The organism is Methanococcus voltae (assembly GCF_017875395.1).
GTDB lineage: Archaea > AGJL01 > Methanococci > Methanococcales > Methanococcaceae > Methanococcus > Methanococcus voltae_C.
In genome coordinates this window covers 1-57,671 of record NZ_JAGGMO010000001.1, presented here as the reverse complement: position 1 = coordinate 57,671, position 57,671 = coordinate 1, and the positions used below count along the sequence as shown (strand labels likewise).

Annotated in this window: 46 protein-coding genes (1 of these 46 running past the window's edge); 27 read left to right on the top strand and 19 right to left on the bottom strand. The window is 29.2% G+C overall.

The window, feature by feature from the left end; all coding sequences use genetic code 11:
• The 7 genes from J2127_RS00230 to J2127_RS00200 form a co-directional block, all read right to left on the bottom strand.
• Positions 1-846, bottom strand: the 5' portion of a protein-coding gene (locus J2127_RS00230) for a protein-glutamate methylesterase/protein-glutamine glutaminase (RefSeq protein ID WP_209731467.1). 321 nt of this gene lie to the left of the window's left edge; 846 of the gene's 1,167 nt are visible here — the first part of the coding sequence; it begins with the start codon at positions 844-846; its stop codon lies beyond the left edge, outside the window.
• Between the two features lie 255 nt (positions 847-1,101).
• On the bottom strand, positions 1,102-1,542 hold the full coding sequence (locus tag J2127_RS00225; RefSeq protein WP_209731466.1) for a chemotaxis protein CheW: 441 nt from the start codon (positions 1,540-1,542) through the stop codon (positions 1,102-1,104).
• 241 nt (positions 1,543-1,783) lie between these two features.
• Complete coding sequence (gene trmY / locus J2127_RS00220; protein WP_209731465.1) at positions 1,784-2,395, bottom strand: tRNA (pseudouridine(54)-N(1))-methyltransferase TrmY; 612 nt, start codon at positions 2,393-2,395, stop codon at positions 1,784-1,786.
• Between the two features lie 233 nt (positions 2,396-2,628).
• Positions 2,629-3,444, bottom strand: coding sequence for a 4-hydroxy-tetrahydrodipicolinate reductase (gene dapB, locus J2127_RS00215; RefSeq protein ID WP_209731464.1), 816 nt, complete (start codon positions 3,442-3,444; stop codon positions 2,629-2,631).
• A gap of 377 nt (positions 3,445-3,821) precedes the next feature.
• The gene (locus tag J2127_RS00210; protein WP_209731463.1) at positions 3,822-4,409 is read right to left on the bottom strand and encodes a phage infection protein; all 588 of its coding nucleotides are present in this window, start codon (positions 4,407-4,409) and stop codon (positions 3,822-3,824) included.
• Positions 4,410-4,671: 262 nt separating this feature from the next.
• On the bottom strand, positions 4,672-5,454 hold the full coding sequence (locus J2127_RS00205) for a dihydroorotate dehydrogenase electron transfer subunit (protein ID WP_209731823.1): 783 nt from the start codon (positions 5,452-5,454) through the stop codon (positions 4,672-4,674).
• A 324-nt stretch (positions 5,455-5,778) separates the two neighbouring features.
• Entirely contained in the window at positions 5,779-7,026 is a 1,248-nt protein-coding gene (locus tag J2127_RS00200; protein WP_209731462.1) for an adenosylhomocysteinase, read from the bottom strand.
• A gap of 281 nt (positions 7,027-7,307) precedes the next feature.
• On the opposite strand from J2127_RS00200, the gene J2127_RS00195 reads away from it, so the two are divergent.
• Together J2127_RS00195 and asnB are read left to right on the top strand one after the other, a co-directional pair.
• Complete coding sequence (locus tag J2127_RS00195; RefSeq protein ID WP_209731461.1) at positions 7,308-7,712, top strand: ribonuclease P protein component 4; 405 nt, start codon at positions 7,308-7,310, stop codon at positions 7,710-7,712.
• Between the two features lie 402 nt (positions 7,713-8,114).
• A complete protein-coding gene (gene asnB, locus J2127_RS00190; protein ID WP_209731460.1) occupies positions 8,115-9,857 on the top strand; it encodes an asparagine synthase (glutamine-hydrolyzing) in 1,743 nt (580 codons plus the stop codon).
• Between the two features lie 102 nt (positions 9,858-9,959).
• On the opposite strand, the gene dapF is transcribed toward asnB, so the two are convergent.
• Positions 9,960-10,892, bottom strand: a complete 933-nt coding sequence (dapF, locus tag J2127_RS00185) for a diaminopimelate epimerase (protein ID WP_209731822.1) — start codon at positions 10,890-10,892, stop codon at positions 9,960-9,962.
• A gap of 234 nt (positions 10,893-11,126) precedes the next feature.
• Between dapF and J2127_RS00180 the strand changes: the two genes are divergently transcribed.
• A complete protein-coding gene (locus tag J2127_RS00180; protein WP_209731459.1) occupies positions 11,127-11,570 on the top strand; it encodes a DUF371 domain-containing protein in 444 nt (147 codons plus the stop codon).
• A 35-nt stretch (positions 11,571-11,605) separates the two neighbouring features.
• Here the strand turns inward: J2127_RS00180 and aroD are convergent, their stop codons facing one another.
• Together aroD and J2127_RS00170 are read right to left on the bottom strand one after the other, a co-directional pair.
• Complete coding sequence (gene aroD, locus J2127_RS00175) at positions 11,606-12,361, bottom strand: type I 3-dehydroquinate dehydratase (protein ID WP_209731458.1); 756 nt, start codon at positions 12,359-12,361, stop codon at positions 11,606-11,608.
• A gap of 76 nt (positions 12,362-12,437) precedes the next feature.
• The gene (locus tag J2127_RS00170) at positions 12,438-14,825 is read right to left on the bottom strand and encodes a DEAD/DEAH box helicase (protein ID WP_245326417.1); all 2,388 of its coding nucleotides are present in this window, start codon (positions 14,823-14,825) and stop codon (positions 12,438-12,440) included.
• Positions 14,826-15,066: 241 nt separating this feature from the next.
• Between J2127_RS00170 and aroC the strand changes: the two genes are divergently transcribed.
• Together aroC and J2127_RS00160 are read left to right on the top strand one after the other, a co-directional pair.
• Positions 15,067-16,215 (top strand): chorismate synthase, encoded by a 1,149-nt coding sequence (gene aroC, locus J2127_RS00165; RefSeq protein WP_209731456.1) that lies wholly within the window; start codon positions 15,067-15,069, stop codon positions 16,213-16,215.
• 146 nt (positions 16,216-16,361) lie between these two features.
• A complete protein-coding gene (locus J2127_RS00160) occupies positions 16,362-16,793 on the top strand; it encodes a hypothetical protein (protein WP_209731455.1) in 432 nt (143 codons plus the stop codon).
• A 108-nt stretch (positions 16,794-16,901) separates the two neighbouring features.
• Here J2127_RS00160 and J2127_RS00155 read toward each other — a convergent pair whose 3' ends face one another.
• Positions 16,902-17,291, bottom strand: coding sequence for a DUF126 domain-containing protein (locus J2127_RS00155; RefSeq protein ID WP_209731454.1), 390 nt, complete (start codon positions 17,289-17,291; stop codon positions 16,902-16,904).
• A gap of 91 nt (positions 17,292-17,382) precedes the next feature.
• Positions 17,383-17,865: a coenzyme F420-reducing hydrogenase, FrhD protein gene (frhD, locus tag J2127_RS00150; protein WP_209731453.1), complete on the bottom strand. Its 483-nt coding sequence runs from the start codon at positions 17,863-17,865 to the stop codon at positions 17,383-17,385.
• Positions 17,866-18,099: 234 nt separating this feature from the next.
• Between frhD and J2127_RS00145 the strand changes: the two genes are divergently transcribed.
• The 5 genes from J2127_RS00145 (at position 18,100) to J2127_RS00125 (ending at position 26,754) form a co-directional block, all read left to right on the top strand.
• Positions 18,100-19,548 (top strand): single-stranded-DNA-specific exonuclease RecJ, encoded by a 1,449-nt coding sequence (locus J2127_RS00145; protein WP_209731452.1) that lies wholly within the window; start codon positions 18,100-18,102, stop codon positions 19,546-19,548.
• 199 nt (positions 19,549-19,747) lie between these two features.
• Positions 19,748-20,839, top strand: a complete 1,092-nt coding sequence (gene sucC / locus J2127_RS00140) for an ADP-forming succinate--CoA ligase subunit beta (RefSeq protein WP_209731451.1) — start codon at positions 19,748-19,750, stop codon at positions 20,837-20,839.
• Between the two features lie 241 nt (positions 20,840-21,080).
• Positions 21,081-22,205 carry a DegT/DnrJ/EryC1/StrS family aminotransferase gene (locus J2127_RS00135; protein WP_209731450.1) on the top strand — a complete coding sequence of 375 codons (1,125 nt, stop codon included), beginning with the start codon at positions 21,081-21,083 and terminating at the stop codon, positions 22,203-22,205.
• Positions 22,206-22,480: 275 nt separating this feature from the next.
• Positions 22,481-25,150 (top strand): valine--tRNA ligase, encoded by a 2,670-nt coding sequence (locus J2127_RS00130; protein ID WP_209731449.1) that lies wholly within the window; start codon positions 22,481-22,483, stop codon positions 25,148-25,150.
• Positions 25,151-25,515: 365 nt separating this feature from the next.
• Positions 25,516-26,754, top strand: a complete 1,239-nt coding sequence (locus tag J2127_RS00125) for a CBS domain-containing protein (protein ID WP_209731448.1) — start codon at positions 25,516-25,518, stop codon at positions 26,752-26,754.
• Between the two features lie 490 nt (positions 26,755-27,244).
• Here J2127_RS00125 and J2127_RS00120 read toward each other — a convergent pair whose 3' ends face one another.
• A complete protein-coding gene (locus J2127_RS00120; protein WP_209731447.1) occupies positions 27,245-27,454 on the bottom strand; it encodes a hypothetical protein in 210 nt (69 codons plus the stop codon).
• A gap of 358 nt (positions 27,455-27,812) precedes the next feature.
• On the opposite strand from J2127_RS00120, the gene J2127_RS00115 reads away from it, so the two are divergent.
• The 5 genes from J2127_RS00115 to atwA all read left to right on the top strand — a co-directional run bounded on the left by J2127_RS00115 (position 27,813) and on the right by atwA (position 33,030).
• Positions 27,813-28,067 carry a PRC-barrel domain-containing protein gene (locus J2127_RS00115; RefSeq protein ID WP_209590522.1) on the top strand — a complete coding sequence of 85 codons (255 nt, stop codon included), beginning with the start codon at positions 27,813-27,815 and terminating at the stop codon, positions 28,065-28,067.
• 310 nt (positions 28,068-28,377) lie between these two features.
• Positions 28,378-29,199, top strand: coding sequence for an aspartate dehydrogenase (locus tag J2127_RS00110; RefSeq protein ID WP_209731446.1), 822 nt, complete (start codon positions 28,378-28,380; stop codon positions 29,197-29,199).
• Positions 29,200-29,783: 584 nt separating this feature from the next.
• Entirely contained in the window at positions 29,784-30,119 is a 336-nt protein-coding gene (locus J2127_RS00105; RefSeq protein WP_209731445.1) for an MJ1244 family protein, read from the top strand.
• A gap of 483 nt (positions 30,120-30,602) precedes the next feature.
• Positions 30,603-31,076, top strand: coding sequence for a DUF134 domain-containing protein (locus J2127_RS00100; protein WP_209731444.1), 474 nt, complete (start codon positions 30,603-30,605; stop codon positions 31,074-31,076).
• Between the two features lie 346 nt (positions 31,077-31,422).
• Positions 31,423-33,030 carry a methyl coenzyme M reductase system, component A2 gene (gene atwA / locus J2127_RS00095; protein WP_209731443.1) on the top strand — a complete coding sequence of 536 codons (1,608 nt, stop codon included), beginning with the start codon at positions 31,423-31,425 and terminating at the stop codon, positions 33,028-33,030.
• A 172-nt stretch (positions 33,031-33,202) separates the two neighbouring features.
• Here the strand turns inward: atwA and J2127_RS00090 are convergent, their stop codons facing one another.
• Positions 33,203-33,472, bottom strand: coding sequence for a winged helix-turn-helix domain-containing protein (locus J2127_RS00090; RefSeq protein ID WP_209731442.1), 270 nt, complete (start codon positions 33,470-33,472; stop codon positions 33,203-33,205).
• 1,215 nt (positions 33,473-34,687) lie between these two features.
• On the opposite strand from J2127_RS00090, the gene J2127_RS00085 reads away from it, so the two are divergent.
• Positions 34,688-35,038: a winged helix-turn-helix domain-containing protein gene (locus tag J2127_RS00085; RefSeq protein WP_209731821.1), complete on the top strand. Its 351-nt coding sequence runs from the start codon at positions 34,688-34,690 to the stop codon at positions 35,036-35,038.
• A 288-nt stretch (positions 35,039-35,326) separates the two neighbouring features.
• Here the strand turns inward: J2127_RS00085 and J2127_RS00080 are convergent, their stop codons facing one another.
• The 4 genes from J2127_RS00080 to J2127_RS00065 all read right to left on the bottom strand — a co-directional run bounded on the left by J2127_RS00080 (position 35,327) and on the right by J2127_RS00065 (position 39,613).
• Positions 35,327-35,620, bottom strand: a complete 294-nt coding sequence (locus J2127_RS00080; RefSeq protein WP_209731441.1) for a signal recognition particle subunit SRP19/SEC65 family protein — start codon at positions 35,618-35,620, stop codon at positions 35,327-35,329.
• 138 nt (positions 35,621-35,758) lie between these two features.
• Positions 35,759-36,712, bottom strand: a complete 954-nt coding sequence (gene corA, locus J2127_RS00075; RefSeq protein WP_209731440.1) for a magnesium/cobalt transporter CorA — start codon at positions 36,710-36,712, stop codon at positions 35,759-35,761.
• Between the two features lie 282 nt (positions 36,713-36,994).
• Positions 36,995-38,251 carry a peptide chain release factor aRF-1 gene (gene prf1 / locus J2127_RS00070; protein WP_209731439.1) on the bottom strand — a complete coding sequence of 419 codons (1,257 nt, stop codon included), beginning with the start codon at positions 38,249-38,251 and terminating at the stop codon, positions 36,995-36,997.
• 756 nt (positions 38,252-39,007) lie between these two features.
• A complete protein-coding gene (locus tag J2127_RS00065) occupies positions 39,008-39,613 on the bottom strand; it encodes a DUF7121 family protein (RefSeq protein WP_209731438.1) in 606 nt (201 codons plus the stop codon).
• 748 nt (positions 39,614-40,361) lie between these two features.
• Between J2127_RS00065 and rpsB the strand changes: the two genes are divergently transcribed.
• The 3 genes from rpsB (at position 40,362) to J2127_RS00050 (ending at position 42,689) form a co-directional block, all read left to right on the top strand.
• Positions 40,362-41,018, top strand: coding sequence for a 30S ribosomal protein S2 (gene rpsB, locus J2127_RS00060; RefSeq protein ID WP_209731820.1), 657 nt, complete (start codon positions 40,362-40,364; stop codon positions 41,016-41,018).
• Between the two features lie 96 nt (positions 41,019-41,114).
• The gene (locus J2127_RS00055) at positions 41,115-41,783 is read left to right on the top strand and encodes an HVO_0476 family zinc finger protein (protein ID WP_209731437.1); all 669 of its coding nucleotides are present in this window, start codon (positions 41,115-41,117) and stop codon (positions 41,781-41,783) included.
• Between the two features lie 237 nt (positions 41,784-42,020).
• Positions 42,021-42,689, top strand: coding sequence for a 30S ribosomal protein S3ae (locus J2127_RS00050; RefSeq protein ID WP_209731436.1), 669 nt, complete (start codon positions 42,021-42,023; stop codon positions 42,687-42,689).
• Between the two features lie 169 nt (positions 42,690-42,858).
• Here the strand turns inward: J2127_RS00050 and J2127_RS00045 are convergent, their stop codons facing one another.
• On the bottom strand, positions 42,859-43,710 hold the full coding sequence (locus J2127_RS00045) for an MBL fold metallo-hydrolase (RefSeq protein ID WP_209731435.1): 852 nt from the start codon (positions 43,708-43,710) through the stop codon (positions 42,859-42,861).
• Positions 43,711-44,033: 323 nt separating this feature from the next.
• Here J2127_RS00045 and J2127_RS00040 point away from each other — a divergent pair, with 323 nt between their 5' ends.
• The 8 genes from J2127_RS00040 to J2127_RS00005 form a co-directional block, all read left to right on the top strand.
• Positions 44,034-44,372 carry a hypothetical protein gene (locus J2127_RS00040; RefSeq protein WP_209731434.1) on the top strand — a complete coding sequence of 113 codons (339 nt, stop codon included), beginning with the start codon at positions 44,034-44,036 and terminating at the stop codon, positions 44,370-44,372.
• Between the two features lie 255 nt (positions 44,373-44,627).
• Positions 44,628-46,094, top strand: coding sequence for a tetratricopeptide repeat protein (locus J2127_RS00035; protein WP_209731433.1), 1,467 nt, complete (start codon positions 44,628-44,630; stop codon positions 46,092-46,094).
• Positions 46,057-47,562, top strand: coding sequence for a flippase (locus tag J2127_RS00030; protein ID WP_432442920.1), 1,506 nt, complete (start codon positions 46,057-46,059; stop codon positions 47,560-47,562). The genes J2127_RS00035 and J2127_RS00030 overlap by 38 nt, the downstream gene beginning before the upstream one ends.
• A 232-nt stretch (positions 47,563-47,794) precedes the next feature.
• Entirely contained in the window at positions 47,795-49,234 is a 1,440-nt protein-coding gene (gene carB, locus J2127_RS00025) for a carbamoyl-phosphate synthase large subunit (protein WP_209731432.1), read from the top strand.
• A gap of 107 nt (positions 49,235-49,341) precedes the next feature.
• Positions 49,342-51,153: a carbamoyl-phosphate synthase large subunit gene (gene carB, locus J2127_RS00020; RefSeq protein WP_348635404.1), complete on the top strand. Its 1,812-nt coding sequence runs from the start codon at positions 49,342-49,344 to the stop codon at positions 51,151-51,153.
• A 194-nt stretch (positions 51,154-51,347) separates the two neighbouring features.
• The gene (gene comC / locus J2127_RS00015; RefSeq protein ID WP_209731430.1) at positions 51,348-52,385 is read left to right on the top strand and encodes an L-sulfolactate dehydrogenase; all 1,038 of its coding nucleotides are present in this window, start codon (positions 51,348-51,350) and stop codon (positions 52,383-52,385) included.
• 318 nt (positions 52,386-52,703) lie between these two features.
• Positions 52,704-54,071: an ABC transporter substrate-binding protein gene (locus J2127_RS00010; RefSeq protein WP_209731429.1), complete on the top strand. Its 1,368-nt coding sequence runs from the start codon at positions 52,704-52,706 to the stop codon at positions 54,069-54,071.
• 229 nt (positions 54,072-54,300) lie between these two features.
• Positions 54,301-57,671, top strand: a 3,371-nt coding sequence (locus tag J2127_RS00005; RefSeq protein WP_209731428.1) for a CARDB domain-containing protein, incomplete at its 3' end; no start/stop codon positions are given.

The following is a 57,671-nucleotide window of genomic DNA, read 5'->3' as shown; positions in this document are numbered from 1 at the left end:
TTCAATATATTTATTATTTCCCCGTCTTTTTAATAGCATTTGGGTATCGCCCGGGGCAATATAGACGTGATTAGGCTTTATTAACATACCATTTGAAGCTTCAACAACTTTTAATTTTGCTATTCTATCAATTCTTTCTGCAAAAACTCTTGTAAATCCTGCAGGCATGTGTTGAACAACAAATATTGGGGGCATTCCCATTGGTAATCTTGATATTATTTCAGAAACTACTGGAGGACCACCTGTAGATGAACCCATCATAATTCCAATTTTAGAAAGGGTATTTTCTAAATTTGGATTATTTAATCCTGCATTTTCACGTTCTAAGTTGTTATTATTGGCACCGGTATCGGAGTTCGCATTTGTATTGGTATTCTTTGAAACAATGTCATCTGCTTTTGGAGTTATGGAAGACTGCATTTTTGTAAATTTTAACGGTCTGACTGTTGATTTTGAAACGTCCTTAACCTTTTTAATAATTTTTTCGGATATTTCACGAATATCTAATGATACTGAGCCAGAAGGTTTCTGTATAAAATCTACTGCACCATTTTCAAGAGCTTTCAATGTAGTTTCTGAACCATCACGAGTTACTGCAGAAAGCATAAGGATCGGTGTAGCACAAGTCTGCATTATGTTTTTAGTTGCTTCAATACCATCCATAATAGGCATTTCAACATCCATTGTTACAATGTCAGGTTTTAATTTGTTTACTAATTCAACCGCTTCTTTTCCATCTTTCGCAGTACCTACAACTTCAATTCCGGGGTCTGTGTTTAAGATATCTTCTACAACTTTTCGCATGAATGCGGAATCATCTACGACAATAGCCTTTATTTTCTTCATAATTTCCTCTCCGGATTACCATATGCGAATTAAATTATGTTATTAGATAATTAGTCAACACCGTCTTATATTAGCCCATATATTTGAATTCTACTTATTTTATTATTTATCCAAAACTTAATTTTAAAATTATTTATTGAGTATTAATACGTCATATTATTATTCAAATAAAGTATTAATTAATCTCAATTTGATTATTATCTTAAAATCTTAAAATTTAGACTGTATTATCAATATTGCTGTTAATATTACTATTTAAAACTCTTGGGGGTCAATTAAGTTTTTAATATTTAATATAATGATTAATCTATTGCCAATTTTAGCAATTCCTTCAATGTATTCTCCATTTGAATTTTTCTTAATTCCTTCAATTTCTTCAATGTTTTCAGAGGAAATTTGCATAACATCACTTACGAAATCAACCAAAATTCCAATAGGTATGCCATCTATTTCAACAACCATGACGAGCATATCGCCTTCTGGTGTATCAACGCTATCAAATAGATTTAATTTTTTTCTTAAATCTATTATTGGCATAATTTCGCCCCTAATGTTTGTTACACCAGAAATATAACTTGGGGTGTTCGGAATTGCCGTAATATCTTGAAGTTTTAAAACTTCCCTTACTTCGTTAACCCTTAAACCATATTCGTTTGTAGAAAGCTTAAATACTACAACTTTTGGAATATCTTCCATATTATCACCATGGGAATGTATCGTCTTATAGATTTGAGATTGTAAAATTATAAACATGATTAATAATTAATAATCAATAATTATTAACAAATTGATATACTTATTATCTAACAATTATCCAACTATTGTCTATTATATATGACTGATATATTGATGAATAATCAGTATAGATAATAAATATTAGCTAATAGTAATTAATAACTAATTAATAAATAATTAATAAATATGTAAAGAATAAACATTATTTTTTTAATTTATCTAATGCGTTATGCACTAAAATTATGCAATGGTCTGCGTGCAATTCTACTGGTGATAATGAAATTCTTTCAGCCCCTAATTCGTCTAAAAACTTCTCATCTTCTTCGCCTATACCAATATGGTCACCAAGTACGAACAATACGTCTTCATCGTTCTCTTCATCTAATTTTAAATTACATTCTTCAAGAGGTTTACCGTTCAAATGTAAATAAAATATCCTGTAGTTTTCGTTCTTTTTTTCTACAATTATATCTCTAAATTCTTTTTTAGCAGTATAAATTCCAGAGGTACTTTCTTTCCATAGTTTGGAACTATCTTTTTCAAGAGCTTTCTTTATAAAAAGAGCAATACTTCTTTCATCAGGGCTTAATCGTTTTAATTCGTCACCTACAAATTTCAAAGCAAGCGGTGCATTAGGTTCACCGTAATGAACGCTATAAAATACCGTATCTCTTCTTAAATCATGGGAGAGAAAGAACGAACTATTTACACATCTACAAACTAAATCCAATCTACCTGCACTTCCCGGCAAGTCTTTAATATTTATATCGCCAGAAGTAGCTGATTTATTGGCTTTAAGTATGAATTCTTTCAATATTTCACCAGTATTTATTTTTAAAATTCATAATTAATTCATAATATTCTGAATACAATATTACCGCATGTTGATGTAATAATTATATTGTAATCAAAACAAAATTTAATTTTTTAAATATGTTAAATAGTATTATATATTTTTTAAATAATATATTTTACTATTCGTTTAGAGCAAAATGTTTTAACCAACAGATTGATTTATCCATTATTTTATTATTTTATTATTATCCTTTATTCATTAAGTCCTAATACATCAAAAGTGTTGTATATTCCTGCTTTTTTATCAACTATGTATCTAACAGCAATCAATGCGCCAGATATAAGTGGCTGTCTACTGCATGCTTTATGGCTTAATTCTAATCTCTCACCATCTTCTGCAAATATCACAGTATGGTCTCCGACTACATCGCCACCTCTTAAAGCGTGTATGCAGATTTCTTCCTTAGTTCTTGCACCGGTTATGCCTTCTCTTCCGTATATAACGTTTGAATCTCTGTTGAGATTTTCTTGTATAATTTCAGCAGCTCTTAAAGCTGTTCCACTTGGTGCATCTTTTTTATGTTTGTGGTGCATTTCTACGATTTCAATATCGTAGTTGCTTAATTTGTCAGCCAATAATTCTAATGTTTTAAAGAATATGTTTACGCCAATGGCATAGTTTTGGGAAATTACTGCAGAAACACCGTTTTCTTTTATAGCGGTTTCCATTTCAGCTCTTTGTTCAGCTGTAAACCCTGTGGTTCCAATTACCAAGTTTATACCTAATTTTGAAGCTGTTTTAACTGTACCAACGCAAGGGGCTGGTGCTGTGAAGTCTACAAGTACATCAGGTTTAGCTTCACTTAGTACTTTTTCTAATTCATCAGCTGTAGAAACAGGGATTCCAAGTTTTCCAACGCCAATAACTTCACCAATATCTAAACCTTTTTTAGGGTTTCCAGGTGCTTCAATACCTGCAACTAATTCCATATCTTCGTTTTCTAAGATATTTTGTATAATACCGCTTCCCATTCTCCCTACGGCTCCTGTAACTGCTATTTTTATCATTTTACCACCTATTTTCTACTTAGATTTTACTTAATTGTTATTTAATTTCTATTTTTAATTTATAGTTTATAATTTATAAGTTCTTAGGATTTATCCATAATTATTTTTATTCACTTGTTTAATATTTCAATATCCGAATATTATTACATTATTTTATGTATTTTAGTTATTTTAATTATATTATTTGTTTATTAGAATTTATATTATTCATTAATATTAATGATATAATATAATATTTATGAGTTTAAATATACAATACAACTATTTAACTATTATTACTATAAATATCGTTTTAATATTCTTTAAATTGAATTTGGTGGTAATTTAATAATCCATAATTTATAAATTATAATCTATATTATAATCTAAATTATAATTTAATATCCTGCAATGCCTGCATCATCAGTGCTCATGTAGCTATCGATTTTAGTTTTCAAATTATCTACAACATTTGACGCTTTGCTCATATTTTTCATATTCATATCAGAAAGTAACCCTTTAATCTCTTGAATACCTTCTAAGATATCCTGTAAAAGCTCTAATAAGTTGTCAAATCTTGCGTTCTGATTTTCAAAGTTTGCCATAATTAAATCAGCACTTTTGTCAATTTTAATAAGCATATCGTCGATATCTTCGCTTATTTTTTTAAGCATAAGATTTTGCTCGTCTTTTGCATCAATTAAAACATCTAATTTGTTATTTATTATTCGTAATATTTCAGAATTCATTTCCAAAGGTTCATCTGCTTCACAATTCGAAGAAATTTTGTTTATATCATCTTTTACGGATTTTAAATCTTCATCATCACTTTGAACAGCGAATTTTATTTTATTCAATATATTATCCATAGAATGCTTTAAACTTTCAGCTTGAGTGTTTAATTCACTCGCCATGCTGTTTTCCAATTCCTCTAAGTCTAAACCAGTATCTATATTTAGTTCCTCAACACTATCAGACATATTCATTTTATCAGCTCTGTAATTGTATATGTAAATTTCTTATGCTCATTATATACTATATGTGTTTTGTGTAGTATCTTGTGTAGGTAGATATGTTTACCTATAAATTTAATGGCCAATAATAAATGTGTTAAATCGGTAAATAACCTAAAAATAATAAAATAATATATTAAACTAAAAAAATAAGAATAAAAATAAGAATAAAAATAAGAATAAAAATAAGAATAAAAATAAGAATAAAAATAAGAATAAAAATAAGAATAAATTATTAAATTTTTGCACCACTTGCATCTCTTCTGTATTTTCCAAATTCTTTTATCATATTCAATTTGTTGTCCCAAAATACAGGTCCATCTTTACATATGCAGTAGCCTTCATCATCAACGCTACATTGACCACAGATACCTATTCCACATTTCATATATCTTTCTAAAGACAACTGAACAGGTATGTTGTAATTCTTAGCGATTTCTACGACTTTTTTCATCATAATTTCAGGGCCACAGGTAATTAGGCAGTCCGTCGAAATATTTTCTTCTTTTCTCTGTTCGAGGATTTCTATAAGCTTATTTGTTGTAAAACCATTGTACCCAAAAGTTCCGTCGTCAGTACATGGAATTGTATTGCTTACATTCTCAAATCTATCTAAGAATAATAATTCGTCCCTGGTTCTACCGCCTAAAATTGTAGTTACATCTATATTCTGTTTTGCAAATTCTTCAACAGTAGGGATTATTGGGGCTGAACCTATACCGCCGGCTACCGCTATTATATTATCTCCAAAAGTTTCAAAGCCATTCCCGTAAGGTCCTCTAATACCTAAGAGTTCCCCTTCTTGCATTTCGTGCATTTTTGATGTAGTTCGACCTACATTTGCAACACTAAAACCATTTTTATTTGAAAATCCGAAAGGTTTTTCATCGTATTCTGGTACCCAAACCATTGCGAATTGTCCACCTTTAAAATTAAATTCTCTGTTTAATATAAACGTTTTTACGGTGGGACTTTCCTTTATAATTTCTTTAATTTCGCACATTTGCGGTCTTTCCAGTGTTCTCGTATCCGTGTTCTTCAAATTATCACCTATTCGTCCGAATTATAGTGCTTATACCACAAATAATTATTAAAATATTAAAATATCATATATTAAAATATTATAAAATTAATATTATGGGTATGTATGAATTAATTTTAAATTAATTGGTCTTTAATAAACGATATTAAAATTATCAAGATTATTAAATATATTATACTTGTAACCATAATATCACATAATATTATAAATTATTATTTGCTTTAAAATAAAATTAGTATGAAATATTAAAACATATTATATATTAAAAATTAAAAAAATAGATTATAGAATATACTTAAATTATGTTCCTTCTTTCCAATCATTTAAGTACTTTTTCTGTTCGGGGGTTAATTCGTCAATTTCTGAACCCATTGATTTTAATTTTAAGAGTGCTATCTTAGCATCTTGTTCGTATGGGATTTCATAGACGCTATTTTCCATATTTTTGTAGTTTTCAACAATGTTTTTTGCACCCAAAGCTTGGTTTGCAAAACTCATGTCCATAACTTCACAAGGGTGACCGTCTGCACAAGCTAAGTTTACAAGTCTTCCTTCACCTAACAAGTAGATTCTTTTGTTGTTTATGTTATATTCTTCAATATTGTTTCTAACAACATTTATTTCACTTGCTAAATCATTTAAGTTATCTTTGTTGATTTCATTATCGAAGTGTCCTGCATTTGATAAAACTGCACCATCTTTCATTAATAAGAAGTGTTCAGTTCTTAAGATGTCTTTACATCCTGTAGTTGTAACAAATACGTCACCTAATTTACAAGCTTCGCACATTGGCATTACTTGGTATCCGTCCATTCTTGCTTCGAGTGCTCTAATAGGGTCAACTTCGGTTACAATTACACTTGCACCGTGTCCGTCTGCCCTCATTGCTACACCTCTACCGCACCAGCCGTAACCTGCTACTACAACAGTTTTTCCAGCCATTAATAAATTAGTGGTTCTTAAAATACCGTCGAGTGCACTTTGACCAGTTCCGTATCTGTTATCGAATAAGTGCTTTGTATCTGCATCGTTAACGTTGATAACAGGGAATTTCAAAGCCCCTTCCTGTGCCATTGCTTTTAATCTGATTACTCCCGTAGTGGTTTCTTCGCAACCGCCCATTATTGAGTCTAATAATTCGGTTCTTTTTGTGTGCAATAAAAAGATTAAATCTGCACCATCGTCAATAACTACATCAGGTTTTGCATCCAAAACTTTGTTTAAGTTTTCGTAGTATTCTTCGTTTGTTTCGCCTCTCCAAGCGTAAACTTCCATTCCACGTTCAACACAAGCTGCAGCTACATCGTCTTGGGTTGAAAGAGGATTGCAACCTGTAATAATAATTTTAGCACCACCTTCCATCATGGTTTCTGCAAGAATTGCAGTTTTTGCTTCAAGGTGTAATGCCATACCTAATTTAATACCTTCAAAAGGTTTTGTTTTCTTAAATTCTTCTCTTATGGAAGCTAAAACTGGCATGTGGTTTTTTGCCCATTCCATTTTCATATGTCCTTCTTTCGCAAGGCTCATATCTTTTACTTTGCTCATAGTTTCCACCAAATTTTAAAATTTCAAAGTATTTGGACTTACTTATCTATTTATTCATCGATTTAGTATACATTTGATATAAATTCGATATAAATTTAATTTATATTTAATATATATTTAATATAAATTTAGTATCTATTTAATACCTATTTTTCTTATTGAATTACCGAATAATCCCAATAATTTTAAAGTATAATTTATTACATAGTACATAATAAATTATATAATATATAATAATATTGTATATGTATCAAATAAAAAGTAATAATTATTGTGAAAAAATGCGGAAAAGTAAAAAAGCGAATCAAAATTTAAGAAACATTGTAATTGAAAGAATTGACATTTTAATGAATCTTGCTGAAAAAGAAACTAAAAGGGGAAACACGGATAGAGTAAAAAGATACGTTACATTAAGCCGAAAATTAGCAATGAAAATTAGAATGTCATTCCCTAAGCAATGGAAAAGACAGGTATGTAAAAATTGTGACTCTTTCTTAATTTACGGGTTAAACTCTACCGTTCGTACAAATCCAAAAGAGTCCTGTGTAACCATAACATGTTTAGAATGCGGAAATATTGTTAGAATTCCCTATGTAAAAGAGAAAAAGCTCAAAAGACAGTTAAAATATAAAGAAAGGACTGAAAATTCAAATTTAATTGAAAATCCTGCTGTAGACAACAATTAAATATTTTTATAATTGTCATATATTAAAAGTATTATAACTTTTATAATTTATTTTAATTTTTTACTTTTATTTTTTAATTTTCTTTTTTAATTTTCTTTTTTATCCATAGGTATATATAAAATAAGCTACTTATAACTGAAAACTACTTTAAACACACGATATTTCGATATTAGACAAACTAATGGCGAATTTATCTGTTAAATTTAGAACTTAGTATTGATAGTTATAAATATGATAACTTAAATAAATAGATTAACAAATAAATAACTAGTTAATAATCAATAAGCAATTACTATGTAAATAATAATTGTAAATAATAATTGTAAATTAAAATAATAAATAATAAATTATAAAAAAATAATAAAAATAACAAAAAAACAAATTTATTTTTGTGTGAGTGAAATGTGTTCAATAACTGGAGTAATCTCAAAGGATGATGACCCCTCGAGTAGTCGTAATACAGAGAGGCTGCTTTTAACAATGACAAAAATACTGAAGCATCGGGGTCAGGATATGTCAGGTATGATGCTTGATGACGATGTAATCTATTTTAAGAATTTTGATGAATTAGAAGACGAAAGTATACATAATTCAAAGTTTAGCTCAAGTAGAGTTCATTTAGGTCATAATAGACTTGCAATAGTGGGTGAAGCTGTTCAACCATTACCTAATTGTGACGAATCCATATGGATTGTATGTAACGGTGAAGTTTACAATTATATGGAATTAAACGATGATTTGTGTGAAAAACACTGTTTTAAAACTGATACTGATACTGAAGTGATATTACACGCATATGAAGACCATATCGAAGATAGACTCGATGGTGATTTCGCATATGCAATATATGACAAGGAAAAAAATATTGTAGTATTACGTAGGGATCTAATGGGTGTCAAACCACTTTATTATATGGATTTAGAAAATCATTTCGTATTTGCATCTGAAAAGAAGGCTTTATATTACGCATTAATGGAATTAAAAAATTATACGTATGAAGAAGCATTTAATTCAGAAGTAATAAAGCGTTTAAACCCAAATAGTGAATTAATTTATCATTTAGATAATAATGAAATTGCAATTCATGAAAATTTGGAAGAAATCGTTACAGAATATTATAATTACAATTATAATACGGTAAATTATGATTACAAGTACTGTAGAAATGAATTAAACAACGTACTTAATCAATCTGTAAGTAAACGTGTAAGGGGCTTAGAAAAAGTAGGTATTATCTATTCTGGTGGTGTAGATAGCACACTTGTAGCAAAACTAGCATCTGAAAACTGCAAAGAAGTTATACTTTATACTGTAGGTACTGAAGGCTCAGAAGACGTTTATTTTGCAGAAAAAGCTGCAAAGGATTTAAATTTAAAGCTTAGGAAAAAAATATTAACTGAAGATGACTTTGAAAATTACTTGCTAAAAGTTGCTAATGCAATTGACGAATTAAACGTTATGAAACTTGGCGTAGGTATCCCAATATTTGCAGCTTCTGAAATGGCAAAAGAAGATGGAATAAAGGTTGTATTATCCGGACAAGGTGCTGATGAGCTTTTTGCAGGTTACAACCGTTATAAAAGAACACTCGCTGAAAAAGGAAAAGAAGGACTCGAAAAAGAACTTTACCACGATTCTATGAATATCTATAAAGTTAATTTGGAAAGAGACGACCACTGTACCATGGCGAATGGTGTAGAATTGAGAGTTCCGTTTTTAGATAAAAACGTTGTAAATGTGGCTCTTTCAATGCCTGTCGAGTACAAAATTACAAAAGACGAAGACGCTGAAAACAGTAAAAATGAACATTGGAAAAGGATTCTTAGGGACGTTGCAAGGGATTACGTGCCAGATTACATAGCAGACCGTCCAAAAAAAGCAGCACAATACGGTAGTGGTAGTGAAAAAACCATTTACCACGTTGCAAGAAGTCACGGTTATTCAAAAAGAAATATTGAAACTTTCTTAAAAGATTATGTATTCAATAAAATGGAAGAAAATATAACCCAATACTTAAATCCCGATAATCAAGACCAAGAATTTGAAAGTTCTGAATTCGTAGATTCAAAAAATATGGACAAAATAAATAATTTGAAAAAATCAAATAATTCAAAAGTTATTAAAGATGGCATTAAATATGCCTAGTTAATATTTTATTTTTTTATTATTTTTAATATTTCTTAATTTTATATTACTTTTTATTTTTATATTATTATAATACCATACTATTTTTATTCATGATATAACTTATAAATTTTTAAGTATTCCATCGTAGGAGATTTCTGCACCGCCTTTCATGTAAACGTCATTACCATTATTTACAATTTCGATTTCTAAGTCTCCACCATCAAGATGTGCAAGTACTTTGCAACCTGTCTTACCTAATTTTTCACAAACTGCAACAGATGAGGTTGTACCAGTACCGCAAGCGGTTGTATATCCAGCACCTCTTTCCCAGGTGATTATTTGTATTTCATTTTCATTAATTAGGTTTATAAAGTGCACGTTTATCTTTTCAGGGAATGCGGAGTGACATTCCATGTAACCGCCTAATTCATTTAAATTTTTACGTATAAATTCCACATCTAAGCTGTTTTCCTGAAGAATTATAACCGCGTGAGGGTTCCCAACGTTTGCCACACTAAGTTTTAAAGCTTCTTTACCGATTTTTTTAAGACATTCGCAATTTACAGGTAATTCTAAGTTCATAAATTCCAAATCTTCTGCAATATCTTCAATAGCCATTGGAATATCTTTCATAGCGTATTTTGGATTACCCATATATACCCTAACGTTTTTCACGAAATCTTTATTTAATTCGTCAAATTCCATTTCAGAAATCCTTAAACCGCCTTCACTCTGAACTCTTAATGGATTATTTTTAAAATCAGTTCTTTCATGCACATATTTTGAAAAGCATCTTATGCCATTTCCACACATTTCCGCTTCGCTTCCATCACTGTTAAATATCCTAAATCTAACGTCTGCATCGTAATCGATTTCGATTTCTGAAGGCTTTTGAACGAAGATTACTCCATCAGCACCAACTGAAAAGCCTCTTTTACATATTTTATTTGAGAATTCGCCTTTTAATTCTTCCGGAACTACCAAATTATCTAATTCATTGAATACAATGTAGTCATTTCCAAGTGCGTGCATTTTTGTAAATTCTAAATTCATATATTCTTTTAATTCCATAAATTCGTTAAATCCGCTAAATTCCATAATTTCACCGTCCAATAATTATATTGTTTATAATCTTATAATTGTATATTTTAATACTTATTTGAGCATATATTATATTTATATATTGAATTAAAGTACTATTAACTAATTTCAATATTTAAAATTATCTAAACTTTAAAATTAAAATTAAAATTAAAATGTAAATACAATAGTGTAAATGGTAATACTATGGTTAATCAAAATTTAAAACTAAAATTTAAAGCAAAAGGTCATAAAAACGTTAAATCAACACATAAAAGTACTTTAGAAATAACAAAAGAAGATTACCTAACACCTGCAGGAGATTGCATAGTAGCGATAAATTCAAGCATGGCAATAAATGATTTGCCCGAAGAATTTAAAGAGCAATTAAAGCAAGGTAAATCTTTAAAAATTACATTAGAGTGCAAGAATAACAAAACTAACGAGATTTACATAGATACAATTATTTCAAAAGGTTCAAAAGATTTAATCCTTAATCACGATACAGATATGGTTATACGAAAAAGTACGCACATATGTCCAAGAACTTTATCTATAAACGCAGATAAAAGCGCAAAAAATTTAAACCGAGATTTGATAAACTGTTTAGAAGAAGAAAATGAATTATTAATTGAATTTGAAATAATTTAGGTAAATAATTTAGGTATGGAATCGCTATATTAATATTAGCGGTAGAATCTTTCCCAAATTTCAACTAAATCATCAATGTGTAGTTGACCAGGTGCAGAGGCTTTTTCTTTGGAAACTGTGCAGAATGTAATCATAGAACCAAATTGCGGACCGTGAACTCTTGTAATTTTACCCAACTCCCCCATACCTATTGCAATTATTTTGGGCTTATACCAACTACAGGCTCGAAGTATGTTACAATTTTCCCTATTTTGGCATATCGCAGTTGCTATTTTGGCAATATCTCCATATTTGTACTCTTCTTCAATAATCCCACGTATTACTGAAAAAGCATCGGTTTTCATAAAATCGTGGTATGAAACTATGATTTTAGTTGTAGAACCCTTAGTATCTCGATAATTTTTAAGTTCTTCCTTTACTCTTTCTAAATTTTTATGTTCTATATCTATATATTCCACATTGAAATCTATTGCACGCTTTAATATGCCCAAACTACCTAATACGCTTTCTTTTTCATTATTCCATTTTCCACCTTCCCAATCCCATCGAACTGTAATTATTTTTTCACAATCACATTTAAGAATTTTTTCAATGTTTTCAATCGATAATTCGCTTTTATTTAAATAATCTAATCTAAATTCGTACATGTGAGGCACATTTTTAGAATATACTTTATCATGAACATCTTTTACAAATTTTAAAGATTTTTCAACGGTTTCTTCCATAACAGATACGCAAATCTTAAATGATTCACTATCTGCAAATTTTTCAACTTCTCCCATATTTTCCATAATCCACCTTCCCAAATTTATTTTTAGTATTATTATTTTATATTTTATTTTTAGTATTATTTTTAGTATTTTGTTCTTATTTATTTTCTTTAGCATATTCTGGTTTACTAAATTTATTTGTGACTACTTTTCTAATATTTTTAGCAGTAATCTCTCCAACTCCTTCAACAGCCATTAATTCACGCTCTGAAGCTGTAAATACATCTTCAACGGTATCAAATTTCGTCAATAGATTTTCAGCCATTATTGGGCCAACATCTGGAAGCCCTTCAACAAGGAATTTTTGACGTTCTTTTGTTGACATCGGTCTTTTACCATATCTAATAGCAATTGGTCTTTTTTCTTTAAGTTGCTCCCGTTCTGCTATCCTAACAAGTATATCAACGGTTTCTTGAACATTTTTGGTAAATACTATTGGTATTCCATAATCCACCATAATTGAAAGTATCATGCCAGTAATCGCATTTTTGTTTAATCTGTAGAATTCATCTCCTTCGATAATTAATAGGGGCTTTTCATATTTTTTTAAGTCTCCAAGCTGTTTAAATAATCTTTTATCGATAATGGAGCCCTCAAAGTCTTCTGCAGTTTTTCTCTCAATTGCAACTCTATCACTTAATATATAGTCCCCTATTTCAAGAGTTTTAAACTCTACGTTTGCTTTATCTAAAAAATACCTACCTATGCCTCTTTCCCTAGTATCTACAATAATTGTAGCCATTTTAGTATTTTTAGTATTTTTGGGCTTTAAAGTTTCATTGGATATATTTTCTACTTTCTCTAAGTTATCTAAGTTATCTAATTTTTCTACTTTCTCCAATTTTTCCAAATCTTCTTTTTTAGCTGTTTTATCTTTTTTAACACTTTCAGATTTCACTACATTCATTAAATCAAGATATTTGGGTTTAGATTCCTCTTTTTCATCGATAACAACTGTTTTTTCAATTTCTTGATTTTCTTTGTATTTTTTAATATTTTGAATTTGGTCAATTTTACATTGTTCAAATTCGTCTAATTCATTATTTTTAAGTTTTTTAATCTCGCATAGCTTTTCGTTAAGTGTTTTTTGCATATCTTTAAGAATATTTTTCATGCTTTTCTCTTTAGCAATTGCAGCTCTATAATAACCCTCGTCACGTGTCCCTTTTGCAATAAGGATTATTACTTCTCCCCCTTCTCCTCTCATAACACGTCCACGACGTTGAATAAACCTAATTTCTGAAGGTACTGGCTCATAAAATACCACGTAGTTAACCGCAGAAATATCCATACCTTCCTCGGATACGCTAGTAGACACTAAGACGTCTATATCTCCTTTAAATTTAGCAATAGCTTTTGATTGCTCTTTCTGAGACATTCCCTTACCATCTTTGTTACTTTGACCTACAAACATTAAAGCAGGAATATTCCGTTCTTTTAAACTATCTACAATCTTTGAAACGGTATCCCTATACTGTGCAAAGACAATTACTTTTTCTTTCTGTGCAACAGCTTCCGAAACTACTTCTAACAGTGTATCTAACTTTGGATGTTCTATATCTGTTTCATTTATCATATTCACTATTTTTTTAATATCGCGGTCGCGGTATATTTCCTTTGCAGATTTCGTGTTTTGAGAGGCTAATTTATCATAGTAGTTCAAAAAGGCATCTTTTCCTTGTGTTTCAAGTGTTTCAATGAGATAATCTATTTTTATGGCTTCTGAATTTACCTTTAATAGCTGAAACTTATTTTTATCATCCATCATCATTATTTTTTTATTCAACACTAATAAATCCGTTTTATTTACATTAATCGTATATATGACATTGTGTTCCTTAAGTACTTTTAAACGCTCGTTCAATGATTTTTTTAATAGTTTTAAAGCTTCATTGTATTCTTCAGGAAGTTCTACACGTTTAGGTTTTAATTTGGCTTTAGCAATGTATTGCTTAACGTCTAAATCATCTTCAGTACGTATTTCCACATGTTCAATACCTAAATTCTCACATACTTCAAGAATTCTTTCAATATTAGAGCCTGGAGATGCAGTTAATCCTAATATATGGGTTTTTTCTCTAAATACGTTACCTACAAACGTATATGAGTGATTACCCGTGGTATGGTGTGCTTCATCTGCTACAAGTATTGAAAAATCATTTGGATTTAATCTTGTAGCGATAATGTCATTTTCCACGACTTGAGGTGTAGAAATAAATATACGTCCGTTTTCCCATAATTCTTGACGTTTTAATGGTTGAACTTTCCCATTTAAAATTAATATCTCATCTTCGGGTACGTTTAAGAATTTTTTAAGGCTTTCATAGTGTTGTTCTACAAGTGGACGAGATGGTGCAATAATAAGCGCTTTACCGCCTTTTTTATGCAAAATACCCGCAATTGTTAGTGTTGCAATAGCGGTTTTCCCCAAACCTGTACCTAAAACACATAATGTATTTGTTTTCAAGGCATTTGCTACAATCATCTGCTGATATATACGAGCTTGGATTGTATTTTTCTTTATAAAAGGGTGAGTATTAATAAAATTGGGTAATTCTTCCTTTGAGTTTGAATTTTTCAAAATAACACCTAATAAATAATAATTAATTATGATAACATATGTTAGTATATTTTATATTTTTATTATTAAATATATTTATATATGTAATTTATTTTATTTAACAATAGATTTAACAATGGATTAAACTTAGAATTATGGTGATATTATGAATACCTATGGAAATTTATTTAGGGTTACAGTATGGGGCGAAAGCCACGGAAAAGCACTGGGTGCAGTAATAGATGGATGTCCCTCTAATTTAGAGCTTTCAGAAGCCGATATTCAAAAAGAATTAAATAGGCGTAGACCTGGCTATAGTATTTTTTCAACGCCCCGTAAGGAAGAAGATAAGGTAGAAATCCTTTCGGGAATTTTTGAGGGCAAAACCACGGGAACACCAATATCTGCATTAGTATATAATACTAATCAGAAATCTAAAGATTATTCGGCTTTAAAAGACACGCCAAGGCCTGGACATGCAGATTTAAATTACATTCTTAAGTATGGTAATTACGATTATCGAGGCGGTGGTCGTACAAGTGGCAGAACTACAATAGGACACGTTATTGGTGGAGCAATCGCAAAAAAATTGTTAAATAATGAAAAAATAACCGTCTTTGGGCATTCTATCAAAATTGGAAAAATTAACGGCGATATAAATTATTATGATAATCTATATGAAAAATTAGATAATAATAAGAATAATACTAATAATAACTACACTGACAAAATTATAAATGATTTGGACAATAATCCACTTAGAACTTTATCAACTAATTATAAAGATATGGAAAAATACGTTTTAAACGCAATGGAAAATAATGATAGTGTGGGCGGAGTCGTAGAGTTGATAGTTTTAAATGTACCTCAAGGAATCGGCGAACCATTATTTAATAAGCTAAATGCTAGAATTTCAGAAGCTTTAATGTCTGTAAATGCTGTTAAAGGCGTTGAAATTGGGCGAGGCTTTGAAGTATCTGAGCTTTATGGTAGCGAAAATAACGATGAATATTATTATACGGAAAATGAACATGAAAATGAACATGAGGGTCAAATAAATTATAAATCTAACAACTCTGGTGGCGTAATTGCAGGAATAAGCACTGGTACACCCATTGTAATCAGGGTAGCAATAAAACCAACTCCTTCTATATTCAAAGTGCAGGATACTATAAATTTAAAGACTAAAACAAACTCAAAACTTAAAATAGAAGGTAGGCATGACCCTATTATAGTCCCTAGGGTTATACCGGTTTTAGAAAGTATGATTTCCATCGTAATCGTAGATTTATTAAAAGAAGCTAATAAAATTTAATTTTTATTTTTTTATTTTTTTATTTTTTTTATTATTTTATATTATTTTTTAGTTTATTTCATAATAAATTTTTAGGTTAATTGATAGATTATATTATATAAATACTATAATGAATATAATTTATTATGGATATGAGGGGGATAACAATGACTTATTCATCAAGAAAATTAGAGGACATAAGACATAGTATTAAAAAAGAAAAGGATTCTATACTTAGGATTAGAGTTTTAAGAGTAGTTGTGGGGATATTGATATTAATAATAGCCTATCTATTGACTAACGATGTAGGTATATACTCTTGGTTAGGTGCAATTTTTATAATTTTTATAATTTGGGCTTATATTTCAGGTAAACTTTCGGAACGCTGTAAAATAGTTGAGCATCTTCAAAATCTCGAATTGATGCATGTCGAAGAAAAAGAAGATGATTTGTTTAGGGATGAAGAAGAATATTCAGAGCCAGCTCTAAAAACAGAGGAAGATACTACAAAAGATGACGAAATAAAAAAGATAGAAGATATTGAAAATACTGAAGAACTTAAAGAAGATATCGACATATTAAATTCTAAAAAAGAGTAATTAATAAGATTAATTAATAAATGCTACTAATAACTTATAATACTAAATTATAACAATATATTTTTTTACAAGTCAATTTTATAACATCTTTATTTATTAGTTTTTTTGTTAGTTTTCAAGTTTAACAATTCCATTATTTCCATCAACGACAATTTTATCGCCGTTTTTCATTTTGGATATGTCAACATGGTCTACAAGAGGTATTTTGCCTAAAATAGCGCCTGTAGCTACAATAGGTTCACAATCCTGGTTAACTATACCTTTAAGTAATCCTTTTTTTGCAAGTCCGTATATAACATATGAACCTACGGTACTACCTTTTCCAGTAGGGAACACAAATATTTTGTTTGCTATGCTTTTTCCGTATAATTCATTTTCTTTATCGGTAACAATACCCTCTTCACTAACTCCTCCTAAAAATGAAATCGGACTATTGGATATAATAATTTCTCCCTCTGCATAGCCTTTTGAAATAATTCTACCTTTTAATTCTTCCAAATTATCACGCACCTAAATCTTAATATTCCTATATTCTATATTTTTATATTCCCATATTCTTAATTTAATAATAATTTAATAATAATTTAATCTAATCCTTTAATTCTTCTAGTACCATTTCAACAGCATTTACAAGTGAATTTTTAACTTCTTCTGTTAATCCAACTTCTATGTCTGGCATAGTAACCCTTTTAGCCTGACAACCAACGATTACAATTTCAATACCAGCTTCTTTAGCTTTTAGTAAATAATCGGACAATGGCATATCATGAGCATCAAAATTATATTTGTCAATTTTAGTTAAGTTTTCGATACCTAATTTTTTCAATGTTCCAGGTTCTAATTTAAAATCAATAATATCTACAATGATTATTTTTTCAACTGGGCAATCTTCGTCCATGATAGACATAAGATAGTAAGGTGCTCCCGTACCTGCATCAATTAAGCCCACATCTTCGGGTAACTCCATTTTTTCAAGTAAACTTATAACTTCGTAACCAAAACCGTCATCGGCAAATATCATATTGCCACATCCAATAACGAGTTTTTTAAATTTTAAAGAGTCTGGTATCATAATATCACGTAATTAATCCATAATTTAATAATTTTAATAAGTTTAATAATTTTAATCTTTAAATATATGTAATTATGATATATGCAACATTTCATATAATAATAACTAATAACAAGTAATAATACTTATTATTAACGAGAAATATAAATAATTGTTTATATAGGGAATTTGGATTTAGAATTTAGAAGTTATCATATTCAAATGTAAATTAAAATTATTTAAATCGGTGAATTTATGGATATAATACCAATTAAGGATGTAGAAAGTTTCAACAATGTTGTAAATTTGATAAAATTAAAAATAGATAATTATAATGGCACTATAAGGCTAATTACCCACCACGACCCAGATGGTCTTACTTCAGGGGCAATATTAATCAAAATGTTAATGAGAATTAACAAACAATTCCACATAACTGTGATAGAAAATTTAAACGATGAAAAAATCGAAGAATTTAAAAAAGAAGCATCCTGTAGAAATGACCAATTGTTTATATTTTCAGATATGGGGAGCGGTCAAATTGATAAAATCATAAATGCTAAGTTAAACGCTATTATTTTAGACCATCACCCTGTTAAAATACAAAAATATATAATTGACGAAGAAAAAAACAATAATAATAATAATAATAATAATAAGAATAATAATCAAATATTGCAGTTAAACCCATTGTTAATGGGTGTAGATGGTTCAAGAGAGCTTTCAGGTAGTGGAACTTGTTATTTATTGGCAAGAGCTTACGGTTTTTGCGATTTAGCACCTATTGCATTAATTGGAGCTATTGGAGATATGCAACATAAACCATTTTTGGGTTTAAATAAGTTCATACTCAACGAAGCAAGACAAAATCGCCATATAAAGATAATGAGGGACTTAATATTCAATTGTTTTAACATAGAAATCAATAAAACAATTTATTACTCTACACAGCCTTATTTAAATTTAAGCAATGGAGAAATTGCCGAAATATTGAATAACGCTGAAATTAACCCAAATTGTAAAGCACTTTCGATAAATGAAAAAGAAAATTTAATAAACGAATTAAATAAGCATTTCCTAAATAGATTACCTTTAGAGTGTAAAAATTCAGATATAATTCAAAAAATAAATGAAAATAAGTTAAAAGACTTAATAGTAGAAAGAATTTTGATAAATACTGAAAGTAAAGAATTAGGGGCTTTTAAAAACATAGGAATAAATGATGCTTATTACTTATCTGAAATTTTAAATGCTTGCGGTAGAAAAGAAGAAACAGCATTAGGATTAAGTATATTACTTGGGGACAAAAAAGCAATTGAAAAAGGAAAAGAACTATTCCGAGAATACAAAATTGAAGTTATAAACGATTTAAAAACCACTGAACTCAAGGAAATGGAAAATTTAAGATATTTTATAGGTAATAAGGGAAAAACTGGAATAATTGCATCGTTAATGATTACTGATAAACCAGTTTTAGGTTTTAATGAAGAAAACGATATTTACAAAGTATCTTCAAGAGGAAACCGAGAATTGGTTGAAAATGGATTGAATTTATCCGAAGCTATGGGTTTAGCTAAAAAATACGGTGGAGATGGTGGAGGACACAACGTAGCCTCTGGAGCAGCAATTAAAAAAACAGAGATGGAAAATTTCTTAAATGAAGTCAATGTTTTAATTGGAAAACAGATGAAAAACCAAAATTAATAAAACAAAATTAATTAAAGCCATAATTTTCCTATTTTATTTTTACTATCGATTTTTTTACCTATTTTATTACAGATATTATTATGTAATCTATATATACAAAAAAGTCAAATATCTATTTAAATTATTTAGAATCTTTTAAAATCATTTAATAAATTATTTAATAAATTATTTAAAATTTAAGTCAATTGGTGAATTTATGAAATTACACGAATATGAAGCAAAGGCAATATTCAAATCATACGGAATCCCTGTTCCAAACAGCAAAGTTACAGACAAAAAAATAGAAAATATCGATAATCCTGTTGTTGTAAAAGCTCAAGTACTCGTAGGCGGTAGAGGAAAGGCTGGCGGGATATTATTTGCAAACAACACCCAAGAAGCAAATGAAAAAATCGAAGAATTGTTAAATAAAGATATCAAGGGCGAAACAGTAGAAAAAGTACTTTTAGAAGATATGATAAACATCGAAAAAGAATATTATGTAGGTATTGTTATTGATAGAAACAATAAACAGGCTGTAGTAATGTTCTCAACCGAAGGCGGTGTAGATATCGAACAAGTAGCTGAAAAATCCCCTGAAAAAATTATAAAATACTACGTTGACTTCGATAAAGAATTCCAACCATATATGGCAAGAAATATGTTAATAAGAGCAGGAATTCCTTCAAAAGAAATCTCAAAAATTGCTACAATTATATCAAAACTTTACAAAGCATTCGAAGATATGGACGGTTCTTTAATTGAAATTAACCCATTAGTGGTTACAAAAGAGGAAACAATAATTGCAGCAGATGCAGTATTTAATTTAGACGATGATTCCTACTACAAACACGATTTTGCCAAATTTGAAGAATACAGCAAGCAAGAAAAATCAGAATTCGCATACGTTGATTTGGATGGAGACATAGCAGTAATTGGAAATGGTGCAGGTTTAACCTTAGCATCTATGGACATTGTTAAAAATTCCGGTGGTGAACCATCCTGCTTTTTGGATGTAGGTGGCGGTTCAAACAGTGAAACCGTTCAAAAAGCATTAAGAAGAGCTTTATCAAAAGAAGGAATTAAAGGTGTATTTATAAACATTTTAGGTGGTATTACCAGATGCGATGAAGTTTCAAAAGGTATTGTAGAAGTTTATAAAGATTACCCAAATGTTAAGTTTGCTGTTAGATTAATGGGAACAAACGAAGAAGAAGGTAGAAGAATATTGAATGAAAACGGAATTTCATTTGAAACTACCATGGATAACGCAGCTAAAAAATTAATGGAAATCATACAATCTGAATAACTAAAATATATTAATTCTTAATTCCCTAATTCTTAATTCATTATTTTACTTTTTTAGTATTTTTTCAGTATTAAATTAAATAATTAATTTTATATTCTTAAACCACAAATATATTTTAAAATTTGATTTTTATCAATAATAATGTAAAAAATATATTACCAATAATGTAAACAAGATATTAATAAAATGCAAATATACAAATAATACAGATAATACAAATTTGACTTAATGAGGCGGGATTTTGTCACAAAAAACTGAAAAAGCAAATATATCAAGAAATATACCAATTGCTAAGCCATTGGTAGGCGAAGAAGAAATACAAGCGGTTACTGATGTATTAAAAAGTGGAATGTTAGCACACGGTACAGAAGTTGAGGAATTTGAAAAAGAATTCGCCAACTATCAGCAAACTAAACATGGTATCGGCGTTACAAGCGGAACTGTGGCTTTAGACCTTGCTTTAAAAGCTTTAAAACTATCGCATGGCGATGAAGTTATAACAACACCATTTACATTTATAGCTTCGAGTAATTCAATATTATACCAAGGTTCAAAAGCCGTTTTCGCAGATATTGACGAAAATACTTATAATATCGACCCGGAACAAGTAATGGAAAAAATAACTCCAAATACAAAAGCAATAATCGCAGTTCACCTTTTTGGACAGCCTGCAGATGTTAAAGCACTCAAAGAAATTGCTGAAGACCACAATATATATTTAATTGAGGATGCAGCACAAGCACACGGCGCAGAATACAATAATAAAAGAGTAGGTGGATTTGGAGACTTTTCAACATTTAGTTTTTACCCTACGAAGAATATGACAACTGGAGAAGGCGGTATTGTATTAACAAACGACGATGAGTTATGCAATAGGGCTAAGCTTATAAGAAATCATGGACAGTCTGAAAAATACTTACACACTGAATTAGGTTATAATTTCAGAATGACAAGCATATCTGCTGCAATTGGGAGAGTACAACTTAGAAATCTAGATAATTGGACTGAAAAAAGAATAAAAAACGCTAAATTATTAAATGACGGTCTTAAGGATGTTGACGGTATTGTAACACCATTTAAGGATAAGAATGCAAAACACGTTTATCACCAATACTGTATTCGTGTCGAAGACGAATTTAAGTTAGAAAGAGACGAATTACAGAAATACCTAGCTGAAAAAGGTATTGGTACAGGTATTCACTACCCAATCCCTGTGAATTACCAACCGATTTACGAAAAATTAGGATATGATAAAGACTGTGAAAAATCAAAGTACGCATCAGAACGAATTTTAAGTTTACCGGTTCATCCATCTGTAACCGAAGAAGACATTGAATATATAGTCGATGTTTTCAAAAATATTTAATAAATTATTTTGAATTATTTAACTTATTTTAATTTTTTTATTTATTTTTTAATAGTTTACAATACTACTTTCATTTTTTATACTATATTTTTATGAGATTATTAATTAAATTTCGTAGATTTTATTAATCTTTATATAATATAAATAGCAATTATTAAAAATACAATTAAATTATACTTATAAAACAAATAGTATCAAAAAGTATCCGAAGTATTGAAAGTATCAAAGGTATCAAAAAATTAATACTCGATAAATAATTATATTTGAGGGCTATCATGGAAATTAAAGAAGAATATTCTATGGAAGTAGAGAAAAAAATTCAAGAAAAATGGGAAAATGAAAAATTATATAAGTTTATGGAAGATGAAAAAAGACCTCCTTATATAATAGATACACCCCCACCATACCCAACAGGTAAAATGCACTTAGGACACGGTTTAAACTGGACATATATGGATATTATCGCAAGATTTAAGAGAATGAATGGTTACGACGTTATGTTCCCACAAGGCTGGGACTGTCACGGCTTACCAACCGAAGTAAAGGTTGAAGAAATCCACAATATCACTAAATCCGGTGTAGATAGACAGGAATTTAGAAAAATGTGTATTGACCTCACTGTAGAAAATATCGATAAAATGAGGGAGCAAGTACGTTCATTAGGTATTTCAACAGATTGGGACAGAGAATACATCACAATGACTCCAGAATACGTTAAAAAGTCACAAACTGCTTTTTTAAGAATGCAACAAAAAGGTCTCATATACAGGGGAAAGCACCCTGTAAACTGGTGTCCAAGATGTGAAACCGCAATTGCTTTTGCAGAAGTAGAATATCAGGAAAGAACCTCTAAATTAAACTATGTAAAATTCCCTTACGCAACAAATGATGGAAAATACTTAGAAATAGCTACATCAAGACCTGAATTAATGGCCGCTTGTGTAGGAATTGTTGTCCATCCCGAAGATGAAAGATACAGCGATGTAGTGGGAAAAACTGTAAGAGTTCCATTATTTGACCAAGAAGTAACCGTTTACCCTGATGAAGATGTAGAAAAGGATTTCGGTACCGGTGTTGTAATGGTATGTACTTTCGGGGACAAAACCGACGTTACATGGGTTAACAGACACAATTTAGAAGTTAAAAAAGCAATCGACGAAAAAGGACAATTAACCGAAATTGCTGGAAAATACCAAGGTTTAAAATCCGAAGAAGCAAGAAAAGAAATAATCGACGATTTAAAGGCAAACGATTACATGATAAAACAAGAACCTTTAGAACAAAATGTAGGTTCTTGCTGGAGATGTAAAACCCCTATTGAAATCATCGTTGGGGATCAATGGTTCGTAAACGTTACTAAAATGCTTGAAGAAGCAGAAAAAGCAACAAATGAAATTAAATGGATTCCAGAACACATGAAATCAAGACTTTTAAAATGGATTGAAGACATGGGCTGGGACTGGTGTATCAGCAGACAAAGATTATTTGCAACCCCTATCCCTGTATGGTACTGTAAAGATTGTGGAGAAATCATTTTCGCAAAAGAAGAAGATTTACCAATCGATCCTACAAAAGAATCACCATACACTTGTAAATGTGGAAGTAAAAACTTAAGGGCTGAAACAGATGTTTTAGACACTTGGATGGATTCTTCAATAACCCCTATGGTAATCGCAGGCTGGTTGGAAAATGAAGAATTCTTTAAAAAATACTACCCTGTCCAATTGAGACCACAAGGTCACGATATCATCAGAACTTGGGCATTTTACACAATTGTAAGGTCATTAGCTTTAACCGGTGAAAAGCCATGGGATGAAATCGCTGTAAATGGTATGGTTTTCGGTGAAGATGGCTTTAAGATGAGTAAAAGTAGAGGAAACGTTGTAGCTCCTTCAGAAATCACTGATAAATATGGTGCAGATTCCCTCAGATTATGGGCTTCAAACAGTACGTTAGGTAAAGACGTTCCTTTCGCTTGGAAAGAAGTTGAATACGGAAACAGATTTTTAAGAAAAGTATGGAATGCAAGTAAATTTGCAAAAATGAACATCAGCGATGATATAATTGCTACAATAAAAGCAAAAATGAATGCAGACGAAAAAATAGAAATTACAAATCCTGTAGACCTTTGGATTTTAAGTAAATTAAATAAATTGGTAAAAGAAGTAAGTGAAGACCTCGAAAACTACAAATTCAACGCTGTTGCAGATATTCAAAAATTCTTATGGCACGAATTCTGTGATAACTACATCGAATTAGTGAAACACAGACTTTACAATAAAGAAGAAACCGAAGAAGCAAACAACGAAAGATTCATGGCACAGTACACACTTTATAAGGTTATTACAGAGTGTACAAAAATGTTAGCTCCATTTACGCCACACTTCGCAGACTTAGTTGGTGAAATTTACGAAATCGATGATTTACATTTCACCTGGGCAGTATTGGATGAATCATTTATCAGCGCAGAAAATGAAGAAATGGGAGAAATGGTTAAAAATGCCGTAGCTTCATTAAGAAGATACAAATCAAACAAAGGTATGCCATTAAATGCAGAATTATCTAAAGTTGAAATTTACGCTGAAGAAAAAGAATTCAAAGCGTTAAATGCTACAAAAGAGGATATTTCAGGTTCATTAAAAATCAATGATTTGGTAATAACAATGGGTAAACCATCTTTGGAGCAGAAAATATCCGAAGTAACCCCAAATAAATCAAAAATCGGTCCAGAACATAAGCAAAATGCTGGAAAGGTAATGAACTTTATTAAAAATGCAGATGCTGAAACCATTGAAAAAATATTAAATGAAGGTTTTGAATCTGAATTTGGTATACTTACAAAAGAACATATTAAAGATGTTAAAAGAGCAATGTATGCAAACGGTGAAGAAGTTGAAACCGTAAGTATTGATGGAGCAGTTGATACAATTGCTATAATTCAATAAAAAATATTTTATTTTTTTATATATTTTATTTACTTTATTTTAAGTTATTTCTTTTATTTTATTATTTTATTATCTTATTACTTTATTATTTTTTAGATTATTTTTACAATATTGATTAATATAAATATTTATATATTTAAGTTAATATCCCCAATTTATCATTATTTTTAATTATAAATACGTTAAAATTAGCCTTTTTGTTGTAACTTAATTATTTTAAATTTATATATGAAATGACCTTTTAATGAAACTAATTATCTATGTCGTTCATCATATATACATTTTATGACACTGCGCACTATCCCAAAGGATATAATAGGGAAAAAACAAAATATATATCATGGATTTAGGCGGGGTGAAATTTGATGAGCAAGCTCGTTAAAGATATTTCTACAAAAGACGTCGTTATTGTAACGCCGGAAACCACAGTTTCCAAAGCAATTAGTATGATGGAAACTAATAGATTCCACAATTTACTCGTGGAGAAGGAGGGTGTGATTTACCTGGTAAATATTCATGATTTGTTACTTTCAAATTCTGTAGGTCAACCAATCGGCGATTTAATGTACAAACCACATGGAGTTCTCGAAGACGCGACAGTTATAGACGCATGCTTTGACATAGTAAATAGTGGTCAGAGGGTAGCTCCAGTTTATAATAGTAAGAATAACATTGCAGGAATCATAACTGATTATGATATTATAGAAGCCGTTTCAACTTCAGATATTTTGAAAGACGTCTCAGTAGACGCAATAATGACCAAAAACCCCATAACAATAGATAAAAATGAAAATGTAGGTAAGGCAAGGAATTTAATGTCTAAATACGGTATAGGAAGATTAATAGTATTAGATGAAGATGGCGAACCAGAGGGTATCGTCACAGAAGACGACATAATTAAAAAAATATACAAACCAAAAGTTAAAATGACAATCGGTGATATCAAAGGCGAAAAAATATCAAGGATGTCTCAATCAGTTTCTTCAATAATGAGTTATCCAGTAGTTAGCGCAGAATTGACAGATTCAATACCTGAAGTTGCTAGAATATTAAAAGAAAATGATATTAGAGGAATGCCTGTCTACAAGAATGGTACTTTAAGGGGCGTAATTACAAGATATGACATACTTAAGTATATTTATGACCTTAAAGCAGAATCAATGATTGAAGTAGAAATTAGGGGTGAATTAGAAGAGGAACAACGAGAGCTTGCAGAAAGAATTTTAAGTTCAGAAGTTAACAAGATAGTGAAATATTCCAGACAGTTGCAATGGATGAAAATATCCATTAAGAAAGAACGTGATAAGGGAGGTAGTCCATTTTATAACGTTAAGGTTTATGTAAAAACTCCTCGAAAGTTGTTTGTTGGTGAGTCAAAGCCTAAATTATCCTCAACCAAGAGATATGAATTCGATGGAGAAGATATTGAATTGATTGCAGAAAAACAAAGATGGGATTTTATAGAAGTTTTAAAAGATGCCTTAGAATCTGTTAAAAAGCAAATAGAAATGAACAGACAAAGAGGTAGATCTAAAAATTTAAATCAAAATAAAAAAGAAATTCTTGCAGAACTTGAAGAACTAGAAGATAATATAATCAAATAGATCAAATAACTTACACATTATTCTTAAATTTTTAATCTTTAAATCATTATAAATATGCCAAAATTTATTGAAATATTATATTTGCCTATATTTTGCATTAGCACCGTAAACAAAATAAGAGTTAGATATTTAGGATAAATTCCCCCCATTCCCCTATTACTAAATATCACCACGTATTAGCAATATTGATAATAAATAAAGACAATATACAAAATAATGAAGTAATAATTTATCATAATTCAATTTTATATTTATATTTTATATTTATATTTTATATTTATATTTTATATTTCATATTAGGTTTTATACATTAATGTATTATTTTTTAGGATGCCATGTACACTATAATACTGTATTAAATACAGGTGCAATTTATACTCAAAATTCTATTTTTAATTTTTAAGTTAATTGAAGTACGAGATTATAAACAATATTATAAATAAGCAATATTATAAAAAAAAGTATTTTTATATATTTTAATGATTAATCCTTAGTCTGTTATTCTATATTCTGTTTTGCTGTTACTAAATGATAAATCATCATTATACCATTCTTCCCAGCCTATTAACATATATCCATCAACCATCACTGATTTTCTTATTTTCTCAAGAACTTCTATAGTTTCTTCAGCATTCATCACTTCTATCCATATATCGTCATCTTTTTTAAAATATAACTTTACAAAACGTCTTGTTGCCATATTTTCCCCATCGTTTGCTACATTCGGCTAATAAATATATATTTAATATTTTACCTATTTATACTATCATAATTATATCATCATAAATTAGTTCGTTATATTGTCATACATATGTTGAATTTAAATAGCGTTAATTTATATAATTTACATTCATATAATATATTATGAAGTAATTATGTTTTATCGATTATTATAAAATACAAGATATTTAAATTAATATATTTCAAAAATGATACACTATATTATAAATACATCAATTAAATTATAACATGTATTGTTTAAATTAAGTCCATAACTATAAGTATTTATATCAAAATATTATTTATATAATCAGTTAGTGAAATTGGGAGGCATACTTATGGCGATTAAAATAAGTGATTTATTGAATAAAAAAATCTACACAACTGAAGCTATTTATGTTGGTAAAGTTTTTGATGCAATGATTGACACAGAGAAGTCAACCGTAGGGGGAATAGTTATTGCAGATGTGGCTAACGGATGTTTAAAGGAAACAATAGAAGACCCATCTAAAAAAGTAGTTTTACCATTCCAGTTAATAACCGCTATAGGTAACATCATATTGATTAAACCGCCTATAACATCTAAATTTTAATTATATTTCATAATACTCAATTATATTCCTTATATTGTATTATATCCTATTATTTCATACCATATTTTATATTGTTGGATTTTTAGTATTAACTAAATTTATCTAAATTTATCTAAATTTATCTTCTACTTTTTTTATCTTATATTCCTAGTGTATTTGTTCAAATCCCTTTTGATATTTTATTTTAATATTTTATTTTATATACTATAAGGATATATTATAAAATAATAATTAAAAATACAAATAATGACTAATAATAAATTAAAAATAATAAATTAATCAATAAGCAATTAAAAATATAGTGAGTAAAATGTTAAAAATAGGTATCGTTGGATGCGGAGCAATCGCATCATTGATATGCAAGGCGTTAGAAACCGAGCGAGTTAAAAAAGCCGAAGTTATAAGTTTGTACGATACAAATTATCAAAAATCGTCAGAACTTGCAAGAAAAACTAATTCAGAATCTTACGAGACTTTAGAAGAGTTCTTGAATTCAAACATTGATTTAGTAGTAGAATGTGCTTCTGTAAATGCAGTACACGACGTAGCTACAAAATCACTAAATTCAGATAAGGATGTCATAATAATGAGCGTAGGAGCTTTAGTAGATAAGGAGCTATTTATTAACTTACGTGATTTAGCAGAAAAAAACAATAAAAAAGTTTATGTTCCATCGGGGGCAATTGCAGGCATAGATGCAATAAAAGCAGGCTCTTTGGGACATATTGAAAAGGTTGAGTTAGTTACTACCAAGCCAGTGTTTGGTTTAGTTAACGCATTATTGAAAAACGGGATGACGGAACAAGAAATATCTGAAATTCAAGAAAAAGGGGAACCTAAGGTAGTATTTGAAGGAACTGTATTTGATGCAATTTCAAAATTCCCTCAAAACATAAATGTTTCCGTGGTTTTGTCATTAGCTTCGAAAGTACCTGCAAACGTGAAAATAGTTGCAGACCCTGCTTTATCCACCAATAAACACGAAATATATGTTAAAGGTTCCATTGGTACAATAAAAACTTGTGTTGAGAATAATCCTTGCAAAGATAATCCAAAAACATCAGCTTTAGCAGCTTATTCAGTTATACGATTGATAAAAGATTTATCGGAACCTTTAAGAATTGGAACTTAATTTAAAATTATAAATCCACATATTTTATAGAATAATAATTAAAAATACAAATAAGCTATTATCTGTATTTTATTTTTAATATAATATCTAATATAATATCCAATATTATTTTTAATTTTACTTTTAATTTTAACTACAACATTGATTCGATTTTAATCTTATTTTTAATATTCTTTTTAATCTCGGTCTTAATTTAATTAATTACGTCCCAATATTATCCTTATTGTATAGTCATATATTCTTATAGTATTATATATTCCATAATTTTTCTCATTGTATCTCTTTCTTTATAAATGAAGTACTATCAAATTAAAAATATATAAAAAGTTATAAATTAGGTAAGTGAATATATTATAGTATACTGTATTATATCAATAATAAAATATAGATATCATGGATTGGGGTATAATAAAGTATCTAAATATATGAATGTTAAAAATACAATCAATACTATTGTTTACACATAATTAACAAGTTTAACAAGTTTAACAAATTATAATTAAGCTATAATTTATTGTAATCTTGTTACTAATAATTTAGTTTAGTATTGACATTTGCCTAATAATTTCATACGGGGGGAAAATATGAAATTGTTGATAAAACTATTTATAGAATCAAAAAACATAGGTAAAGCAATAAATGCACTTTCCGAAGGGGGAATCTCAGGATTTTACATTAAAGAATATGCTGGATTGTCACCTTATGATTGGCAAGGCTTTTTACTGTCTGAAGAACCGGAACTCGCGATTAATTTTGTAAAACAATTATCTCAAAATACATTACTTATAAATGCAGTTGTTAATATGGATATTGTACCATCTATCAAGGAAAAAATACACGAAAGACTTGAGGATGAGAAATATACCATGATTATGATGCCTGTTTTGGGTATGACAATAAATAACCCCGAAATGGATTAATCAATGAATATATATTTAATTTTATTATTTTATAGTTTGAATTACCCTATATTATATTTTATACTTTATGTTAAATCGTTAAATTATTAAATTATCGGATTAAGGCTATTGTATTGTTAAATTATAGTATAATAGTATATATTTACATTATATACGCCATTTAGTTTTAAATTTAATTTTCTTTGTTAGATTATTTAAACTCTTAATTGAATATAAATAGCCTGACAGTTTTATTTCTTTTTTAAATAGTAGGTCGCATAATATACATAATTAATTTAATATAGCTTATTACTAACAATTAGATTAATAAACTACTAACACAGATATAATAGTATATATATGCAACTATATGGTTTTAGATTGATATTATATGGGTATATCCAATAATAATCAATAATAATCAATATACTAATCAATAATAAGTTTAAAATTTAATAAATCCACATATGTTTGATAATTTGATGATGAATTACTGTTGATACTATGAAAAAAAATGAAAATAATGAAAATAAAGAAATAGAAAAAGAGCAAGAAGAAAATAACACAAAGGCAGATACAAAAGTCGATACAAAAGCTGACGAAAAAAAAGGTAGACCTAAAATACCTAGATTAATAAGTGAAGAACCAAAATTTGAAACTTTTAAACCACTTGGGACACCCAGATTTGAGTTAGAAACTTTAAAATTAACCGTTGAGGAATTAGAAAGTGTAAGGCTTGTTGATTATATTGGTTATGCTCATGAAGATGCAGCTGCCTCAATGGGGATATCCCGGCGTGTTTTTTGGAATATTTTAAAGTCTGCAAGGCAAAAGATTTCAGATGCTTTAATAAATGGTAAAATGCTCCAAATCGGGGGCGGACATTATAGGTTAAGAAATTGCGGAAATACTTGTGGTGGCGGTAGATGTAGCTATAGAGTACGCCAATGCAATTGGAAGGATAGAAAAGACTTATAAACTAGTTGTTATCATATCTTATGTTTTATGTTTGTTAGATATCGATAATTATAACTAATAATTAATAAGTAAGAACTAATAATTAATTTAATAATTGATAACTAATAAGTGACAATTAATAAATTTTAATTATATGGTATTCTAAATACGTTAAATGAAAAAATTTAAATAACCCTATAGTTTTATAATATGTGCACTTATGGGTAAAATTCATATACTATGTTAAATATTAATTATATATGTTATTTGTTTACCTGCGGGATAATATCACATTTACGATAATTCTTTAGATTATACATTTATATAATTTGTAATTTTATGTTTATATTAATTTTAAGGTGATTTTATGCGTTTAATAGAAGTAAAAAACGTTACTAAGAAATTTGGAGACCATACCGTTTTAAAAGATATTAATTTTACTCTCGATGAGGGGCAAGTTTTAGGTGTTTTAGGGAGGAGTGGTTCCGGAAAATCTGTTTTATTACACATGTTAAGGGGTATGGAAGGTTACGAACCTACATCCGGTAATGTTATCTACCACGTTGCAGTATGTAACAAGTGTGGTAAAGTTGAAGTTCCGTCAAAAGTTGGACAGCCATGCCAATGTAATGAAGAGCAGGTTGGAGAATTCAAGGCAAAAGCAGTCGATTTCTGGGAAAATGACGAAATGACCTACAATTTAAAGAAGAAAATTGCAATTATGTTACAAAGAACTTTCGCACTTTATGGAGAAAGAACCGTTGCAGAAAACATTTTGGAAGCTTTAAGAAACGCAGGCGTAGAAGGAAAAGAAGCAAGTGACAAAGCACTTGGTTTAATTAAAATGGTAAAATTAGAACATAGAATTACTCACATTTCTAGAGATTTAAGTGGTGGGGAAAAGCAAAGGGTAGTTTTAGCAAGACAAATTGCAAAAGATCCGGTTATATTTTTAGCAGATGAACCAACTGGTACGTTAGACCCTAAAACAGCACAGTTGGTACACACTGCATTAGCTGAAACAGTTGTTAAGCATAATATTGCAATGGTTATCACGTCACACTGGCCAGAAGTTATTGAAGAACTCTCACAGTCTACAATATGGCTCGAAAACGGCGAAGTTAAGATGTTTGACGAGAGTAAAAAGGTAGTAGATGAATTTATGAAAACCATAACATCTATGAAAAAATTTGAAGATGTGGAAATAAAAGACGAACTTATTAGTTTGAAGGATGTTGAAAAAAGATACGTTTCAGTTGAAAGGGGTATCGTAAAAGCTGTAAATGGTATAGACATCTCTGTAAATGAGAAAGAGATATTTGGACTCGTAGGTTTAAGTGGTGCAGGTAAAACAACCTTATCAAAAATAATTGCAGGAATTCTCCCACCTTCCAAAGGTAACTATTCCTTTAGACTTGGGGAAGAAGTTGTAGATATGACAAAGGCAGGACCTGCAAACAGAGGAAGAGCAAGAAGATACATTGGAATTTTATTCCAAGAATACAGTTTATACCCTCACAGAACAGTACTTTATAACTTAACTGAGTCAATAGGTCTCGAAATGCCAGCTGAGTTTGCAAAAATGAAAGCAGAGCATACCTTAGTATCAGTAGGTTTCACTGAAGCGGAAGCCGAAAGTATGTTGGATAAATATCCTAAAGAATTGAGTGTAGGGGAAAAACACAGAGTTGCTTTAGCTCAAGTTTTAATTAGAGAACCTCACTTAGTATTATTAGACGAACCAACAGGTACAATGGACCCTATAACAAGAAACATGGTTGCAGAATCAATCCAAAACTCCAGAAAAGAACTTGACCAAACATACATCATAGTTTCACACGATATGGACTTTGTATTAAACGTATGTGACAGAGCAGGTCTCGTAAGGGGCGGTAAATTGGTAAAAATGGGAAAACCTTCTGAAATTGTTGATATATTATCATCTGAAGAAAAGAGCGAAATGTTAAATGAATAATTGAGATTATAAAATAAATCTATTATTCAATTTATTCAATTTATTTAATTATTCTATTTTATTTTTAGTTTTATTCTAATTTCAGTTTAACTTTTTATAATTTTATTTTATAATATTTATTATTCTTATACTCTGTATTTTAATAATTTTAACATAAAAAAAATATATATTTTTAATCTATATCATCTATTTTTTTAACTAAATTCATTACTTTAATGCCCTTATTTGTAATATTATAGTATACTTTATCATTTCTTTTAACACCATCTTCGCATCTTGAAACTAAACCTGCTTCATTTAAGCATTCAAGAGCTCGGTAGGTGGTAGAACTGTTAGAATGAGTTATAACTACGATTTCACTAAAGTATGACTTATCTTCATTCATAAGATACTGCAATATTTCAATAGCTTTACTTTTATTTAATGCTTTAATGATTTTCATAATTTATCCCATTATTCTATTACCTAATTTTTAATTTAGTATTAAGAGTTGGTTTTATATGTTATACAATACTATAAGAAACTAAAAAGTTTCCCTTAAGACAACCATATTGGTTAATGCAATAAGTATTATACATAATGATTGCTATTATTATATAATCTATTTAGTAATATTTATATGGTCTTTATATTTAAATAAGTTACATTAAACTTTAGTAGTTTTTTTACCTATTTTCGGTTATTTAACTTTGAAAGATATTCCAAAAATGGAAAGTAATATATATTAGATGTACTAAATCAAAAATGGGATATTATTCCCATTATTGCCCTATTATTTGTCAAGATGTTATGACGAATAAATTATGTTATGGATAAAATTTAGTCTTATAGCTGAAATATTAATTCATTCTATTCGGATTTATAGAATGAATGTATCTTAAATAAATCGAAGAACGTAAATAATCTTATATTTAGTATTTGGGGTAAATACACTTTACATATATGCCCATATAACGTAAGTATATAATCGTTTAATCAATATTATCAAGTTGATAAGGAATTTACATTATGTCATTAAGTTTCTTTATTAAACTTTTATATAGTTGCAACGTTAGTGTAATCTATTATCCAAACCCAACAGATACGTGCGAATGATGCTGTACCGTATTCATGGTACATTCATTTTCCACTTATTATTTTATTTTTTTAAAATTTAATGCACTATTTTTATTTTAATATATGTGCCCATAAATTATTTGATTTAAATATATCATGTTGTAAAATGAGTATATATTTATCGAATAATAATAAAATAGCTCAAAATTTATCTTATATAAGTGTTAAATATCGTATAAGAATATAAAATTTATATTGGCAATTAATTAATATATATTTTAGGATAAAATAATGATAAATTTTGTATAATAAGGGTAATAATTAATATAATAAGAACGTGACTTAGATATAATAACCAAAAACTATATATAAAATCATGGGATATTAATATTTTGTTTAATAAATTGGGACTTGACTATATAAATAGTATTTTTGGTGATGAATGTGCTTTTTTATAGTTTTTGAGGTTCCAAGTTAGTTAAATGAACCCCTATGTTAAAATAGCTATAGAATATTTGAATTAAATAAACGTGGTGACAATATTACTCAAAAAATAATTGAAAATGTGGATAGAATTTTAGTTCAAAACATTTCAAACTTGATGGCAAGTGAAGTTAGGGCTAAGATATACATATTCCTTAGAAAGTTTGAAAAAAGTACTGTGGAAGAAATTGCTAATGGTACAGGTATATACCCATCAACTGTAAGGGAATCCATTCTCGAAATGTACAATTTAGGGTATGTAAACAGAGAAAAAATGAAAAAAGAAGGTTTGGGTAAAAAGCCATACATTTATTCAGCAGTTGAACCTTCAGCAATTATTCAAAAGATTTCTGAAAAAGTTCAAGAAAGATTAAATGATTTAATTGATATTGATGAAAGAATTGAGGGTAAACCCGCTACAATTAACGGTCCTATTAATATCGAAATCAATATTGCCAGCGATAAGTAATTACCGTTTTATTTAGATAGTTAGCTATCTAATTTGGAATAGAAATTAGTTATCCAATTAATTAATATGAATTATGGCATTCTTATGAATTTACGTGTGGCCTTTGAAGGCATTAAACTCAAAATACAATGCTAAATAAGAATAATAAAATAAAATAATAAAAATAAAATAATAAGTTCTCTCAATACTCATATATTTATAAAATACAGATATATTTTATAAAATTTGAGTATTCTCTTTTTTATATCTAAAATAAAATTTAAAAATTTAAAAATTTAAAATGTATTTTTATGCTAAAAGTTGTTTACCTATTTTAAGTAATATTTCATATTTACCACTACTTTCGGAATTCTCTTCATTTTTAATTTTAATTTTTAAATAGCCTATATTTTCCCAAGGTTCTTTAGGGTAAGCTTTTGAATTCACCTGTTCGTATGAATAACCCAATTTTTTAGCTGCAGATACTAAATCTTTTAATTTAACATTTCTAGTGCAAAATTCTTTATTTAATTTTCTACCTTTTGAACGGCTATTTTGGATATCAAAGTAAGCAGGCCATATCACAAATTCCTTTTGGGTCATCATTTCACCAATTTATAGCATATAGTTTTTTAGAATTTTATATGTTTAATCTTTAATTTTATTTATATTTAATTTTTATAATATTAAAACTGTTATCCTATTTTGATATGAATATTATATTTTCATATTTTCAATTAGTCATCTTATCCATTTTTCTTTAATGAACACGTACATAACTACGATAATCAGAATTAATGAAATTAATAGTACGACCCAGAAACCATTTGGGTCTTCAGAAAATGGCAGATATTTAAAATTCATACCATAAATTCCTGTAATCCAGACGGGAACAGCAAAAAGTGCAGTAACCATTGTCAAAATTTTCATAATCTGGTTCATTTTTATATTTTCAATCGATAAGGTCATATCCATCATTGAAGACAATAATTCTCGGTATGTCGTTTCCATGTCTATCAACTGAATAATATCATAATAAAGATCCTCAAATTCCCATCTATCTTCTTGAGTGGTAATTGGGAGGTATTTACGTTTTAAAAGTGAAATAACATCTTTATTAGATATAAGCGCCTTATGGAAGTATACAAGCATTTTCCTAAGCTGTAATATGTCATCCGTAAGGTTTTTGTTGTGATCTTGAAGAATTCTATCTTCTAAAACATCCAAATCATCTTCAACTTTAACCAACACTTTCGAATAACTACTTATGATCTGGTTCAAAAGGGTGTATACAAAAAACCCGTTTCCTTTGTCCAATACGTTACGTGGCTTTTTATAGCTTATTGCTCTGTGTAATTTACCTATTGCTTTAATTTTATCTTTATGTATCGTTAAAACAATGTTATTTTTTACAAAGATACCAAATGAAGTTGTGGTAATATCTTCTTCGAATAAAGGAGCTTTGAAAACTATTAAGTAGTAATCTTCTTCTTCCTCTACCCTTGGAACTTCTTGTTCATCGAGACCTAATGCCAGTTCATCAGTTTCAATACCTAGTTTTTCAGATATTGCAGACAACTCTTCTTCAGAAGGGTCATAGCAATCTATCCAAATTAATTTAGGGTCTTCACTCAGGATTTCATTAAATTCCATTTTTCGAACATCTTTTTCAACGTAACCAAGAATTTCAAGCATATTATCACAATAGGTCCCTTTTAATTCTATTATGTATCATTATCTATATTTATTAAAGCTATTAGTATTATTAATATTATCAATATTATTATCAATATATTATCAATATATTATCAATATTATTTGCTTTTTTATTTACTTTTCATTTTTTTATATTATATTATTTATTTTTTCATAATATTATAAATTGTTATTCATTAAGTCGTTAAATATCGTATTTAAATTAAAAAATAAATAAAATAATAGTTATTTATATCATAATAATTAGTTATAGTAGTTAAATTAAACTTTATATCTTAATATCGCAGCAATTCCTCTGAAAGCTTTTGATATCTGATTTCCTTCTTCGGTATCGGTTGAAACAACAACAATATTTGAACCGTTTACCTTACATAATTCTGCTAAATACTCAATTATATCCATTTCTTCCGCAATGGTTAATGAACCTTCACAGTTTGGACAAGATTTTGATTTAAGTTCTTCTTCAAATTTGTATAACTCGTTATTCTTCACATTTATGTTTGTAACGGCTTCACAATTGTTACATTTAATGGTTACTCTAGTCGTGTTTAAGTCTTCAGTTACGATAAGTGTGTCAATTGCACCCATGTCAAGATATTTCATAACTTGTTTTTCACCGTAAGCCGCAAGACCGCCATCATCTTTTATCAATTCCTTAAAGAATTTTTGTATAATTACCTTTTCCTTCATTAAGTCCATATCTCTAAGTAATTCGGAAGCTTTATCTAATAATTCTCTAATTCCAAATTCCTCAGTGTAACATAAATCGAAAGTATCGATAACTTTTTTACCTAATTCGTGGTGTAAAAATCCTTTTTCAACGAATTCGTTTTTAGTGTTTCCAGGACCGCCAATTAACAATCCTTTCAATTTTTTCTCTTCCAATATTGGCATAAATGATTCATTTGAGTATTCTCCAATCCTTACCATAAATTGGTGGGCTGCATCGTCGATTAATCTTTCCAATCTTCTTGCAGATTGACCCCCTGCTTTAAATTTACCTGGTACACCACTTGTTAATTTTTTTAACACAGTAATAGTTTTTCCTTTAACTGTACCTATTGTAGCTTCGTTTCTATCTACGAGTATTACACCGTAAACTTCTTTATCTTGTATAAAGTCTTCAAGTGGGTCGGTGAAAAATTGAGAATCACACCTATATATGAATGTTTTAACTGCTTCAGGAGGTTCTAAAACGTAAACTTCCATTTTTTCAGTACCTGGACCGCCTCTTGGTATCATTCCCGCAAATATAATTGCACCATTTTCTAATGGTTCTTTTAAGAGTTTTAATCTCTGTAAGATTACCTCAATGGCTGACTGAACGTTTTTCATTGTGGTTTTACTCTTAATGTTTGAGGATTGTGACAATTCCTGTCTTAAATATTGGGATATGTCAGATACTCTTCTACCTGCAGGTACGTAAACGCTAATTAATTCGGTACCTTTTCCTTTTTTTCCTTTTAATTCTTTGAGGGATTTTTTAAATAAATATGCTTCTGTCGATGTTTGGCTCATAACTTATACACCTTAAATTGTTATATTTGCTTCATACATACAAATTAAAATAAATTAAATATGTTAACTTAAATTACTTAAATTACTTAAATTATATTACATTAAAAATTAAATTATATTAGGAATATTTGTTTGCTATATTTTCAGATTATGTGAAAAACCCATAAAATAAAAATATAAAAAACAAATAAGGCAAGTGTTTCATATTTTAAGTAATACAGTTTTTAAAGTTTTAAAATATAAGTCAAAATCTAATTTTAAATTCATAATTTCACGTTTTTAATAAATAAATCTATAAATATGGGTTAAATCAACGATTTAATCCGTTAGTGTCATTAATTTTAAAATAAATGCTATTTGAATTATAATTTAGAGTTTTAATAGTCGTTTTTAATTTCCATATGCTATTTTCATCTTCATATACTATGGTTTAATAATATATAAACCTAAGGCGTTATTATATAACTTAAAATTCACTGGTAAATAAGTATAAAATAGTTAAAATAATTAGGTCATATAAAAAAAGTACAATCAATATACTCTAAAATAATTAATCTAAAATAATTAATCTAAAATAATTAATCTAAAATAATTAATGTAAAACAAAGTAAAATAAAATAGGACTATAAAAAATCAAATAATTATATATTAAAATTAAAAATGAATAATAAATAAAAATAAAGCAAGATTAACAATAAAATATGGATTATTAAATCTAATAATCTAAATAGTACGTTGAAATACTGATATAGAGGTTTACTCTACACTATCTTGCGAAATTTCCTGAAGTTTTAGATTCTTAAGCTGTTCATGAAGTTCTGAAGCTTTTGATTTTAATTGATTTATTTCATTATATGCTATTAATAATTCTTGGTGCTTTTCTGCACTGGTTCGCGCATTTTCTAAAACTTTTTTATGCTCTTCTGAAGATTCATTTACCAATACTGAAATACTATCTGACATTTCTTTAATGGTTTCATTTAATTCTTCCAATTCAGAAGCTCTTTTGTATAATTCTTGATATGATTGAATCTGAGCTGCCAAAGCTTGTTCTTTGTCCATATCTGTAGCGCTCGTTTCAAGTTGCATTTCCAATTGCTCAATTTTTTCAGCAATCTGGTTTTTGGTTAATTTCATCATCTTAAATTCTTCAAGAAGTCCTGCCCTTTTCTGTTTTAATTCCCTAATCTCTTCAATTCTATTTTTTACATCCGTATTTATGGCTTCCCGAGTCTCTTTAAATTCCTTAACCTTTTCGTTTGCGTCGTCTCTTATTTTCTTTAGTTCTTTAGCTTCTTCATATAATTCTTTTATTTTAGTATTTATCTTATCAAGTTGAGTTTTTATAGGTTCATATTCCATTTTTTACACCAATCCCTCGTTTGGGTAGGGCATGTAACCCTCATATATATAAATTTGTAAATCTGGGTATTTATTATTTATTATTTAATTCCCACATACCTTTAATTTCTAACTTTTATTGGCTATTTATTTATATATTTGTTAATTTATCCCTATTTTTTGGAATTTTTAAATGCGCCAATAGTTAAATTTATGAATATTATTTATGAATTAATCCCAAAGTAATTATGAATTATTTAAGAATTAACTGCGAATTAATTTACAATATAATATTTGATATATGCCCTTTATAAACCATTCGAAATTGAAATTATATTGTATTCATTATTTGAAATTCAAAGTAATGTGGCTATCTAGCATAACTATATATATTAAGTGATAAAACATCTATTAGGTTATAAAACCGAATTGAATACTTTCTTTAAAAATTCGAGTTAAAGGATTTTAAAGTAAATAAACAAGAAAAACGCTAAATATTAATAAATATTAATAACTGAAAAAAGAATGGTTTTAATTGTATATTATTAATTATATATTATTAATTATATATTATTAATTGATTAATTACAATTTAAATAACGATTAAATCGTAAATTACCATTCATAAAACAACAAAAGTCCAATTGCTACATAAACAAAAGATATGGCATATATCATATGTTATACACAAGTTTTTAGTATTTGGAAAACATGTGAAAAGGCTTTATTTTTCGAAAGTCAAGAACCCACTATTTTGGAGGAAAAGAACATGGCAGACGATAACCTATTAACATCGTTGGACACCTACTTAGCATCAGGTATCCACATCGGTACACAGCAAAAAACCGAAGACATGAGAAGATTTATCTACAGAGTTAGAGCTGACGGTTTATATGTATTAGACGTTAGGAAAACTGATGAAAGATTAAGATTAGCTGCAAAATTCTTATCAAACTATGAACCAGAACAAATTTTAGCTGTTTCAAGAAGAGTTTACACAGTAGGACCATTAGAAAAATTCGGTAAAACAACAGGAATCAAAACACTCGCAGGTAGATTTGTGCCAGGTACATTAACAAACCCTGCATCAAGAAAGTTCATGGAACCAGAAGTTTTATTCTTAAGTGACCCTAGAGTAGACAAACAAGCATTAAAAGAAGCTATTGAAGTTGGGATACCTATTGTAGGTATGTGTGACACAGAACACTTAACCTCACACATTGACTTCATCATCCCTACAAACAACAAAGGTAGAAAGTCAGTATCTTTAATGTACTACTTAATCGCAAGAGAATACATGAAAAACAGAGGATTAATTGGTGAAGAAGTACCATTCAAATATGATGACTTCTTAGAAAAATCAATGAATACCAAAGTTAAAATGAAAAAGAGACCAAATAGAAGACAAAACAGAAGAAGAAGATAATTGATAAGTATTATCAATTAACGATCTAATTAATTATCAATCAAGTAATAAAGTATTACAAAATATCGTACTTATATAAATAGAAACAGTGGTAAAATGAGCGAGAACCAGAACAAAACTTACGAAAATGAATACGACGATGAATGCGAATCATTTGAAGAGCAGTTATATTTTGAATGTCCTGCATGCAATGATATTACTCCTCACGATTTAATCAAAAAAGTTGAATCAAAAAAACTTTTGAGATATACGGTAAAGTGCCAAGATTGTGGAAATGTGCACAACATCGAAAAAAGATGTAAACTACAACATATTAAGGTTGTAGTGAGCAGATATAATCAATCCGAACAATTCACTGTCGATATTCCCGACGATGAAAAGTTAAGTGTTGAGGACACAATCGCAGTAAAAGGCGAGAATGTTGAAATAACTAGTGTAGAACTTGAAGGTTCAAGAAGAGTGGAATCTGCATTTGCAAAAGACATTAAAATGATATGGGCTAAATCTTTAGACGTTCCTAAAAAAGTCAATATTTCTGTTAGTGCTGGTGGAATAACCCGTTCTTTTAGCGTTTTAGTTTCACATAATCAGGCTTTTGAGGAAGACCAGGTATATAGGGCAGGTGAACTGTTTTTCAGGATAAAAAGAATAAAAACAGAAAAAGGATATTTCACCAGAGAAGTTGCAAGGAAAATCGTGAGAATTTACTCGGAACCTGTAAGTCCTATGAGGGATTTCATTGATTTAACCGATTATGTAATTTAATTATTATACTATAATTAATATTGAATAATATTGAATAATATTGAATATAATATTGTAGCATAATTAAATATATTGAATTATAAGTAATGATTATAAGTAATAATTAATACTAACGATTAATATCAATAAATAATATGATTTAAAATTTCATTTAATTCATTTTAACTTATAACGAAATACGAAACATGAGATATTCATTGAATTCAAAAAATCCGAATTCATATTTGAGGTGTAACCATGGCAAGAATGAAAGCAAGGTCAACCAAAGGAAAAAGAATGACCAGAGATACTTGGAAAACCAAAGTATGGTACAATATTGTTGCTCCTAAATCCTTTGGAGGCGCAGAAATAGGACAAACACCTGCAAACGACCCAGCAGGTTTAATCGGTAGAGTTTCAGAAATCAGCTTAAAAGATTTAACAAACGACCACTCAAAACACTCAATCAGAATGCAGTTCAAAGTTGATTCAGTAAGTGGTAAAAACGCTGTTACTCAATTTGTAGGTCACGACACTACAAGAGAATACTTGAAATCACAAGTTAGAAGAAGAAGAAGCAAAATTACAACAATCATTGATGTAAGAACAAAAGATGGCTTCAAATTAAGAGTTAAAGCTTTAGTTTTAACAGCTGTTAGAGCAAGAGACCACCACAAAACAGAAATCAGATTAAAAACAGAACAAATCATCAGAGACATGTCAAAAGAATTGACCTTCCCTGAATTCGTTCACGCTATGTTAATGGGAGCTATGGGTTCAAAAATCTACGGCGAATGTAAAAAATTATTCCCATTAAGAAGAGTAGAAGTTTACAAATCAGATGTTATGGAAATGGGTGTATTAACACCAGTTGCTGAAGAAAAAGCTGAAGAAGAAAAAACAGAAGCTGCAGCTGAAGCACAATAAGATTTTAACTTTTAAAATAAATTTTAAAATCTTAATTTAATTTTTTTAATAATTTAATAAAATAAAGTAAAATAAAAAACAAATAAGTAAAATAAGTAAAATAAGTAATATAAAAATAAAGCTTTTTTTAAAAATTAATTGATAATTATTAATAATTAATTGTTTAATTTTAAAATTCTAAAACTGTACCTGCAGATAATTCTTTTAATGGATTTGCTTGTGCAAGTCTAATTTTTGAATCTAAATCCGTACAGTGGCAGGCATATAACGAGTCTAAGTTTAAACTTTTTAAATAGTCGCAGGTTTTGGTTATCCTATCTTCTGAAGGTTCTATTAAGTGAAAACCGCCAACTGCACTAATAACTGGATAATCTCCGATTAACTTTTTCGCCATTTCAGTGGTGTTACAGATACCAGAGTGTGCACAACCAGTGATTATAACTAATTCTTTTTTATCATCGTCACCTTTGATATATGCAAGGGAGCTGTCATCTACTAAATAATCGTCAACATATACATTATTGCCATTTTCATCTTTAACAAGTTTTTTGTAAGGGTCTACAGTTTCAAAATCATTATTTCTTTCAATTTCTCCTAAAAAATAAAAATGTTCAGTTATTTTTTGCATTTTTTTGGATAATTGTACGTTAAAAGCTTTTTTAATATCTTTTATATCTACAGTGCAACCAATTTCTTCGCTTCCTTTAAATTTCCTATCAAATACTGCTTCATGGGCAATTAAAACAGGTTTTTGTTTTTTAGTTCTAAATTCGCTCATATATTCGATTAAATATTTTAAACCACCTGTGTGGTCATTGTGACCGTGAGATAACACTAAGTAATCTATATTAGCTACATTAATACCTAATTCTTCGGCATTTTCAATAAATAAATCTGAAAATCCAGTATCGTGTAAAATTTGTTTATCATCTACTTCTATAAATTGAGATAAGCCGTGCTCCCCATAGATATCTCTACTTAATAATTGGGCATTATTATCTACTAAAACAGTTAATTTCATATTTTTAGCCTCATTAATTTAATTATTTGTTATTTATTAATAATTTCATAATTACACATAATTTCATTTAATTTAGTCAATTATTCAATATTACATATTTCCCACATATGATATAAATATTATAGAATTTACGTTGAAATACCCTTACCTCACAAACAACATACACAAAAATTTTATATAGTCTCTTAAAGCATAATTAGACTTAACAATATATATCAACAATATTACAACAATTATCATTAATAACGTCATGTCATACAATCGAGCCCAAATATACGTTTATTATAGATTTTGTGTATATTTATATTGTCCCAGGTGTTAATATGGAAGATACAACAGTAAATTGGTTTGAAGAAGGAATTTTGAACTGTAACTCAAATAAACCAGATTATGAAAAGGCTTTAATCTGTTTTAAAAGAGTAATTTCTTCAAGAAAAATGGCTGAAAGTGAATACGAAATATGGAATCTTATGTCTTCAATATACCATGAGTTGGGAAAGGACAAACTTGCAATGCAATGTATCACAAACGCATTGGAGCTTGCACCAGAAAATTCCAAACTATGGATACAAAAAGCACAATTATTGGAAGATAATGACTCTGAAGAAGCCAAAAACTGTTTTAAAAAAGCTTTAGAACTTTCAGAAGTTCTCAAAATATAATAAATTTACTTATTTACTTATTTATTTAATTATTATTTTATTTTTTTTCTTTTTATTATTTATTATATTTTATTATATTTTATTATTATATTATTATATTTTATTATATTACTTTATCTAAATTAATAGATGAAGATAGTTACCACACGTATTATATAAAATATTTTATATACTATCATAGCTATAATTATTATGTCTATATATGCCCATCATAAAGTGGCGCCTATAAATGAGAGCATAGTGGGAGTGAGTTAAATGCCCTCGAATCAACAAACTTATAAGTTATATGTTCAAGGAATCACATATTACAACGATAAAAAGTATTCAGACGCAATTGGTTACTTTAAAAGGATATTAAGGATAAATTCAAGTGATTTTTTAGCACTTTTCGGTATGTGTTTAGTATATACAGCACTTGAAGACTATGAGGTTGCACTCGATTACGCAAATAAATGTTTATATCACAATTCTCAATATCAACCAGCAATAAACTATAAAAAGAAATTGGGAAAAAAGATTGAAACATCAAATCTAGAAAAATACGAACGTTGGAGTAAATTGGGACTTAAATATTACAAGGATAAAAACTATTTAAAATCTCATTACTATTACGAAAAAGCGTACGTATGCAATCCAAATTCAAAAGTTGCATTAAAAAATTTAAAGTTTATTCAAAGCCTTTTAAAATCAAGATTGCCCTATGAGTGGAATGCAAAAGCACTCGAGTTTTACAAGCAAAAAAAATATGAAAAAGCTAGGGTATGTTTAAAGCATGCTTTGTCATTAAATCCTAATTCTCAATCTATAAAGAATAATATTGTTAAAATTTCTAAAATTATAAATGATAAAAAGGCAAAAGCCCAGGAACTTAATAAGAAACTGAAATCAGTCGGAAATCCCGCTGAAACTAGTGTTAATCCTAATGGTAGCGAATATATCAATGAAAGTATTAATAATGAAAATATTGGTAACAATAGCAATAACAATGATGACATAAAGACTAATACGGAATATATGGAATTAAACGATTTAATAAATAATTTAATCTACGATACTTTAGAAACACAATTAGATTTCGAAGAAAAGATTACCAAAAATTTGGAAAATAAAGATGCGGGGGAAATTGATATCAACCATACCGCGGATAATATTAATATGGAAATTGAAAATAATGAGATAGTTAATAGGAATATCGATATTGAGATTAAGGATAATACGGATAATTCAAGTAAATTAACTTCTGAACCATTTATCGAAAAAGAAGAAAGAGAAGAAAAAGAATTTAAAAATAATTCCAATAATTCCGAAGTTGAAAATAATAAAAATAACAAGTTTACTAAAAATACTAAAAATAATAATAATAATAATAATAAAATTAGAAGAGATTTAATACCTTTTAACACGGGCATGGGCGTAGATTTATCCAAATTACCTGGGAATACAAGACGTACAAATGTAAATACATATAATGATTCATATAGTAGTCCATATGAAAGTATATACAAAACTAAAGATTCTCTTAGAAAACAAGAATACGAACAAGAATACGAACTCGAAGATTCAAATGAAGACGATTTAATGGTAGTAAATTTAAATAACGAAGAAGTTCGAAAAACTAATGACCGGAACAAACTTCCTAAAAATAATTATGAAGATGATAAAGATAAATTTGAATACTATATTGATGATGTCTATGAAGATTACGAAGAACCAATATTCTAAAAATAAATTAAGAAGACTTAAGCAGATTAAAAATTCAGAAAATGGTCTTTTTAAGGATAGTTTTTATATGATATTGTCAAATCTCTATTCAAAATTAATATTATACATATTTTTTTGGTTAGTCCCTTTTATCGTTGGTACAGAAGGTTTTGGTACCATCAGGGGTTTATTACCGATTGCGGACACAATTGTAATCTTTTTTTGCTCAGGAATCCCTCCTGCAATGGCGAAATTTATATCCGAAAATAAATCAAAGACTCAATTGGAAAAAATACATCAAGAAAAAAACGATAAAAACGATAAAATCGATTTTACAAATTTAAATGATTTAAATAATCAAAATACTCTTTGGGAATTTGATATACTAAAGTATATGGTTTTATTTTCTTTTGTTGGGGCGTTATTTGCAATTTCTTTGAAATACATATTAGGCGGGGACTATTCAACTTTACCCGATATTTATTACTATGCGATAGCTTTATCTATACCTCTTTCAGCGATTATATCCTGGTCAAGGGGTATATTACAGGGTAATTTGAAAATAAGGCAATTGTCATTAACATGGGTGTTAGAACATACTTCAAAAGTTATATTTTTAATACCTTTGGCGTTATTTTTTGGCGTAACTGGTGCACTGATATCCGTTTCTGTAGGTTACCTTTTAGGCGGTCTTTTGGGACTTTATATAATTTTTAAATACATACCTCGTTACAAAAATAAAAAATCAGAATTAAATTCAATTCCGGATTCAAAGTTAAATAAGGAAGTTTCCAATAAAATAGTACGTAAAGTAATGATTTATGCCGTACCAATAGCCTTAACTGCTACTTCATACCGTTTATTAAACGATTTGGATAGCATATTTATAATGAGTATGTTAGGATCATATGATAATGGTTTATACGGTTATGCGTCATTAATTTCTAAGTTACTATTCTTATTTGCGGCATCTATTTCAACGGTACTAATTCCAAGAATAGCAAAATCTAATTCGGAACATTTAAACGAAAATAATTCGAAAGAAAATAATTTAAACAAAAATAATTCGAAAGATTCAAAAGATTCAAATATATTAAAAGGTTCAACAGCTTTAAATTATTTAAAAAAATCCATATTATTGAATTTTATGATATTATTACCTTTATTGGCAATTTTCGTGATATTTGCAGATGAAATTTTGAAATTATCTTTCGGAGTTTCAAATACGGACGTTTCAAATAGTTTGATAATATTGTCATTTTCTGCATCGGTTATGAGTATGTATACTTTGTCTGCATCCTCACTTCAAGGAATTGGTTATGCAAAAATACCCTTATATATTATAATACTGGGAATAGTATTGAATTCCCTATTAAACTTATCTTTGATACCAATATATGGAATAGTCGGCGGTGCAATGGCAACATTAATTTCGTCATCGATAATTTCAGTTATCACATTTGTGGTAGCCATAAAGAAATTAAGGTAACAACTTTTCATATTTTCCTATTTTATCTATTTTATCTATTTTTTTTATAAAATTAATATATTTAATTATACCAATTATGCGATACTATAAATATGTTAATATATTATATTTTGATAATTTGAATATCAATTTTGATTCAATTTTGATTCATTTAATTGAGTTTATTATTACGAAATTTTAACTCACAGACTATTTCAGAGTGTTAACATTTACAATATCATAAGGTGGAAATTTGAAAAGACAAGACATTAAAAAGGTAATGATATTAGGTTCAGGACCCATTGTAATAGGGCAAGCTGCAGAATTCGATTTTTCAGGTTCTCAAGCTTGTAAATCGTTGAAGGAAGAAGGTATTTATACCATTTTGGTTAATTCAAATCCTGCAACGATTCAAACAGACACCAACATCGCAGACAAAGTTTATTTGGAACCATTAAATCCAAAGGTACTTGAAAAAATAATCCAAAAAGAAAAACCAGACGCTATTTTACCTACAATGGGGGGACAAACGGGTTTAAATCTCGCCATTGAATTATCAAAAAGAGGAATATTGGAAAAATACAATATAGAGCTTTTAGGTTCAACTGAAGAAGTAATTGAAACTTCCGAAGACAGGGATTTATTCAATAAAGCAATGGAAGAAATAAACCAACCAATAGCTAAATCTGCAGCTGTTAATACTGTAGAAGAAGCAATTGAGGCTACTAAAGAATTAGGATACCCGGTAATTGTTAGACCTGCTTTTACTTTAGGAGGAACTGGTGGCGGTGTGGCCAATAACGAGGAAGAATTGGTAGAAATCACGGAAAAAGGACTCGCATACTCAATGATACACCAAGTTTTAATCGACCAAAGTTTATTGGGTTGGAGAGAATTTGAATATGAAGTTATGAGAGATAAGAACGATACATGTATCGTAGTTTGTAATATGGAGAATATCGACCCTATGGGGATACACACCGGCGAAAGTATTGTTACAGCTCCATCACAGACATTAAGTGATGATTTACACCAATTACTAAGGGATTCAGCTTTACAGATAATAAGACACTTAAAAATTGAAGGTGGATGTAACGTTCAATTTTCAGTAAATCCTGAAGGAACCGAATATGTGGTAATTGAGGTAAACCCTAGGGTTTCAAGAAGCTCTGCACTTGCAAGTAAGGCAACAGGTTACCCAATAGCAAAAATAGCTGCAAAAATAGCTTTAGGCATGACACTTGATGAAATTTTAAATGACGTTACAAAAGAAACACCTGCAAGTTTCGAGCCTACCTTAGATTACGTGGTTGTAAAAATCCCAAGATGGCCATTTGACAAATTTAGAACCGTTGATAAGAGATTAGGAACTGCAATGAAGTCAACCGGTGAAATTATGGCAATTGGTAGGACATTCCAAGAAGCTTTACAAAAGGCAATTAGAAGTTTAGACATCGGAAGATATGGAATTATTGGCGATGGAAAAGAAACAGAACACTCTAATGATGAAATAAATGAAATTTTAAAGAATGCAACAGACGAAAGGATATTCATAATCGCTGAAGCATTAGATAAAGGCTGGTCAATCAGGGAAGTTTGCGAATCAACTGGAATTGACGAATTTTTCATAAAAGAAATTAATAAAATAATTGAAACTAAAAAAGAATTGGAAGTTTTAGGTAAAATTATTTAATAATAATGTAATCTTTAAGATTAATACAATCTTTAAGATTTAATCTTTAATACTCAATAACTATCATTTATATCTTTAATAACATTATTAGGGGATTTTTTATGATTATAGATAATAAAAAATTAAAGGAAATATTTTTAAAAGCCAAAATGTATGGTTTTTCAGATGTACAGTTAGCAAATCTTTTAAACAAATCTGAAGATGAAATTAGGGAATTTAGGAAAAAACTTAATTTAACACCTGTTTATAAGATGGTAGACACCTGCTCAGCAGAATTTGAAGCAGCAACTCCTTATTACTACTCTTGCTACGAAAGATACATTGACGAAGAGCAGAACGAAAGTAAAGCTTCGGACAGAAAAAAGGTAATAATCTTAGGTTCAGGTCCAATTAGAATTGGTCAAGGTGTTGAATTTGATTATTCTACAGTACACGCCATTTTTGCATTAAAAGAAATGGGTATTGAAGCTATAATTGTGAACAACAACCCTGAAACCGTAAGTACGGATTACGATACCTCGGATAAACTTTACTTTGAGCCTTTAGTTTACGAACAAATAATGGACATAATTGAAAACGAAAGCAAAAACAATAACTTTTTGGGCGTAATTGTACAATTTGGTGGTCAAACAGCCATTAACCTTGCAATGAAACTCCACAACGCGGGCGTAAATATTTTAGGTACAAGTCCTCATTCAATTGATTTGGCAGAAGACAGGGAACAATTCCTTAAAGTGCTCGATAAATTGAAGATACCTCAAGCAGAGGGTGCAACTGCTTTCAGTGAAGACCAAGCAATAATAATCGCTGAAAAAATAGGTTATCCAGTATTAGTTAGACCTTCATACGTTTTAGGCGGTCGAGCTATGCAAATTGTATATAATACAGAGGAATTAAAGGATTATATGCGTGAAGCTGTTAAGATATCCTCAGACCACCCTATTTTAGTGGATAAATTCTTAGAGGAAGCTACAGAAATCGATGTAGATGCGATATGTGATGGTGAATCCGTATTCTTAGGTGCAATCATGGAACACATCGAAGAAGCAGGTATCCACAGTGGTGACAGTGCTTGTGTAATACCACCTCAAACACTCTCTGAAGAAACGTTAAAGGTTATTCAGGAATATACTACCAATTTAGCTTTAGATTTAGGTGTGGTGGGTCTTTTAAACATCCAATATGCTGTAAAAGATGGTAAAGTTTACATTATTGAGGCAAACCCAAGAGCTTCAAGAACCATACCTTACGTAAGTAAATCTGTGGGTGTACCATTGGCTAAAATAGCAACAAATGTGATAATGGGTAGAAAATTAAAAGAAATGGGATATGAAGGCGTAGCAAAAGCTAAATACGTAAGTGTTAAAGAAGCAGTATTCCCATTCTTAAAATTACCTGGTGTAGACCCAGTATTGAGTCCTGAAATGAAATCAACTGGTGAAGCAATAGGTATTGATAAAGATTTCGGTGTAGCATTCTACAAATCCCAGTTATCTGCAAATATGGAACTACCTACCTCCGGAACAGTATTCATAAGTGTTAGAAACAGAGATAAAGATAATATCGTAGAAATTGCAAGGAAATTCGCTGATTTGGGCTTTGAAATTGTTGCAACATCGGGTACTGCAAGAGAATTAAGGCAATTCGGAATCGATGTAATGGAAATTAAAAAGATATCCGAAGGTAAAAAGGGTAGTATTTTAGAACTTGCTCAAAAAGGTGGTGTTAATTTAATGATAAACACTTCTTCAGGAGATAAGGCAAAAACTGATGGTTATCTAATAAGAAGAGTTGCAGTAGAACTCAATATACCATACTTCACAACCTTACAGGGTGCTTTAGCTTCATTAAAAGCAATCGAATCTATTAAAAATAACGCGGAATTGGAAGTTTATTCATTAAATGAATTAGAAAATTAATCATATATTAAATAAACTCATAAAACATTTATTTTTTAAATTTTTTAATTTTTAAATTCTTATTTTTTTATCTTTATTTTATAATACTTCATATATCAGTTATTTCAAATCCCAATCACTATAATTATATACAAAAAATCATATATCATAATTCAATCAAAATAGTTAAAAATAGTTAAAAATTGGTGGATAATATGTTTATAACTCCTGAAAATCAAATTGAATTATTAACACAAATTTTATTAAAATACGGCGTAAATGAAAAAGATGCAAAATTAACGGCTGAAATTTTTACAGAAGCTGATTTAAAAGGTTTTACGTCTCATGGAATAGGTAGATTTCACCAAACCGTGATTGGTTTAGAGGCTGGTGTAATCGTACCAAACGCAGAAATAAAAATCGAAAAGGAGAGCCCTGCAACTGCATTAATCAACGGAAATATGGGATTGGGTTATGTAATCGGGGCTTTTGCAATGGATTTAGCAATTGAAAAAGCTAAAAATGTTGGTATTGGTATGGTTTCAACCTATAACGCTAACCACTTTGGAATAACTGGTCATTATTCTGAAAGAGCAATGAAGGAAGGATTAATAGGACTTGCAATAACAAATACTGAACCTGCAATGGCACCATATGGCGGAACCGATAAAATATTGGGCACAAATCCGGTAGCTATTGCAATAGAAGGCAATGAGACAAAATTCTCTTTAGATATGGCAACAGCATCAATTGCAAGAGGTAAAATCTTTGAAGCAGATAGATTGGGTAAACAATTACCTGAAAATTCAGCATTAGATAAAGATGGTAAACCAACCAATAACCCAAAAGAAGCTTTGAACGGCTGTATTTTGCCTTTCGGTGGAATCAAAGGCTACGGGATTGCTACAGCAATTGAATTATTGTCCGCATTAGGTGGTGCAGAAGTAGGGACTAATGTTAAAGGAACTGCGGACCCAAAAGCAATATGTACTAAAGGTGATTTGTTTTTAGCAATTAACCCTGAATTTTTCGGAGGTTCAGAAACTTTTAAAATTAGAACCGATGAATTAATCAATGAATTAAAGGGTTCAAAACTTTTAAATGGTTTTGATGAAATTTTAGTTGCGGGAGAACCTGAAAAAAGAACCTGGGAAAGCAAGAAAGATGGTTATGAATTAGACGAAAAATTATACAATAAATTATCCCAAATATGCGAAAAAAATAACATTGATATCTTAAAATATGTTAAATAATTAATATATACTTATTTTTTAATTTATTATCCTATATTATTTTTAATTTATTATCCTATATTATTTTTACTATTTTTTAGTTATTACTTTTTAGTTTTGACATTTTTTATTTTTAATAATTATTTCAGTTATGTTGTAATTTTTTTATTAAAGGTACATTTAATTCTATTAAAATAATCAATAATTATATATATTTTGAGAGCCAATTAAAGTTTTGTTTAAAATTTATAAACATAACTATAACTATAGCAGTAAATCATACTAAAATTTAACAAAAAAATAATAATTACCAAAATTAAAAATAATGGAGGCTAAGTTTTGAGTAGTTTTAAGACTAAAATGGGTTTTTTAATCCTTCTAACAATTTTTTTAATTCCATCAAGCTTTGCTAATGGAAATTATGACTATAGATTAGGTGACGTTAATTGTGACGGGAAAATTTCCGTTTCCGATGTTGTATATTTGTTTAATATTAGAAATATGGATATTGAAGACGGTGATGTCAACGCAGACAATAAAATTTCCGTTTCCGATGTTGTATATCTATTTAACTATTACGACAAGATGTCCGAACCTATTGCATACGCTATGAGCATGGATCTTGTATATTACGACGCTGATGGTTTGGAAGTAAACCCTTACAACGGCGAAAGTTTCGAATATAAAATATTCACCGACGGAGCTGGCGTAAAATACTTATTGAAAAATCAAACTCAGGCAGAACCTGCATGGGCAAATGGAAAATACGATAAAATAATTACAACCCCTGTAGATAATGTTGTATCGACATCTACCGTACACGTAGCTTATTTGGTATGTAATGATGAAAATGGAGACGTATTGAATACAATTAGTGGAATATCTACTACCACAGGTACAAAAACATGGCATTTTGATTATATTAATCAACATTTAACTGGTATCGAAGGTAGTGATAGTAAAATAGTACATTTAGGACACCCTGATAGTTTAGATTACGAAAAATTAACGACTTTAAACCCTGACTTTGTTATGAATTCGTTAGATGGCAACAGGGGCGCTACTATCGATGCTAATTGTAAAGATAAAGGCATTAATTGTGTTGCATTCCCATCATGGACCGAACAAACATTCTTAGGTAGATGTGAATGGGCAAAAGCAATGGCTGCATTCTACAACAAAGAAAAGTTCATAAATAGCTATTTCTCAAAAGTAGAGAAAAAATCATTAAACGCTAAAAGAGCAGCATCAGGTACTAATACACCCGCTGTTTCTTGGGGTTACATAACCAGTAAAGGATACGCATCCGTTCCTGCTGCACAATCATATTACGCTAGAGGAATTACTCAAAACTGTAAGGCAGATTACTTATTTACGCAATACACCGGAACCGGATTTGCAAAATTAACTAAGGAAGAATTCCTTGAGACTACTAAAAACGCAGATATTTGGGTTATCTCTTCTGCAACAAAATACTTGTCGGCTTTCAAGGATAGACACGTAGGTTACAATCAATTAAACCCTGTAATTAATGGAAGAGTATTCTGTTACTCCTCAGATTTCTATCAAACAGGAATTGTAAATACGGATGAAATTTTAATGGATATGGGAACTATAATGTACCCTGACGACTTTAAAGGACGTTCTACCAAGTATTTATTAGCTTACAATCCAGAAACTAATGAAGGAACCCCTTATAAGCCATAATATATTAAAAAACATTAAATTTGTAATTAATAGAGTCAGATAAGTTATAAAATTACTTTAATTAACTTTAGTCGTTTTATCATTCTCTATTTATTGTCCTCTATTAATTATACCTTATTAATTATTTTTTTAATAAATATGTCTTAATCAAAAATAAATTAGAAATTAAAACTCAAGATGAGTAAAAAAAGAAAAAAATAAACTACTATTGAATTTAGATGGTGGTAATTTGAAAAATTCAAAAATAAACTCTAAAAGTAAGTTAAAAATCATAATAATGTCATTGATGGCAATTTTTGTGGTTTTTGGTAGTTTAGGGGCTTGTTCTGCAGCAACAGATGCCAATATTGTTGTTAGCTTAGCTCCTCAAACACAGCATGTTTGCGACGGTCAACAAGTTCAAATGGATATTTGGGTAAATAATTCAAATATAACTGTAGAAGGATTTGAATCCACTATTGCATATGACTCGAATAATTTAAAATTAGTAGATATTCAATTATCCGACGTTGCAAATACAGCAGGTCTTAAAGATGCTAATGTAGCAGGTAACTCAATTAGCTTAGCTTGGATAGGCGGAGGAATTACCGAAACTAGCTTTAAAATAGCTACTCTTACATTCAATACATCTAATATTTCAACAAATGAAGTACTTTTAAGAAATATCGATATGACTAAAGATGGCGGTGTTTCAACAACTCCTATTTCAGAGCATATATTGGGTGCAAATGTTCGAGTTTTGGGATATTATCCTAATATTCTTGAAGTGACTGTACTTCCTGAACTTATTTACGAAGGAATTGTTACTTTAGATGTGGACTCAAAATTAATCAACCCAGGCTTTGCAAATGAAAGTATGAGTGTAAACTTTTCACTAAATGATAAAAATTACACAATGAATTATGATGCTACATCAAAATCATTCAAAGTACAAATACCAGATTTAGTTTTAGATGCAAGTACTTTAAATGGAAAAGTTTCTGCTCAATATGTTGAAAAAGTTGCACAACAAGATGTTAGCATAGTAGTTAATACACCAGACATTGCAATTGGTGAAATTACCGTTGATAATCCATACTATTCAACACCTGCAAAAATAACCGTACCAGTTTCAAATGAAGGTTCAGTAACTTTAAAAGATACGGCAAGCTATACTATTTCAGTATATGCAGATTCTACTTTGTTAAAAACGGAAAATATAAGACCCTTAGTTGCTGGTGAAACCCAGGAAATAATTGTAGACTGGACAGCAGAAAAACCAAGTACAAAAATAATCGCTGAATTAAGCTTCGACGATGAAAATATATCTAATAATAAAGTATTAAAAACTATTGACGTTACAGAAAACACAATTTCTGTAAATTTGACTGAAAATAAATCTCTAGTTACAGTTGATGAATATTTTAACATAACTATTGATTTAAATAAATTAGATGGAGTTAGGACTGTAAATGGATTTGAATTTATACTTAATTTTGATAAGAATTTGGTAATGTGTGAAAATTCTACATTTTTAATTCCTGAAAGTGATATTAATTTAAAACTTATTGATATTGATAATAATAATGGAATTATTAGATATTCAATTGTTATAGATGGAATTACAAATAATATGCCTATTGTAAAAGCTAAATTTAAAGCTTTAAATAGTGGAAATTCAACTTTTGAATTAACCAATGTATCAATTTCAGATAAAACTTCTGAATTTAATAATGTCGAATTAAATAATGCTAAAGTAGAAATCATAAGTTCCGATATTGGAATTAACGCTATTATTCCGGATTCATACAATATTGGACAAAAAGTAACCTTGGATGTAGATGTTACAAATAATGGTCACGTTGACATTACAAAACCATTCAAAGTATCATTATATGTTGATGCAAACAATCCAATCGAAAAAACAATTAATTCATTGCAAGTAGGTGCTACCGAAACAATACAATTCGAATGGGCAAATAACGCAAAAATAACTACATTATTGACAATAATTGCAGACGATAGCAATGCAGTGAGTGAAGAAAACGAATCAAACAACAGACTTTCAAAATCTGTAAAAATTGTTGATGATGCAATCAATGTGTACACAGCAAAAAAAGACCCTAACGAAAAAGGTTTCATTTTCACGCTTAACGCAAAAGACGTTGCTGAATATAGAAAATGTGCGGGATTTGAAGGAACATTAAACCTTAAAAACTTAGTAGTTAAGGATCAGATGTTATCGGGTACATTCTCAAATTACAATGCCGAAACCGGATACTTTGGAGGTTTCAACTTCACTGAAAATAAATATGGTGAATTTGAACTTGCAAACTTCGTATTGGAAATTGTGAATACTTCAAAACCTTACGTTGTAAACATTACGAATATTGAATTATCTGACGAACAAAGTAATAGCTACGGAAACGTAACATTTAACACGACCTCTATATTAGGCGGGGTTATCCTCAGAAGCCCAGAAAATGTTGGCGGGGAAAATGTAGTTGTTAATTCAAATGGTAATATCGTTGAATATGTAGGAGGAGAAATTATATGGAGTCCTGCTACTGAAAAAATGCCCGCAGGTAACAGAATAGGTATACAAATTGTAGGGCCTGAAGGTGTAGATACTTCAAATTCAAAAATAAAGATTGGCGACGTTGAATCCAAATGGGACGATGTTAAAGGAATTGATAATACATTATGCTACTATCTTATCGTAAATGAAGAGAATAAAAAATTTACTATAACAGCAGTTTGGAATAATGTATCAAACCAGGTATTCAACATCACTGTAGATGATGCTGTAATATTAGACAGTCCAATAGCAATCGAAAGTGTAACACCTGAAGAAGGTGCTAAATTAAGCGGTTCATTTGACATATCTGTTACATTAAGTGAAGTAGCAAGTAAATATAGTGCTATAATTGATGAAAAAACAGCAAACGAAAAAATTGTTACATTAACTCCTAAAGATACAACTTACACGGGTAATGTTACAGGTATCACATCAGGTGCTCACACATTAAAAATAAACGTTAGTGAAAGCAATGGAAACAAAGCTGTAAAAACAATTTCGTTCACCGTAGATGCAGAAGCACCTACAATCACATTAACACCAATAAATGGAACTATCGTAAATGAAGGTTCATTAGAAGTTACTGCAGTATTAAACGAAGGTTCAATTACTTCAGCTAGCTTAGATGACGTAGCTGTTGAATTTGAAGCAGTAGAAGGTCAAGAAAATACATACACTGCAACAATAGAAACAGTAGCTGGAAATAAAAACAACTTAACTGTAGTAGCTCAAGACAATCTTGGAAATGAAGCTACTGAAGAAGTTATTTACGTAGTAGATGCAGAAGCACCTACAATCACATTAACACCAATAAATGGAACTATCGTAAATGAGGGTTCATTAGAAGTTACTGCAGTATTAAACGAAGGTTCAATTACTTCAGCTAGCTTAGATGACGTAGCTGTTGAATTTAAAGCAGTAGAAGATCAAGAAAATACATACACTGCTACAATAGAAACAGTAGCTGGAAATAAAAACAACTTAACTGTAGTAGCTCAAGACAATCTTGGAAATGAAGCTACTGAAGAAGTTATTTACGTAGT

Excerpts from the sequence above, each read along its gene's own strand:
- J2127_RS00225 (WP_209731466.1), bottom strand. The coding sequence starts at position 1,542 with ATGGAAGATATTCCAAAAGTTGTAGTATTTAAGCTTTCTACAAACGAA.
- dapB (WP_209731464.1), bottom strand. The coding sequence starts at position 3,444 with ATGATAAAAATAGCAGTTACAGGAGCCGTAGGGAGAATGGGAAGCGGT.
- J2127_RS00210 (WP_209731463.1), bottom strand. The coding sequence starts at position 4,409 with ATGAATATGTCTGATAGTGTTGAGGAACTAAATATAGATACTGGTTTA.
- J2127_RS00200 (WP_209731462.1), bottom strand. The coding sequence starts at position 7,026 with ATGAGCAAAGTAAAAGATATGAGCCTTGCGAAAGAAGGACATATGAAA.
- J2127_RS00195 (WP_209731461.1), top strand. The coding sequence starts at position 7,308 with ATGCGGAAAAGTAAAAAAGCGAATCAAAATTTAAGAAACATTGTAATT.
- asnB (WP_209731460.1), top strand. The coding sequence starts at position 8,115 with ATGTGTTCAATAACTGGAGTAATCTCAAAGGATGATGACCCCTCGAGT.
- dapF (WP_209731822.1), bottom strand. The coding sequence starts at position 10,892 with ATGAATTTAGAATTTACAAAAATGCACGCACTTGGAAATGACTACATT.
- J2127_RS00180 (WP_209731459.1), top strand. The coding sequence starts at position 11,127 with ATGGTTAATCAAAATTTAAAACTAAAATTTAAAGCAAAAGGTCATAAA.
- aroD (WP_209731458.1), bottom strand. The coding sequence starts at position 12,361 with ATGGAAAATATGGGAGAAGTTGAAAAATTTGCAGATAGTGAATCATTT.
- J2127_RS00170 (WP_245326417.1), bottom strand. The coding sequence starts at position 14,825 with ATGATTGTAGCAAATGCCTTGAAAACAAATACATTATGTGTTTTAGGT.
- aroC (WP_209731456.1), top strand. The coding sequence starts at position 15,067 with ATGAATACCTATGGAAATTTATTTAGGGTTACAGTATGGGGCGAAAGC.
- J2127_RS00160 (WP_209731455.1), top strand. The coding sequence starts at position 16,362 with ATGACTTATTCATCAAGAAAATTAGAGGACATAAGACATAGTATTAAA.
- frhD (WP_209731453.1), bottom strand. The coding sequence starts at position 17,865 with ATGATACCAGACTCTTTAAAATTTAAAAAACTCGTTATTGGATGTGGC.
- J2127_RS00145 (WP_209731452.1), top strand. The coding sequence starts at position 18,100 with ATGGATATAATACCAATTAAGGATGTAGAAAGTTTCAACAATGTTGTA.
- sucC (WP_209731451.1), top strand. The coding sequence starts at position 19,748 with ATGAAATTACACGAATATGAAGCAAAGGCAATATTCAAATCATACGGA.
- J2127_RS00130 (WP_209731449.1), top strand. The coding sequence starts at position 22,481 with ATGGAAATTAAAGAAGAATATTCTATGGAAGTAGAGAAAAAAATTCAA.
- J2127_RS00125 (WP_209731448.1), top strand. The coding sequence starts at position 25,516 with ATGAGCAAGCTCGTTAAAGATATTTCTACAAAAGACGTCGTTATTGTA.
- J2127_RS00120 (WP_209731447.1), bottom strand. The coding sequence starts at position 27,454 with ATGGCAACAAGACGTTTTGTAAAGTTATATTTTAAAAAAGATGACGAT.
- J2127_RS00115 (WP_209590522.1), top strand. The coding sequence starts at position 27,813 with ATGGCGATTAAAATAAGTGATTTATTGAATAAAAAAATCTACACAACT.
- J2127_RS00110 (WP_209731446.1), top strand. The coding sequence starts at position 28,378 with ATGTTAAAAATAGGTATCGTTGGATGCGGAGCAATCGCATCATTGATA.
- J2127_RS00105 (WP_209731445.1), top strand. The coding sequence starts at position 29,784 with ATGAAATTGTTGATAAAACTATTTATAGAATCAAAAAACATAGGTAAA.
- J2127_RS00100 (WP_209731444.1), top strand. The coding sequence starts at position 30,603 with ATGAAAAAAAATGAAAATAATGAAAATAAAGAAATAGAAAAAGAGCAA.
- atwA (WP_209731443.1), top strand. The coding sequence starts at position 31,423 with ATGCGTTTAATAGAAGTAAAAAACGTTACTAAGAAATTTGGAGACCAT.
- J2127_RS00090 (WP_209731442.1), bottom strand. The coding sequence starts at position 33,472 with ATGAAAATCATTAAAGCATTAAATAAAAGTAAAGCTATTGAAATATTG.
- J2127_RS00085 (WP_209731821.1), top strand. The coding sequence starts at position 34,688 with ATGGCAAGTGAAGTTAGGGCTAAGATATACATATTCCTTAGAAAGTTT.
- J2127_RS00080 (WP_209731441.1), bottom strand. The coding sequence starts at position 35,620 with ATGACCCAAAAGGAATTTGTGATATGGCCTGCTTACTTTGATATCCAA.
- corA (WP_209731440.1), bottom strand. The coding sequence starts at position 36,712 with ATGCTTGAAATTCTTGGTTACGTTGAAAAAGATGTTCGAAAAATGGAA.
- prf1 (WP_209731439.1), bottom strand. The coding sequence starts at position 38,251 with ATGAGCCAAACATCGACAGAAGCATATTTATTTAAAAAATCCCTCAAA.
- J2127_RS00065 (WP_209731438.1), bottom strand. The coding sequence starts at position 39,613 with ATGGAATATGAACCTATAAAAACTCAACTTGATAAGATAAATACTAAA.
- rpsB (WP_209731820.1), top strand. The coding sequence starts at position 40,362 with ATGGCAGACGATAACCTATTAACATCGTTGGACACCTACTTAGCATCA.
- J2127_RS00055 (WP_209731437.1), top strand. The coding sequence starts at position 41,115 with ATGAGCGAGAACCAGAACAAAACTTACGAAAATGAATACGACGATGAA.
- J2127_RS00050 (WP_209731436.1), top strand. The coding sequence starts at position 42,021 with ATGGCAAGAATGAAAGCAAGGTCAACCAAAGGAAAAAGAATGACCAGA.
- J2127_RS00045 (WP_209731435.1), bottom strand. The coding sequence starts at position 43,710 with ATGAAATTAACTGTTTTAGTAGATAATAATGCCCAATTATTAAGTAGA.
- J2127_RS00040 (WP_209731434.1), top strand. The coding sequence starts at position 44,034 with ATGGAAGATACAACAGTAAATTGGTTTGAAGAAGGAATTTTGAACTGT.
- J2127_RS00035 (WP_209731433.1), top strand. The coding sequence starts at position 44,628 with ATGCCCTCGAATCAACAAACTTATAAGTTATATGTTCAAGGAATCACA.
- J2127_RS00030 (WP_432442920.1), top strand. The coding sequence starts at position 46,057 with ATGATGTCTATGAAGATTACGAAGAACCAATATTCTAAAAATAAATTA.
- comC (WP_209731430.1), top strand. The coding sequence starts at position 51,348 with ATGTTTATAACTCCTGAAAATCAAATTGAATTATTAACACAAATTTTA.